We start from the raw sequence: 57671 nt of genomic DNA, 5'->3' as shown, positions 1-57671 counted from the left end.
TGTTGGGTGAGGTAGATGGAGAACGTCAGCTCCCTGTCATCATTGGTGCTTCCGAAGCACAGGCAATGGTCATCGAACTGAAAGGGATTGTTCCTCCCCGCCCGCTGACGCACAATCTGTTTGCCTCTGTGCTCGAAATATTAGGAGTAAAACTGATGCGTGTCCTCATTTACAAAGTGGATAACGGTGTCTTCTATTCTTATTTATACATGAAAGAAGATGAAACTATTCTACGCATTGATGCCCGGACAAGTGACGCTGTGGCACTTGCACTACGAATGAATGCACCGATCTTCATTTACGAAGATATATTGGAAGCAGAACGAATAAAGACAGAAGAAAGTTCTGACAGTGAAAACAAAGAAACCGGCCGGGAGAATCTCTTAAAGAAAGATACATTAGACCTACTGAAAGAAGCTCTGCAAAAGGCCGTTGAGGAAGAAAATTACGAGCGCGCCGCCCTCTTGAGAGATCAAATTAATCAACAAAAGAATAATCCATAAATTCCATGCACGTATTTTATACCCCCGATATAGAAATCCGATCCGAACTACCTGAAGAAGAAGCGGCACATGCCATACGCGTATTGCGCCTGCAAACCGGAGATGAAGTAATGCTGACGGATGGAAACGGCAACTTTTACCGTGCCGAAATAAGTACCGCCACCGGTAAACGCTGCTCCGTTAAGATAATAGAGACACTTCCTCAAGAGCCGTTATGGAACGGACATTTACATATAGCTATGGCTCCCACCAAGAATATGGACCGTACAGAATGGTTTGCCGAAAAAGCTACCGAAATAGGTTTCGACGAGCTTACTTTCCTGAACTGCCGCTTCTCGGAACGTAAAGTCATCAAGACAGAGCGAATTTCCAAGATATTGATTTCAGCCATCAAGCAATCTCTCAAGGCACGTTTACCGAAACTGAACGAAATGACCGATTTCAATAACTTCATCACCCGGCCTTTCGAGGGACAGAAGTTCATTGCACATTGCCATGAAGACGAAAAACTTTTGCTTAAAGAGCAGATCCGCAAAGGAGAGGATGCATTAGTTCTTATCGGTCCCGAAGGCGATTTCAGTGAAGAAGAAGTAAAGAAAGCATTGAAAAACGGATTTATCCCGATCAGCCTGGGGAAATCACGCCTGCGCACCGAAACAGCAGCACTCGTCGCATGCCATATCCTGAATCTGCAAAACCAATAATATAAGCGTATGAAAAGAAAATTATCATTCCCGTTTATCGTCTTCCTCACCTTGATACTGAACCTATACTCATGCAGCAAGACTGAAAAGACAGAATATACCAACGCCATCCCCGCCAATGCCACGGGACTGGCTGCCATTGACATGAAAGCCATTGTTGAAAAAGCGGGACTGAATTCTGCCGGCAACCAAGACTTCCAAAAGAAATTCCTCGGCCTGTTGCTCGAAGGCAGCACTCCCACCCTCGGCACACAAATAGAGAAGCTACTGAAGAATCCCGCGGAAACAGGCATTGATTGGGAAACACCGGTCTATGTATTCAACGCTCCTTCACTGCACAGCATGACAGCCGCCCTCAAGGTGAATGACCTAAAGAAGCTGGAATCACTCATCGACATGCTTGCAAAAGAAAATATTTGCACCATTCCCACAAAGGCTGACAAATACAGTACGACCGAAATCAAGGACGCAGGCATACAGTTAGCATTCAACGACGGCACATTGCTCGCTATATATGCCCAAAGCACAACGCAACTGAAGAAACTCTCTGCCGCCATTGCCATGCTGATGAAGCAGCCTGCCGACAAGAGCATCCACACCAATGAACACTTTGACTCAATGATGAAGCAGAGAGGTGACATCCGCCTGCTGGCCACTCCCGAAGTGCTGCCCTTCGACATGCGCGGTGTACTGAACTGGCCGCAGAATACCCGCCTGACAGGTTCCGTCTTATTTGAAAACGGCAAAATATACGCCAACCTGCAACGTGCCGGATTCAACGGAGAAACAAAGGAAAGCAACCAACCTTTCCATCCCCAAAGCAATCAGGAACTACTGCAAGCCATGATGCAGATGATGCAAGGCAAGCCCTTCAATATAGAATTGACCAGCAACGAACTGCTTACATTGACCAATCTGCATGCCATCATGGAGTTTGAGCCCGATAATACGGAAGTCAATACACTTTACGGACTCATCATGAAGATAGAGACACTGAATGCGCGCGGAGACAATAACCGCACGACTTTCACCGTCACTCTGAAAGAGAAGGGACAGAACTCCCTAAAACAATTGGTAGATTTCGCCAGGCAGTTCATCGGGCTTTAATGCAACGACCAATAAGATTGACAACACATTATGAATAGCATCCATTTACAACAAACACTGCCCCAGGTGTTTGCCGACCGCGATACCATCACCTCAGATATTTGGCATCAAGACAGATTATTCAGCAGAGGAAAATGCTACCTGATAGAAGCTGCTTCCGGCACAGGAAAATCATCTCTTTGCAGTTATATTTATGGTTATCGCTGCGATTATCAGGGTATCATCAATTTTGACGAAAAGAACATCCGTTCATTCTCTATGGATGAATGGGTAGAGATCCGCAAGCATTCTCTCAGCATTCTTTTTCAAGAACTTCGCATTTTTCCAGAACTTACCGCTTTTGAAAACGTACAGCTAAAGAATCAGATCACCAATTACAAAAAGAAAAAAGAAATTCTTACGTTCTTTGACAATTTGGGCATTGCCGACAAAGCGAACGAAAAAGCAGCCAAACTCTCTTTCGGGCAGCAGCAGCGTGTAGCCTTCATCCGTGCCCTTTGCCAGCCTTTCGACTTTATCTTTCTGGACGAACCCGTCAGCCATCTGGACGATGAGAACGGAGCCATCATGAGCCACATCCTTATGGAAGAAGCCACATGCCAAGGGGCAGGAATCGTAGTGACTTCTATCGGAAAGCATTTGCCATTGGAATATGATTTCAGCTATAAATTATAACTCTATAAAATGAACAGACTTGTTTGGAAACTTCTTCGCCGGCATATCAGCATCGGACAACTGACCGGTTTTTTCCTTGCCAACCTCTTTGGCATGATAATCGTACTGTTGAGCATACAATTTTATCGTGACGTACTTCCCATTTTCACCCAAGGAGACAGTTTCATAAAAAAAGACTACATCATCGCCACCAAGAAAATCAGTACCCTCGGCAGTTTCACAGGAAAAAGCAACAACTTCACCAAAGATGAAATCAAAGAGTTGGAAGCGCAACCTTTCACCAAAGGAGTAGGCGTCTTTACCCCTTCCATGTTCAAGGTTTCTGCCGGGCTGGGTATGCAAGAGGCAGGAATTCAGCTATCTACGGAAATGTTCTTCGAGTCTGTACCCGATGAATATGTAGATGTAAATCTGGATAAATGGCATTTTGATGAAAACACTCATACCATTCCCATCATCATCCCCCGCAACTATCTGAACCTCTACAACTTTGGATTCGCACAAAGCAGGAGCCTCCCCAAACTGTCAGAAGGATTGATGAGTCTGATACAGATGGACATCATGATACGAGGCAACGATCGTGTGGAGCAATACAAAGGCAATATTGTAGGATTCTCCAACCGACTGAACACCATCCTTGTCCCGCAATCCTTCATGGACGTAGCCAATGAAACTTTTGCCCAAGGCAAAGAGGCACATCCCTCACGCCTCATCGTGGAAGTAAATAATCCCACCGATGCAGCCATTGCCAACTACTTCCGAACGAACAATTATGAAACCGAAGGGGATAATCTGGATGCCGGAAAAACGACTTATTTCCTGCGCCTCATCACCGGCATCGTCATAGGTGTAGGAATGTTTATCAGTATTCTGTCATTCTATATACTGATGTTGAGCATCTTCCTGTTGCTACAGAAAAACACCGTAAAGCTGGAAAATCTTTTGTTGATAGGATATAGCCCGGCAAGGGTGGCACTTCCTTATTGCATACTCACGGCAGGTCTGAACATACTGGTGCTATTACTTTCCATCGGCGGTATATGCTGGATTCGCAGCTATTATATGGAAATGATACGGAACCTGTTTCCGCAGTTGGAAGCGGGATTTCCATTGCCTTGCATCCTGACAGGCTGCATCTTATTCCTGACGGTTTCTTTGCTGAATATCATTACAATTCGCCGAAAAATCATAAACATCTGGAGAGCATCCTAACTCTTTCTTAACCAACCAATACCCTACCCTGCTCTCGGAAATGCCAGTCCTCAATCGGTGTGAACAGATAAAATGATCACCCGCAATCCTGGACTCCATATAAAAAAAGCTGCAGGAAGGGTTTTGTTCAAAATATCTTGCATACTCTACAATATGCGTTGAAATAAGAAAATGACAGGATGTATATTTAATCAGCAAACCATTAACGGCAACAGAAGCTTCAAAAGCATCCTGGGCATTCGTGCCCCGGAACATTTCATCCAAAACAACCAAGCAGCGCTTTCCCGACCGAGCCTGCAACAACACTTCCTTTATCCTCAAAACCTCTGCAAGAAAATGGCTCCGCCCATCCCGCAAAGAATCCGGAAGATTAATTGAAGTATATAATCCCTCATAAACCGGGCATATCATAGATTCAACCGGAACAGGCAGACCACAATGAGCAAGCCATATTATCGAAGCCAAAGCCTTCAAAGTAGTGGATTTACCTGCCATATTAGAACCTGTAAATATAGCCACATTCCCCTTTGACATACTCCAATCGTTTTTCTGTCCTTCTTGCAGGAAAGGGTGCAGAAAACCCGAAACAGACAATCTCATCTCCTTTGTCATTATGGGGCGACAGCAATAATTGCGTTCGACGGCCAGCCAATGAGCTGTACGGAGTACATCCCACTGATAAACAATATCCAATAAGCCCCTGATAATGTCAAGCCTCTCCTGGCGAAACAAATAATCATAACGATCTATTGTATAATCAGACATTGCCTTTCCATCAGCATGTTCTTCAAGCACCTTTTTCAAGTCAGAGCAGCTCAAAGAAGCTCCTACCATCCCGGCAAATTCTTTTATCAAAACCGGTGAATTTTCCGGCAAATGTATTCGGAAATCATAGAGTCGCACAAATAGCTTCACTACCAATGCAACACCCCGCGTAATAACATACCGTGACGATTCCGGTTTAAATATACGATCCACTTTATTAATAAAAGACAGAAATGCACCTTTAGGTGATAACCGTTCCCGATAGTCCAAATAATATTCCAGAAAATCCAATTCTTCCTCATTCAAAGGAAGTTCCGGCAAATGTCCCCAAGCTATGGCCTCCTGCCTTTTGCAAATCAGTTCAATATCACTCAAAGGATTGGCAATCCAATGCATCATCAGTCGTTTTCCTTTTTTCGTGTCCGTGTTCTGATAGATCGAACCAAGAACTCGTTCTCCATATACCCCATCCTGTATATTGAGATCTATCATGGTCTGCTTGTCTGTAGCAACGTAATTCATAAGTAACATTCATTTTATCAGAACGGAAACAGCAGTGGCAATGCCAACACCATCACTATTCCCATTATGACCTGCAATGGAAGTCCCACTTTGATGTAATCCATAAAAGTATATTGTCCGGCAGGCATCACCAATGCATTCGGAGGTGTAGAAAATGGAGAAGCGAAACACATGCTTGCCGCCACTGTCACGGCAAACAAAAACGGAATCGGGCTGACATTAATCTGCAAGGCACTCTGAAGGGCGATAGGAGCCATGAGCACCGCTGTCACCGTATTGCTGATAAACATCGTCATGAGCGAGGTGGTGAAGTAAATGCCTGCCATCAGCACCACAGGGCCATAACTCCCCAATCCGTTTACCAGACTATTCGATATATACTCCGAAGCACCGGTCTTTTCCAATGCCAACGACATTGGAAGCATGCCGGCAAATAGCACAATGGTTTCCCAGTTTATGGTCTTATAGGCAGCTTCCACATTACGGAAACAACCAGTCAGCACCATCAGCAGACCAGCTATCATCACAGCCGTTACGGGAGCGACAGGTATAAAGTCGAAAACCATCATGACTACCATCAGCACCATGATGGCCGCCGCTACGGGAGCCTTATAATCCAAGGTCACCTTGGCGGCTTCCGCCAAGGGCTGTCCCAGCACCACCCAATCCGCATCTTCCCTACTAAGACGTGCTATATCCTGCCACGTACCCTGTACCAATAGAACATCACCGCTATGCGTACGCTCATTTCCTAAATCTTGCAGGATATACTCCTTTTTGCGCCGAATGCCCAATACATTTACATTGAACTTATCGCGGAAACCAGCTTCTTTCACCGTCTGATTTATAATTTTGGACGAAGGCATCAGTACGATTTCAGCTATACCGATGTCATAAAAATCAAGCCCCTTATCTGCTCTTTCCGCTTCTTCCGTAGTGTGTCCGTCAATCATTTCCAGCCGGAAATCCCCGGCAAAGCGATTTACCTCCACGACCTCTCCCCTGACATAAAGCACATCACCCGCCCACACCGTCGTATCGGGCGAGGCAAGTTTTTGAGTGACGGTCTTCAGAAACCGATGTTGCGAGGCCTCTCCACGACGCACTTCCAAAATATCCAGTCCATACTTGCGACGCACATCCAGCTCGATAATAGTCTTTCCTATCAGTCCGGAATCATTGATGGCGCGCAAGCGGAACAAATTGCTTGACAAACCATACTCCTTTGCCAACTGATTCAATGTCTTTCCCGATAGAGTGCCTTCATCTTTCTTCCCTTTTTTGGAGAGAAACCACTTTGTCAAAGGAAGCAGGACCAATGTACCTACCGTGACACAGACAACACCTACGGGAAAGAACGAAAAGAAAGAGAGTGCCTCGAGTCCTGCCCCGGTCAATGTATTTTGAATAACAAGGTTCGGCGGAGTACCGATAAGCGTCATCATACCGCCCATACTGCTTGCAAAAGCCAAAGGCATCAACAGGCGTCCCGGATTCATCCCGGCACTTACCGCCAAGCTTACGACAATGGGAAGCATCAGAGCAACGGTTCCCGTATTACTGACAAAAGCACCGATAGCCGATGTCACCAACATCACCAGCAAGAACAACCTCAACTCACTTTTACCAGCCAACTTCAAAATTCTCGAACTGATCATCTTTGCCAAACCGGTCTGGAATATAGCGCCACCCACGACAAACAATCCTACCATCATTATAACAACGGAATTGGAAAAACCGGATAGTGCCTCCTCAGGAGTCAGAATCTGAAAAACGAGCAAACCAATCAACGCACACAATGCCACAAGATCCGAACGGACCTTACCCGACACAAAAAAAGCTGCGGAAAGAACAAGGATTATTAGTGTAACCAGCATAGACAAAACTTATATTTTGGTACAAATATACATTTTTCAAGTTTATCTGAAAGCTTACCGCCAATACAAATTACAGAAACACTTACCATTATTACGGATTATGTGCCCGTACATTACATTTTATAAAGAAAAATACTAACTTTGTACAACCGCAAAAGATAAATGAATATGGAAGAACTGATTAAACTTGACCATGTATGCCAATACAACGAAATGCTGGGACAGGAGACATTACATCCTCTGGTCAGCGTCATTGATTTCTCCAAATGCAAACCTCAAATGTATAGACGTCAACGCTTCGGATTCTATACCATTTTCTTGAAAGACACCAAATGTGGCGATCTGCATTATGGACGCTCATACTATGATTACCAAGAGGGAACGCTTGTATTCTTGGCTCCCGGACAAATTATGGGCATCTCCAACCGCAAAGAGAAATTTCAGCCCAAAGGATATGCACTGGTTTTCCATCCTGACCTGCTCCGCGGCACTCCGTTGGCACGGATGATGAACAGTTACACTTTCTTTTCTTACGAGTCGAACGAAGCGTTGCACTTATCCGAACAAGAACGCAGAATCATCTTAGAATGCCTACACAACATTGAAGAAGAATTACAGCATTCCATTGATAAACACAGCAAAAGTTTGATTGTTAACAACATCGAACTATTACTGAACTATTGCATGCGTTTCTATGACCGGCAATTCATCACCCGCAGCAATGTGAACAAAGACATCCTAACCAAGTTCGAGCACATATTAAATGACTATTTCCAGTCTGATAAACCACAAGACATCGGTTTGCCCTCTGTTCAATATTGCGCAGAACAACTGCATCTCTCCCCCAATTACTTCGGAGATCTGATAAAAAAAGAAACCGGTAATTCCCCCCAAGAACATATTCAGCTAAAATTGATAGATACGGCCAAGGAAAAAATCTTTGACCCAAGCAAGACAATCAGTGAAATAGCTTATGAACTGGGATTCAAATATCCACAGCATTTCACACGATTATTCAAGAAAGTAGTAGGATGCGCCCCGAATGAATATAGACAAACGAACTAAAAGAAAAGTAAAGGCATAAAAAAAGGAGTACCGCTGTACTCCAACCTTTGTTAACCTTAAATCTAATACTATGAAAAACACAGTGCAAAGATACGGACATTTGCTATATCTGCAAATTATCCAAGAAAAAAAGCATGTTTCATAACATACTTTAAGAAGTTAACATTCCCCTTTTACTTATTTTTCCATTTAAGCAGAAAGATACAAAGCCCTACAAACCGGAATATTTACAAAAAGAAGTCCGCGATACACAGCTCATTGCAAGCCGCATAGCTGCGGCAAACTCCATATATAGATGCAGGCTGCTGGATATATAGATGCAGCACGCCGGATATATAGATGCAGCACGCCGGATATATAGATGCAGCATCCCCCTGAAAATGTGACATCAACGCCCCAAAATGTAACATCGGGTACACATAGCATAGCATACCAAAGCAAAGCATATCCCCCTCCTTCCTCCCCCGCACAGCAGAGGGAAAAATTTCCTCCTCCGCGGGCTGTATGCCCGCGGAGGAGGAATATCTCAAAATTCATGAAAGTACGTACTCATTAAGATAAGCGAGAAGCCTTATCTTTGCAAAGTTGGCTGAAAAAGCAGGCACTAATAAAACCCATATATCAAGGATTGAGTATTCTCCGTATATTGCAACCGATGATGAGTGATAGGATTCGTGCGGAAAACAGGAAGCCGGACACGAGGTTCAGTGAGCCGCCTTCCTATGTATTCACCATAGCGGTGGTTCCGCTGATGGTGATTCCTTCCGCTTGATGATAAATCAGCAGGTTTTGAGTGCCCGGCAGGAGCAACGACTTGAAATTGTTTGTTTTGCGGCTTACCGTCTGTTCCTCTGTGCTTCTTGCCGTCTGTTTTGCACTGCTTTCTACCATCTGCTCCTCTGCGCCGATACGCAGATACAGTGTCGCAACTTCCCTCTATGCTTGTTATTAAAGTTCTGTCGTTTCCACCTCTTTCATATATTGAAATAACGAAGCTGGGAACAAAATTACATAAACGGTTTTATTATCAGGTATTGTGTGTGTGTAACATTGTAACTTGACGCCATGTTACATGTAACATGACGTCAAGTTACAACGCTACATTTTGTTTTCTCTACTTTGTAGCACCGTCATTATCAGGCATAATATGGCTTTTTCGAAAAACAGAAGGCGTGATTCCGAGGTGTTCGGAAAAAAGGCGGTGGAAATGCTGGCGCGAGTCAATGCCGCACATCTTGGCGATGGCATCGACGGTATAATTGGGGTATTCGGTGAGCATTTTGGCGGCATAATCCATACGCAAACTGTTGATGTGTTCCGAGAAATTACGTCCGGTCTGTTCCTTGAAGCATTCGCCGAAAAGTGAGGCGGGAACGTGTAGCTCCTCCTGCATGGTCTTAGTTGTGATGCCCGGTTGCAGGTAGAGCCGACGAACTGCGATTTCATGCAACACCCACCTCAGTTGTTCTCCTGATTCGGATGCTTCCGATTCTTCGGACCTCTTGGTTCCCTCTGTTTCCGCCTCCGTTGCGTCCGGAGATGGAGGATTGTCTTCATGGGGATGCATCAACTCCTCAAGCTGCTTCTCCTGCATTTCGGTTTGCGCCTTATACGCAAGACATTCCTCCTCCTTCTGCAAAAGTTCATCCCTGCAGGCAATGCCTTCCTGCACGGAACGCACCAGTGACACGTTGCGGCGGTGCATCCGGCGGCTGTGGTACACCACCGCCCCCAAAGCGACTATGACCACCATTACAAGTACAGCCAGCAGGCGTTTCTCATTCTGCTCCTTCTGTATCTGCCTGTCCTTCTCACCGCTTTCGTAGATAACGGCAAGCTCCTGGGCGTCATCCCGCTGTTGGCGCTTAAAGAGGGTGTCTTTCAGCGCGATGATTTGGTGGCTCACATCCGCCGCTTCCTTGTACCGTCCCAATCCAGTGAGCGCTTCCACTTCATTGACAAGCAATTTGTTCAAGGAAATCTCGTTGCTTTGGTTCTGCAAAAATGCCCGCTTCGCTATCTGGATGTTGTGCAGCGCCAATGGGTAGTCCTCAATCCATAGCAGATAGCGGACGATGAAGCCCAATCCTTCGGGAGAATTCACAAATCCCGTAGAACAGCACTTCCGGTAGTACTCATCGGCCAGTTTCCGGTTGCCCAGATGCTGATAGATTTCCATGCACTGGGCATAGGTGTAGAATCGGTACATGTCGATGTTGCCCTCCGGCGCCTCGCTTTCCAATTGTTCATGCAGGGCGTTGGTTTTCAGCAGGTCGGGTATCATCGTGGCGGCTTGCTGCCAATCGCCCATTTCACCTAACTCGCTCATCGTCTCCCCCATTGTATAGAGAAGGTGCTGCACATTGCTCCAACAAACCTCCCTGTCCACCGCCTCCCGGCAGATGGCGATGCCCCGCATCATATTGTCCTTCGCCTCCTTGTCCATGCCCAACGCATGTTGGCTCATGCCGATGTGCATCACCAAATTGCCCTCCTCGTCTTTGAATCTCCCGCTCCTATGAATGAATTCTATTCCCTCGGATGAATATCGGATGCAACCTGCGAAATCGCCCGAATCATGGCAGAAAACGATGAGGTTAATCAGGTTGGTCATATAGGCTAAGGTATCTTTCCGGAGTTCGGCGTCTTCATACGCTTTCAGGGAATAGTAGCGGGCTATCTTGGGCTGCCCGAGTCCATTAAAATGGATGATGGACTTCATGATTTCGAGGCTCGAATGGTTCGTCCTCAGCAGGTTGAGCATTTCTGCGGTATCAACTAATGCAAGCGCCCGTTCAGGGTCGCTCTGGCTGATTCGGTAAATGGAACTGCGCGTGTAAATGCTGTCGTTGCCTTTGTCCGGCATTGTGGTAGCGGGCTTCCGCCCGCAACTGTTCAGCAATGCGGCGAGAAGCATGATCAGGTATATAAGTAGTTTGTTCATTATTCTATTCTGTAAAAAAAACATGTGCAAAAGTACACAAAAAGAGCTGTTAAAAGTAAAAAACATACCTCAAATAGCATGAAATCCCGATTTTATTTAAGTTTCGCAAGTTCAATTATACTTAACCTTTCCCGGTCAAAAGCAGTTTAAGGCAGAATACAAAAAATGAGACTTTAATTGCATTCTTATTTAAACATGCAAAACTTCAGTCAGATATTAATTGTAATCCATCTTAATTACACTATCTTTGTAGTCAGATTAATAACAGTTTTTTATATGCCTGACTATGATTTAATCGCCATATTAGGTCCCACCGCATCCGGAAAGACCCCATTTGCCGCCGCATTGGCTGCCGAACTCAACACGGAAATCATCAGTGCCGATTCTCGTCAAATATATCGGGGTATGGATCTGGGCACAGGCAAAGATATTGCCGATTATACCGTAAACAGCAGACAGATACCCTATCACCTTATAGATATAGCCGATCCGGGCTATAAATACAATGTTTTTGAATATCAGCGTGATTTCCTGGCCGCCTACGAAACGATAAAACCTAAAGGTTGCCTTCCTATTGTATGCGGAGGTACGGGCATGTATCTGGAAGCGATACTAAAGGGGTACAGACTATTGCCTGTACCAGAAAATCCGGAATTACGCACCCATCTGGCAAACAAGTCATTAGAAGAATTAATAAAGATTTTAAGTACCTATAAGAGTCTGCACAACACAACAGACGTAGATACAGCCAAACGTGCCATCCGAGCCATCGAGATTGAAGAATATTATGTCCATACGCCGGTAGATGAACGTACATTCCCCAAATTAAACAGCCTCATCATCGGCGTGGATATTGACAGGGAACTGCGCAGAGAAAAGATAACCCGCCGGCTGCACCAACGTTTGGACGAAGGAATGGTAGATGAAGTACACCGGTTGATAGCCCAAGGCATCTCTCCTGACGACCTCATTTATTATGGACTGGAATACAAATATCTGACACTTCACGTCATCGGAAAGCTGACATACGATGAGATGCTCCACAACTTGGAAATAGCCATCCACCAATTTGCCAAACGGCAAATGACATGGTTTCGCGGCATGGAACGACGCGGATTCAGCATCCATTGGGTGGACGCATGCCTACCGATGGAAGAAAAGATTGCTTTTGTAAAATCAAAACTCAAAGAGATTTAGTATCTTTGGGCACAAGGGCGACAAAGCCTGTGGCAAAACAGAATAAGTAAGACTTACTGAAAGGAGTAATATATGAGCGTAGAACCCGAAAAATGGGGTGTAATATACAATCCCAAAGCCGGAACACGGAAAGTACAAAAACGGTGGAAAGAAATTAAAGAATACATAGACAGTAAGGGTGTGTCTTATGACTATGTACAGTCCGAAGGGTTCGGATCGGTAGAACGTCTGGCAGGCATCCTTGCCAATAACGGTTATCGCACAATCATCATTGTCGGTGGTGACGGTGCGCTGAATGATGCCATCAACGGTATAATGCATTCTAATGCTAAAAACAAAGGCGACATAGCCATAGGCATCATTCCCAACGGCATAGGCAATGATTTTGCCAAATATTGGGAAATGAGTTCCGAATATAAAGAGGCTGTAGATTGCATCATAAATAATCGCCGCCGGAAAATAGATGTAGGTACTTGCTACTATTATGACGGAGAAAAACACCTGACCAGATATTTCCTTAATGCCATCAATATAGGTCTCGGCGCCCGTATCGTTAAAATTACAGACCAGTGCAAACGCTTCTGGGGAGTAAAATTTCTATCTTATTTCATGGCATTGCTTTCCATCATCTTTGAACGGAAATTATACCGCATGCACCTGAAAATAAATGGCGAGCATATACGAGGACGCATCATGACAGTTTGCATAGGCAGTTCATGGGGCTACGGGCAAGTGCCGAGTGCCGTACCTTACAACGGGTGGCTGGATGTTTCTGTCATTTACCGTCCGGAACTATTGCAGCTTTGGTCGGGATTATGGATGCTCATTCAGGGCAGAATCCTGAATCATAAAGTAGTGAAACCGTTTCGTACACAAAAAGTAAAGGTACTCCGTGCACAAAATGCATCTGTCGATTTGGACGGCCGTATTTTAGACCGCCATTTTCCGTTGGACATCGGTATATTGCACGAAGCTGTCACTTTGATAATACCAGACTGAATTCAGGCATCAGACGATGCCCCAATTAAATACTTATACCAATATGATTGAATTGAAAAATAATCCTGCCGGCAATTTCTTTTTATTGGCAGGTCCTTGTGTCATTGAAGGCGAAGACATGGCAATGCACATCGCCGAACGTATTGTAAACATCACCGGAAAGCTGCAGATTCCTTATGTATTCAAAGGTTCATACCGCAAAGCAAACCGTTCGCGTCTGGACTCTTTCATGGGGATTGGCGATGAAAAGGCTTTGAAGATACTGAAAAAAGTACATGACACCTTTGGCGTACCTACCGTTACTGACATCCATGCCGCCGATGAAGCCGAAATGGCAGCCGAATATGTGGATATTCTCCAGATTCCTGCTTTCCTCTGCCGCCAGACTGATTTGCTGGTTGCTGCTGCCAAGACCGGAAAAATAATAAATATCAAAAAAGGGCAATTCCTTTCTCCACTTGCCATGCGCTTTGCCGCAGACAAGGTGGTGGAAGCGGGCAACAAGAACGTGATGCTCACCGAGCGTGGAACAACTTTTGGTTATCAGGACTTAGTCATTGATTACCGCGGCATCCCAGAAATGCAAACATTCGGCTTTCCTGTAATTCTGGATGTCACCCACTCTTTGCAACAGCCCAATCAGACCAGCGGGGTGACGGGAGGTATGCCGCAACTCATTGAAACCGTAGCAAAAGCCGGCATAGCCGTAGGTGCGGACGGCCTGTTCATTGAGACACACGAGAATCCGTGCATTGCCAAAAGTGACGGCGCCAATATGCTGAAACTCGATTTACTGGAAGACCTATTGACCAAATTAGTGCGCATCCGCCAAGCAATCAATGAATAATTTTTCCGGATACCGTGATTTATCATCCCGGTATCCGACAGATAGAACAAAAACAATTTAATTTCAGGTTATGAAACATTTATTACGTGGTTTATGGATCGTCGCACTGATAATGTGCTGCAATTTCCAACAGGTATTTGCCCAACAAATGCCTCCTATTCCGGTGGACAAAAATGTCCGCATAGGTAAACTGGAAAACGGATTGACTTATTATATCCGCAAAAATAACCTTCCTGCCAACCGGGCCGATTTCTATATAGCCCAGAAAGTAGGATCTATACAAGAAGAAGCCAACCAACGCGGTCTTGCTCATTTTCTGGAACACATGTGTTTTAACGGAACCACTCATTTCCCCGGAGATGCACTGAAGCAATATCTGGAACGCATCGGAGTAAAATTCGGAGAGAACCTGAATGCCTACACTTCCGTTGACGAAACAGTATATAATATATCGAACGTTCCTGTCACTACACCGGGAGCCATCGATTCTTGCCTGCTCATTCTTCATGACTGGAGCAACGACCTGACCCTGGATCCGGTAGAAATAGACAAAGAACGGGGTGTTATCAATGAAGAATGGCGCACACGCATGAGTGCCATACAACGCTTTCAAGAAAAAATGCTTCCCGCAATGTTCGAGGGAACTAAATATGCCACTTGTTTTCCTATCGGAACTATGGACGTAGTAATGAATTTCAAACCTCAGACACTGAGAGATTATTATGAAAAATGGTATCGCCCCGATTTACAAGGTATTGTCATTGTAGGTGATGTAGATGTGGATGCCATTGAGGCCAACATCAAAAAAATATTCTCTGACATCCCTGCCCAGCCTAATGCCGCCAAACGTGAATATTATCCCGTCAATGATAATAGAGAACCTATCGTAGTGGTTTATCAGGATAAAGAACAACCCAATATTCAGACAATCATCTTCAACAAGCATGAAGCAACACCGAACGATCAAAAAGACAACATGGGATATTTGGTACAAAACTATGCTACCAGCCTCATTACAAATATGTTGAATGCACGTTTGAATGAGTTGGCCCAAACGGCCAATCCTCCATATATTTATGCAGGAACCTATGACAGTGACTTCTTTGTAGCCAAAACCAAGGATGCCTTTACAGGTGTAGTGGTTTGCAAAGAAGATGCAATAGAAAATGGTATTGAAACGCTCCTTCGCGAAATGGAACGTGCACGCCAATTCGGCTTCACAGAAACTGAATATAATCGGGCACGCGCTGAATATCTACGCCAATTGGAATCAGCATATAACGAACGTGACAAACGTAAGAATAGAGAATATGTAAACGAGTATGTCCGTCATTTCCTTGACCAAGAACCTATTCCGGGCATTGAAAACGAATATACCATCATCAACCAGATAGCTCCTGCCATTCCAGTGGTTGCTCTGAATCAAATGATGCAGACTCTCGTGACTGACAGCAATCAGGTTGTTGCCATACTCGGTCCTCAGAAAGAAGGTCTGAAAATGCCATCAGAAGACACCATCAAGCAGATTCTGAAAAATGTTAAAGCAGAAAAACTAACCGCGTATGTGGATAAAGTATCTGATGAACCATTAATGAAAGAAGCTCCTAAAGGCGGTAAGCTCATATCCGAAAAAACAGATGATATATTTGGCACTACCACACTGACATTATCCAACGGAGTTAAAGTCATCATCAAAAAGACTGATTTCAAAGCTGATGAAATTTATATGAAGGGAGTAAGCTTAGGCGGAAGTTCTTTATTCCCCGATTCAGAAATTATAAATATCAGCGGATTGGATGCTATAGGAAACGGTGGCTTAGGAAATTTCAGTGCCGTCAATCTGGACAAAGCATTAGCCGGCAAAAAAGCCTCTGTAAGCTATGGTATAGGTGACAAGACAGAATCTGTAAACGGTAACTGTTCACCAAAAGATTTTGAAACCATGATGCAACTGACTTATCTGACATTCACTGCACCACGCCGCGATGACGATGCATTCGCATCTTACAAAAACCGCAATAAAGCTGCATTGCAGAACATGGAAATGAACCCACAAGTAGCTTTCAGTGACTCGATTCAGGCAGGTATTTACATGAAACATCCGAGAAAGATAAGAATCAAAGCTGACATGATTGACAAAATGGATTATGATAAAATCCTGTCAATGTATAATGACCGTTATAAAGATGCCAGCGACTTTACTTTCATCTTTGTAGGAAATATGGATATAGAAAAAATGAAACCTCTGATTGTGGAATACCTGGGTGCTCTGCCGACCATCAACCGCAAAGAAACTTTCAAAGACAATAAAGTTGACATGCGTCAGGGAGTTTACAAGAACGAGTTCATCAGACAGCAGGAAACGGCAAAAGCTTCAAACTTTGTTCTGTTGAACGGTGGCTGCAAGTATGATTTAAGAAACAATATCTTATTGAGTATGACCAGCCAGATCCTTGATTTGGTTTATACGAACAAAGTCCGCGAAGATGAAGGCGGTACTTACGGAGTATATGTAGGAGGTCAGTTAAGCAAATTCCCCAAAGAGAAAGCCATCCTGCAAATTGTTTTCGAAACAGCTCCTGAAAAACGAGAAAAGCTTATGCAGATTATCTTTGCAGAACTTGAAAACATAACAAAAGCAGGTCCGTCCGAAACTGACTTGAATAAAGTGAAGGAATTCATGTTGAAAAAACATACTGAAAACCTGAAAGAGAATGGATACTGGCTAAACAGCATTGACGAATACCTATTTACCGGTATGAATCAGATAAAAGACTATGAACAAATTGTCAACAGCATTACCATAAATGATATTCAAAAATTCGCAGAAGGCTTGTTCAAGCAAAAGAACAAAATTGAGATATCAATGATAAGTCCTGATAAAAAATAAGAGAATTCTACACACAAAAGGTTGCGTTGTTCAGTGAAAAGCAGCGCAGCCTTTTTTATATCCACCCTAAATTAAGTTATATAATGAATCTCTTTTTAGTATTGCGAAAACATGGGAAACTTGCCGACAAACGCAATCCTATGTATGAAAAAAGCCGATTCGCCAAATTCTGGATCTATCTGATGACTGCTTTTTGGGCCGGCTACCTCATCTTCTTCGGCACTACGCTTGCTTTTGCCATGCAAAGTGAAGCCACAGAGCCCTACCACATCTTAAACTCCGGCTTGCTATTCATTCTTGCTGTCGATTTCATCACCCGCATGCCTTTTCAGAAAACACCTACTCAAGAAGTAAAGCCTTATATCCTGCTTCCTATCAAACGCAGCCGTCTGATAGACAGCCTGCTGATTCGTTCGGGACTGGACCTATTCAACCTTTTTTGGTTCTTCTTTTTCGTACCATTCGCCATCATCACCATCACTCGTTTCTATGGAATAGCAGGAACCGTCACCTACTTACTGGGCATTTGGCTATTGATGTTGGCCAATAACTACTGGTTTTTGCTATGTCGTACGTTGATGAGTGAACGATTCTGGTGGCTACTGCTACCTGTAGGTGTCTATGGAGCAATAGCTGCCGCCATGTTCATTCCCGACAAAAGTCCTATATTCAGTTTTTCTACCAATGTAGGCGAGGGTTTCATTCAAGGCAACCCACTTACCTTTGCAGGTATATTGGCGGTTATCATCTTACTCTACCTGATAAACCGCAATGTGGTAAACCGTATGGTATATAACGAAATCAACAAGGTGGAAGACACCACCGTACAAGTGAAACATGTATCCGAATATCGTTTTCTGGAACGCTACGGGCAAGTGGGCGAATATATGAAACTGGAGCTGAAGCTACTGCTACGCAACAAGGTATGCAAGCGTGCCCTCTATTCAGCCGGTGGAGTAGTCATCATGTTCAGTGCGCTCATTGCCTTTACCGATGCCTACCAAGGGGGCATGAAGAGCTTTCTCGTGATGTACAACTTTGTTCTCTTCGGTCTCCTTTTTCTGAGTACCATCATGGGGTATGAGGGTAACTACATAGACGGACTGATGAGCCGCAAAGAGAGCATTTATGCTCTACTGCAAGCTAAATATGCCACTTACACCATCGGGCAAATTATCCCCCTACTATTGATGATACCCGCCATGGTGATGGGAAAAGTCACTTTGCTGACCGGCCTCTCTTGGTTCTTTTTCATCCCCGGATTCGTCTATTTCTGTATGTTCCAAATGGCAGTCTATAACAACAAGACTGTAGATATGAACAATAAGATGACACAACGCAACATAGGCACAGGAATGCAAAACCTCATTTCCTTTGCCGCCTTCGGCGTACCTCTGATTCTACTGTACACCCTACAAGCCATATTCGACGAAACAGTTGTATCGGTAATATTCATAACTATCGGCCTTGCCTTTATCGCCACTTCACGTTTTTGGTTGCACAATGTCTATCATCGTTTCATGAAACGACGCTACCGGAACATGGAGGGCTTCAGAGACAGTAGACAGAAATAGGAAGTATTAACTATCATCCATTAATTATAAAAAGTATGATACAAATAACAAACCTTCAAAAACATTTCGGTGATAAAGTAGCCGTAAACATAGAGAACTACACCATCAAGCAAGCTGACATGCTGGGACTGGTGGGAAACAATGGTGCAGGAAAAACCACCCTTTTCCGCCTCATTCTCGACCTATTGAAAGCCGATGACGGAAACATCACCATCAATGACATCGAAGTAAGCAAAAGTGAAGAGTGGAAAGCTTTTACCGGCGCCTTCATTGACGACGGATTCCTGATAGATTACCTCACTCCTGAAGAATACTTCTACTTCATTGGTAAAATGTACGGACTGAAGAAAGAAGAAGTGAATGAACGTCTCGTTCCTTTCGAGCGCTTCATGAATGGAGAAGTATTAGGGCAAAAGAAGTTCATACGTAACTTCTCCATGGGAAATAAGCAGAAAATAGGTATTATCTCCGCCATGCTACACCAGCCACAACTACTGATACTTGACGAGCCATTCAATTTTCTTGACCCAAGTTCGCAAGCAATCATCAAGCACCTGCTGAAAAAATACAATGAAGAACATCATGCCACCGTCATCATCTCCAGCCACAATCTGAACCACACAGTGGACGTATGTTCTCGTATAGCCTTGCTGGAACACGGAATCATTATCCGAGACATCCTGAATGAAAATAATTCGGCGGAAAAGGAGTTGGAAGACTACTTCAATGTAAACGTTAAAGAAGAAATAGCTGAAGAACAGCAGGAAATAACGACAAACGAAGAAGCGGGGATTACCACAGAAGATACCAAGGCAGAAGAGCCTCCTGTTCAGACTGCCAACGAGACAGACAATAATGTAAAAGCATGAAGCGGCATCTTTCTTATATTGTAGCATTCTTCGGTCTGTTGATTAGTCTCAGTTCTTGTCATACATCTGCACCACACCTTAACTACAAGGCTTTGGCACAGGCGTCTATCCGTATGGGAATAGATATTGGCTTGGAAGATAACCATAAACTGTATATCAATTCTGCCGAATGGATAGGTACTCCTTATCGTGCAGGCGGTGAAAGCAAACGTGGGACCGATTGTTCAGGTTTAGTATCGCAACTCTATAAGAAAGTGTACCATATCCGTCTGTCACGAAATACAGACGGACAGTTAAAAGAAAGCAACCAAGTTTCTCGCCACAATTTGCGTGAGGGGGACTTGGTGTTTTTTACCAGTGACATTTCCCGTAAAAAAGCAACGCACGTAGGTATCTATCTCAAAAGAGGAAAATTCATCCATGCCAGTACCAGCCAAGGCGTCATCATCAGCGATCTCAAAGAAAAATACTATACCCGACATTGGCTCAGTGGAGGAAGAATTCAGCCATAAAAGAAAATTCCCCTCCTTGTGATTTTCATCCTACCACCCTCGACTAATATTAAAACATTTACAAATATTTAAAGAAAAAACAATGAAAAGACTTTTAGGACTACTTTTATTCGTCAGCCTTATGCTGAATGCCAATGCTCAACTTCTATGGAAAATCTCCGGTAAGGGATTGGAAAAACCATCTTATATCTTCGGTACTTACCACTTATCTCCACTCAGTATAAAAGACAGTATTGCCACGATGAATCAGGCCATAAACGAGACTTCACAAGTCTATGGCGAGATAATCATGGCAGACATGATGCAACCCGCCGTCATGCAAAACATGCAACAACAAATGATGATGCCGAAAGATACCACTTTGCAAAGTTTGTTCACTCCCGAACAATATGAAGAAATAGGCAAAGCAGTAAAGGAAAACATGATGGCAGACATATCCATGTTAGCCAACTTAAAACCTGCCGCCATCAATCAGCAGCTTGGGATTTTGATAGCCATAAAGCATACTCCAGGATTCAACCCACAAGAACAATTAGACACCTATTTCCAACAACAAGCACAGCGACAAGGCAAGAAAGTAGGCGGTTTGGAGAGCATTCAGTCGCAAATAGATTTTCTCTTCAACAGTCAATCCTTACAGCGACAGGCCAATCTGCTGCATTGTACAGTCAGCACAATCAACAGATCTATCGAACAAGTCAAAACTATAATTGCATGCTATAGCGCACAAAATTTAGATGGACTATTGCAAGCAATGGAAGAACGTTTTGGAGACTCCTGCGACCCACTACCCGGAGAAATGGAAGCCTTGCTCGACAACCGTAATAAAGCATGGACCGGAAAGATGCCTGCCATCATGAATGAAGCTCCTACACTTTTCATCGTAGGAGCCGGACATCTGCCTGGAACCAATGGTGTATTAAATCTGCTAAAAGAACAAGGCTACACTATTGAAGCCATGAAATAAATCTCTCTGCCCCTTCTCCAGCATTCGGATATTCACAAATAAAAAAACAAATAAGGCTTCCCATAACAGGAAGCCTTATTTCATTACTAATTAACGGAGGATGAACTTCAACGTACCACCATGTACAAGCTCCTCATGAGCAATGCGGTAGCGAGAGAACTTCCGCCCCCCTAATTCCATTTCTCGGATGTACAATGATTCCACAGACGGGCGCTCAGTCTCTATCACCAATTTATCATTCCCCCAATATTTCTGGTCAAGACGAATAGTTACTTTATCGAATATCGGCGTAGAAAGTGTATAGGCCGGTTCTCCTGGACAGTCCGGATAAAATCCCATCATATTAAAGACAGCCCAAGCAGACATTGTCCCGGTATCGTCATTACCAGGAATGCCATCCGGAGTATTCTTGAAGAATTTCTGCAACAACCGATGCAGTTCTCTTTGGGTACGCCATTCCTCTCCCTTGAAATAAGAGAAAAGATGAGCATAAGCTATATCCGGCTCATTGGCAGGATCATAAAGCCCATCATCGAAAACACGTTGGAGTTTGTCTATAAAAGGCTTTTTCCCTCCCATCAGACGCGCCAGCCCCTTGACATCGTGGGGAACGTAGAAAGTATAATTCCATGAATTTCCTTCATGAAAACCGGGGCTCGGCTCGAAGTTCTCACCTTGCATCGGATTGAAAGGAGAATAGAATTCACCATTCGGCAAGATAGGGCGGAAAGTCCCGAACTCTTTGCTATAATAATGCTTGTATCCTAAAGAACGGTTATAAAACAGGCGAGCATCATCTTTCTTCCCCAAAGCAGCGGCAAGACGTGAAAGGGCATTATCAGCAATGTAATACTCCAAAGCATGCGATACGGAATTGTCATACTGAGCACGTAAAGGAACATATCCTAAAGAAAGATAATCATCATTGTCCGGACGCAGCAAATTCTCACTCCCCGGCAATGTAGCGCCCTTGCGCATAGCCTCGTAAGCAAGCTCCACATCAAAATCGCGCAAGCCTTTCAACCATGTATCCACTATAACAGGAATAGACGGATCACCCTCCATAGTCAGAGTTTCACGTCCGTACAATTCCCATTTAGGCAACCAGCCATGTTCGCGGTACATATCAAGCATAGTACGCACCATTTGCAACTGTCGTTCTGGATATACCAAGGTAAGAAGCTGATGTACATTGCGATAAGTATCCCACAAGGAAAAGACAGTATAACGATCACCTTTTGTGGTCAGTATTTTATCACTCTCCATAGCAGGGTATTGACCGTTCACATCTTGCAAAATATTGGGATGTATCAGCAAGTGATACAGCGCAGTATAGAAAACAGACTTCTGGGTTTCCGTTCCACCTTCCACCAATATGCGTGATAAATCATCGTTCCAACGCTGACGGCTTTCAGCCAATATCCGACTAAAATCTTTTCCTTTCTGCTCTACTTCCAAATTGAGTCGGGCATTTTCCATGCTGACAAAGGAAACTCCCATCTGAACTTCTATTTGTTCACCTTCTTCTGTATTAAAGGTTAGGTAAGCCCCTATGTCATCTCCGGCAATCTCTTTGCGGTAACGTGTATAAAGTTTATAACGCCCATTGTCCGGATCCCATTCACCTTCCACACCTGTCATAAGGCGCTGTTTCTTCCAATAGCCGGAGGTAACAGGACGCTTATTGACACGCATCACAAAATAAACGGGAAATACCGCCTGAGGATTGTAACAGAAAGTGCCCAACAGTTTCATTCCCTCAAATTCACAATCATTTACCTGACGCAAAACAGCACCGGATTCATTAGTCAATCCTTCGCCCAGATTAAGCAGGACATGGCTTTGCCCGGCAGGGAAAGTAAAGCGTGTCACCCCTGTACGAGGAGTAGCAGTTACTTCGGTCTTCACATTATAGCGAGTCAGGAAATTGGTATAATAGCCTGGAGAAGCCTGCTCATCCTTATAGCGGCTGCCATACTCCTTATAGTCAACAGATAACACACCCGTAGTAGGCATCAACAAAAGCGAACCCAACTCCGGACACCCCACCCCGCTGAGGTTCACATGAGAATATCCTGTAAAGTAACAATTATGGTATTCGTAAGGAGTGGACCACCAGCGTGCGTCTTTGTCATACTTGTTATCCGCCGATCCCATCACATTGAATGGTACTACGGACATCATTCCATTGGGACAGACAGCTCCCGGATTAGTCGTTCCGAAATTCGTCGTACCAATGAAGGGATTGACGTAATCCACCGGTGATAAGTTCTTTCCTGCCGACATTAACGCAGCGTGCATGCCGAAGAACAATAGACAAGAAATGATTGCTCGTTTCATGATAATAAAATTTATAAAGGGGTGCTTAAATAACGCTCGTCCGCTTGGTAAACTCTATAATCTCGGAAATATAGCCGAAAGCCATTCCTACAACCGTATCGGCAGCGCCATAATACACTGCAACTCTGTTTCCATCCTGTAATGCAGCACACGGGAATACAACATTAGGCACATCCCCCTGTAATTCATAAGAAGCAGCAGGTGCAAGCAAATATTCACGTGTACGATACAAAACTTTGTCAGGATTCTCTTTATCAAGAATGGCTGCTCCCATAGAATATCGGAAACCATTACAAGTAGTGATGACTCCATGATAAAAAATCAGCCAACCTTCATCGGTCAAAAATGGTACAGAGCCTGCTCCTATCTTAGTGCACTGCCAGGCACTTTCCGGAAAAGGAGTCACTTTCATCACACAGCGATGTTCACCCCAATATTTCATGTCCGGGCTATAACTAAGGTAAATATCCCCAAATGGGGTATGTCCGTTATCACTTGGACGGCTCAACATGGCATACTTACCATTTATCTTCTGAGGAAAAAGCACACCATTACGATTAAAGGGCAAAAAAGCATTCTCACACTGGAAGAACTCTTTAAAATCGAATGTGTAACCAATGCCGATAGTAGGGCCATGATAGCCATTACACCAAGTAATCCAGTAGCGATCTTCAATCCAAGTGACACGCGGATCATATTTATATTCAGACTCTATCATATTCGTATTTCCTGCTTTGAAAGAAATAGGTTCATGACTGATCTCCCAGTTGATACCATCTTTACTGAAGCCTGCAAAGATATTCATCTGCACTGCTTTGTTGTCACAACGAAATACTCCGGCAAAACCATCGCCGAACGGAACTACTGCACTGTTGAAAATACTGTTTGAAGTCGGTATATGGTAACGACCAATAACCGGATTCTTTGAATAACGCCACATCACATCTGAACATCCTTCCGGACGTTCTTCCCAAGGCATTACAATTTTGTCATTCATAATTCTTAATTCTTTATTTTTAGGTTTATAATTTATTTCTTCTTCGAGTCATCATAAGTAAACGGTATGAAATAAGTTATCATCAAAGACGGAAGAGCAGCCAAAAGTACATAAATAAAGAATCGCTCATATCCATATCTGTCACTGAGATAACCACTCATCATCCCCGGAAGCATCACGCCTAAATTCATGATACCTGATGCAAAAGCATAATGAGACATCTGATGCTTTCCGGGAGCTATTTGCTGCATCATAAACAATGTAAGACCCACAAATCCAAAACCATATCCAAAATACTCAAACACTATACCAGTACCTATCAAATACAAACTTTCAGGTTGAAAAACAGCCAGCAAGGTATAAACCGCAAACGGGAAATTAAATACGCAACAGAGAGAAAACAGCGTCTTCTTCAATCCTAATTTCGAGACATACATACCTGCCAGCAAAGAGCCCAAAACGAAAGCTGCCGAACCAAAAACTCCATTAAGTGTCCCTATCTCTGTCAACGAAAGCCCTAAGCCTCCCATCTCACGTGAGGAACGTAAGAAAAGCGGCGCTATCTTCATTACAAATCCTTCGGCAAAACGGTAAAGAATAATAAAGCAAATATAATATAAAATATATTTCTTGGTAAAGAAATTGCAAATTACCGCCCATAATTCCTGCAACACTTCAGAAGCTGAACGTTGTTTATACACCCGTACCTGCGTAGATGGCAGCATTTTAGAATGGTAAACTCCAAGAGTAATTAACAGTAAGGAAATAACAATAAAAATAATCATCCATGCCTCTTTATAAGCCGAAATATTTTCAGTGATAGAGCCTCCTTCCACAGCTCCATAATGTTTTGAAAGCATACCGGCCATCGCCACCAGACCTCCATTCGCCACCAGCTTAGCTATATTATAGAAAGCACCTTGCACACCGATATATTTTGCCTGATCAGTCGGTGAAAGTTCATCCATGTACACACCATCACAAGCCACATCATGAGTAGCTCCACTAAGAGCCACCATAGCCATAGTAGAGATGCTGATGGCGAAAAAATAATCAAACTTCAAAGAAAAAGCCACCAAACCAAACAGCAATCCGCTAAGTAGTTGGGTAACCACCACAAAGAACTTCTTCGTGCGATACATCTCCAAAAAAGGGCTCCACAGAAATTTCAGAGTCCAGGGCATCATAATGACAGAAGTCCAAAAGGCTATCTGAGTATCGGAAATGCCCAAATCCTTGAACATAAATGTAGAAACCAAATTAACAGCAATAAAAGGTAACCCCATAGCAAAATAGGCAGTAGGAACCCACCAAACAGGTGTACGAGTAATGTTTTTCATAAAAATATCATACTATAAATATATTTAAACAGATGCAATATATATACCTTTTTTACATAAAATAGGCATTCACATCATAGAAATTCATAACAAAGGAATAAAAAATACATATTAATCAGCAACAATCTTCGTTTTCTTCTTGAGAATTTGTTTGTTTTTAACAAAGCCAGTAACATAAAATAGCCAAAAGTCAGGTTACATGCTCTAATTATGTGGCTTTAGAACAAATTCTTTTTCGTACTTTTGTAGCATAATTTAAAAATATCCTAATTACCAACTACCAACTATAATGAAAGCAAAACGGAACAAAAAAACATGGTTACTGATGTTATGCATCCTTACCTTGTCCACAACCATTTCTGCACAAAACATGCAGAAAAAATTAAAAAATGCCAAAGGTATCGAAGTCATTTACCGAAGTGTCTATAAAGGCAAAACAATTCCCGGACAGATGCAAATGACAGTCTGCATGGATCAAGTAGCCTTGAAGAATGTGCTTCCACCCCAAGAACAAAGTCCTGAAACAGTAGGAGAACCGACTCCCGAAATTGAAACACCGGTGACCAGTAACTACATAGATTATTCTTCTTGCCAAGCCTATCGTCTTGCCAAGTTGCCTAACGGGAAAGTCATCTCCGCTGCCACTCCGTTCAGGATAGGCGCCGGATTCACCGAAGCAGGCGAAGGAAAACACTTAGGCCTGAACTGCAAGATACTCCGCACTTCACTGCGTTCCAATACCATCGAAGTCTGGTACACCAATGACATTCCTTTTCGAGGAACACCGCAAGCCAACGTTGGTGTACCCGACGGATTAGTGCTGAAAGTAATCCGCAACGGAGATATGGTGCAGGAAGCCTCCTCCATTTCTCCCCTGAAGAAAGCAGAGAATCTGCTACCTACCACCTGGGGTGAAGCACTGGATGCCGATGATTATCAATACACCATCAACCAAAGCGGTGTCATTACCATACCCGTATTCGACCAGCAGCCCATCTGCTTCAATGGTGCTAAACTGCCTGCCACACTCGAAGAAGGTATCATGTATCCCGCCGGCGGAGGTACTATTATCCTGAAAAAAGTAAAACTGCCGGAGTATGTAAAGAACCGCAGTATTTTTGTGGAAGTGGCCCAATATTCCGATGGAGATGCTTATGACCGCACCGGATCCATCTTCGTGATTCCCACCGGAAAGAAGCAATCCTTTCTCGATGCCATCCGTGACCTCAAAAGCGTACCGGCTTTCCAATCCAAAGATATGGCCTATCCGGCACTCATTTCCACACCCTATTATGACACACCTCTTGAACTGATGCGTTTTTTCACCGCCTTTGGTGTACGCAAGTTCAATTATAATAAGGTAAAAGGACAAGATTGGGTGGACTCTGTACTCTATAAATCCGAAGTGACGAACCTTGCCGAACACCTGCAAGGCGAAGCCTGGATCGGCGCCTATATCGGCAACTGGGATGCCAAAGGCCACCGCCTGTCGCTCAATCTGAAATACTATCCGGACGACGAACACCGTATATTGAAGACCATACCTCTATTCAATACCGTAAACTATCTGGAACAAGCCGGACAGGCTTATCCTACTTTCCTGGGAAATGATACCTTACGTGTAAAATTTACCCTGAACGAACCCGTAACCAATGCACGCCTATTCTACCTCACCACCGGACATGGTGGCTGGGGCGGTGGTGATGAATTCAACCAAAAGCCCAACACCATCCTGCTGGACGGACAAAAAATCATAACCTTCATTCCTTGGCGTGATGACTGCGGCACTTACCGCAACCTGAATCCCTGTTCAGGAAACTTTTCCAATGGTCTTAGCTCATCCGACCTTAGCCGTTCCAACTGGTGTCCCGGCACTGTTACCAATCCGGAGTATATCTGTCTTGGCAATTTGGAAGCTGGAGAGCATACTCTCAGCGTACAAATACCGCAAGGAGCCCCCGAAGGAAACAGTAACAGTTATTGGTGCATCTCCGGAACATTGATTTATTGATTCTATTCATCCCCAAAATAATAATTATGAAGAAAAACCATATTATCTTATATGTATTAGCCCTGAGCAGCACACTGCTGGGCTGCAACTCTACAAAGACAACCACCGCAGAAACTGACTATACCCAGTACGTAAATCCCTTTATAGGAGCAGCAGACAACGGACATACCTTCCCCGGAGCATGTACTCCGTTCGGCATGATTCAGACCAGTCCTGTCACCGGAGCCATAGGATGGAGATATTGTGCAGAATACGTATATAGCGACTCTCTGATTTGGGGATTTACCCAAACCCATTTGAACGGAACAGGCTGTATGGATCTGGGGGATATTCTTGTAATGCCCGTCACCGGGAAACGTACCCGCAACTGGGATGCTTACCGCAGCCATTTCGACAAAGAAAAAGAAGCTGCTACACCGGGATATTATACCGTAGAATTGAACGAACCGCAAGTCAGAGCCGAACTGACTGCCTCCACGCATGTCGCCCTGCATCGCTACACCTACCATAAAACCGACTCAGCTTCCATCCTGATTGACCTTCAGCACGGTCCAAGTTGGAATGAAAAACAATATCATTCGCAGGTGCAAAGCTGTGATGTGAGTTGGGAAGATTCACAGACCTTGACCGGACACGTGCGCAACAGCGTATGGGTGAGCCAGGACTATTTCTTTGTGATGAAGTTCAACCGTCCTGTCTCTGATTCCATATACTTGCCATTGGCCGAAACGGAAAAAGGCAAACGTATCATCGCCACTTTCAGCCTAAATCCCGAAGATGTATTGATGATGAAAGTAGCACTCTCCACCACCAGTATAGAAGGAGCCAAGAGAAACATGAATGCCGAAATATCCGGATGGAATTTTGAAGAAGTGAAAAAAGCTGCCCACGACAACTGGAACAAGTACCTGAGCCGCATCGAAGTAACCGGAAGCGATGAAGAAAAAACGAACTTCTATACCGGCTTCTACCATGCTTTGATTCAACCGAACCAAATCTCGGACGTGGACGGCATGTATCGTAATGCCGCGGACAGTATAGTGAAAGCAGAAACCGGCACTTTCTATTCCACTTTCTCTTTATGGGATACTTACCGAGCCGCCCATCCGTTCTATACCCTGATGGTTCCCGAACGTGTGGACGGTTTTGTCAGTTCATTGGTAGAACAGTCCGAAGTACAAGGCTTCTTGCCTATATGGGGATTGTGGGGAAAAGAAAATTACTGTATGATAGCCAACCATGGAGTGTCCGTAGTGGCGGAAGCCTATCGCAAAGGCTTCCGTGGCTTCGATGCCGAACGTGCTTTCCAAGCTATAAAAAAGACACAGACTATCCCTCACAAACTGAAATCTGATTGGAATAACTATATGCAGTATGGCTATCTGCCTACTGACTTGACTGAAGCAGAATCCGTATCTTCCACTTTAGAATCCGTTTATGATGACTATGCCGCAGCCGAGATGGCCAAACTGATGGGCAAAACAGAAGAAGCCGTCTACTTTGGCAGGCGGACAAGCTTCTACAAAAACCTGTTCGACAAGGAAACCTTATTCATGCGGCCCCGCAATGCCGACGGTACATGGAAATCACCTTTCAATCCCAGTGACGTAACTCATTCCGAGAGCAATGGTGGAGACTACACGGAAGGCAATGCCTGGCAATATACCTGGCATGTGCAACATGATGTACCCGGCCTTATTGCCCTCTTCGGTGGTGAAAAACCTTTTCTCAACAAGTTAGACTCTCTCTTTTCCGTAAAGTTGGAAACTAAACAAGCCGATGTCACCGGCCTCATCGGACAATATGCCCATGGTAACGAACCGAGTCATCACATCGCCTATCTATATGCCCTTGCAGGACGTCCGGAACGTACCCAAGAGCTGATCCGCGAAATATTCGACACGCAATATCGTCCCGTACCCGACGGGCTTTGTGGCAACGATGATTGCGGACAGATGTCAGCATGGTACATGTTCTCTGCCATGGGATTTTACCCAGTGAATCCCGTAAGCGGCGAGTATGTATTCGGAGCACCTCAAATGCCGAAATTCGTACTTCATTTAGCAGATGGAAAGACTTTTACCGTGATTTCCGAAGGGCTCTCTAAAGAACATAAATATGTGGATAGCATTACTTTGAATGGTAAACCTTATACTAAAAACCATATTACCCACGAAGACATCCTGAAAGGAGGCACTTTGGTCTATAAAATGAAATAAACAAAAGTCTCCTCGAAAAAGCTCAATTCAAATAGACTAAGTCCCGGAAATGTGACGGATCCATCACATTTCCGGGACTTATCTTAAATATAGAGGCTATTACAACCTAAACTTACCTTTCAGCCTGATGTCATCAGAAGCAGCACCTACCATTACTTTAAAATCACCCGGTTCTACTACATAATTCATCTCATCATCATAAATAGCCAAATCATCTTTCTTCAACAAGAAAGTCACTTTCCTGCTCTCTCCCTTCTTCAGAAAAATACGTCGGAAAGCTTTCAGTAATATGGGAGGCTGTGATACAGATGCTACTTCGTCACAGATATAGAGCTGTACCACTTCTTCACCATCCCGGTCACCAGTGTTAGTCACAGTACACGAAACGGTCTGCAAAGTCTCCACATCCGTTCCTTTCCGCATTTCCAAAGCACTGTAAACAAACTTCGTATAACTCAATCCATAGCCGAAAGCATACAGTGGAGTACCTTTCTCTTCCACATAATCGCGTTGAGTACCCTGTGAATAAAAAACAGGTAACTGACCTTCACTACGCGGTATAGAAACCGGTAAACGTCCTGCCGGATTATAATCACCGAACAAGATATCGGCAATTCCCGCACCTCCCTGCTCTCCGGGATACCAAGCCGCCAGCAAAGCCCGCGCTTTGTCTGCCGCTAAATTCATATTCATGGCCCGTCCCGCAATATAAATCACGACCAACGGCTTTCCGGTAGCAGCAACAGCATTTATCAGCTTCTCCTGATCACCCAACAAACGCAAGGAACTGCGGTCAAAACCTTCGCCACAATCCATATCAGGCAACACCTTTATATCTTCCGATACAGTAGCTGCCCCGGTACTAATGTATTTCGTCTTGAAGTCACGTGCGCTGGAGCCGCCTACTACCAATATCACCGCATCAGCCCTCTGAGCAGCAGCCACGGCTGCCGGAATATCACTCTCGGTTGTATCGCGTACGGCACAGCCCTTCACATACACTACCTGTGTAGTCTTGGAAACTGCTGCACGGACACCATCAAGAACCGTAACTATTTCCTTACGATCCTGCGGTGCTGTGTAGTCCCCTAACTGATTGTACATCATATCAGCATTAGGACCAATAACTGCTATCCTCTTGAGATGCTTGTCCAATGGCAGCACACCATCGTTTTTCAGCAGTACCACTCCCTCGCGAGCTACACGGCGAGCCAATTCTTTATGCTCCCTGCTGCGAATATGCTTTCCAGCCTGTTCCGGAGAGACATACGGATTTTCAAACAGCCCCATTTGAAATTTCAGACGCAACACATTGCTTACCGCCCTGTCCAAATCATCCATTGTAATCAGTCCTTCTTCATAAGCCTGCTTCAGATTCCTGCCAAAAGCATCCCCCCCCAAATCCATATCCAATCCGGCTCTCAGTGCTTTTGCAGCAGCCTCTTTATTATCCTTGGCCGCACGCATGCCTACTATTCCCTCAATACTAATGAGATCAGAATAGACAAAACCTTTGAAGCCCCACTGGTTACGAAGTACTTCGGTCAGCAGAAATTTATTGGATGTGCAGGGCACACCGTCAATGGAGTTGTACGAAGTCATGATAGTCCCTGCCCCCGCTTCAACTGCTTTCTTAAAAGGCGGCAAATACTCGGAGAACAACTGACGCATACCACTATTGGCCCGAGAACCATTGTGCCCGGATTCGGGCACACCATAAGCGGCAAAATGCTTTAAAGTAGAATAAAGATGCTTTCCATCATTCTGTACATCTCCCTGCATGCCTTTCATCAAAGCCACTCCCATTACGGAAGTTAATACAGGATCTTCGCCAAAAGTCTCTTCCATACGTGACCAACGCGGTTCACGGGCAACGTCCAGCACAGGACCATAACCGATGTTAGCTCCTTGCAGACGAGCCTCTAAAGCAATAGCTTCACCCATTTGCTGCATCAAACTTTCATCCCAGGTACTGGCAGCCGAAAGAGCCGTAGGAAAAACTGTGGCGCCAATAGCCATATGCCCATGCGGACATTCTTCCGCAAAGAGTACGGGTATGCCCAAACGTGTTTCTTCGACCGCGTATTTCTGCAAAGCATTCAGTGCCTTGGCCGCCAATTCAGGATTCAGTCCGGTTTCCAGTGTTTTCTGTGTCCAAGGATCAGCACGCAACACTGCCCAGAAAGAGCCGACAGGAGCATCTTTCATTTTTTCTTTATACAAAGCAGACACTTCCACCGTATTTTTTCCGGTTTTAGTGTACATCTCCCAGCCCAACGGACAACAGAGTTGCGCCACTTTTTCTTCAACCGTCATACGGCCTATCAGATCTTTCACCCGATATTCGATAGGAGCTCCAGCCTGCTTATACACAGGCTTCTGACAAAAAGTCTGTCCGGTCATTGCTATCAAGAACGCTCCAGTAATTACAAGTTTTGTATTCATTATTCCATCTCTTTTATTTTCTCAGTGTAAAAGCCAATGCCACAGGTTCATTCTTCAAGCCCTTCGGCAGAGTGACAATCACCTCCTCACCCTGACAAGTATATTTCACAGTCTTGTTTCCTTTCAGAAGTTTCATGCTTCCCTTAGGAATATTGCCGTTCCAATGAATCGTTGCAGGTAATTTTTCTTCTTCAGGCAAAGCATAAACAGCATACAATGTCTTTCCGTCCTTTGAAGCTGTGAACCAAGTATTCCCATCACGATATACCGCAGTGGTACGAGTATTATAGATTGCCTCCCCATTGGTTCTCAACCATTCGCCTACCACATGCAAACGTTTGGCAACTTCTTCTTCAATCACGCCATCGGGCGTAGGACCTACCCCCAACAGCAAACAACCACCTTTGGCAGTAATCTCCGCCAAAATATTAATCACTTTCTGTGGAGACTTGAACGGTGCATTAGGAACCCACCCCCAATCATTACTCAACGTGATACAGCTTTCCCATGGATAGTTAAGCTGCGTTTCAGGAATGCCGCGTTCGGGAGTCTGATAGTTCTCATTCTTGCCACGAATACTACGATCCACAGCAATAAGTCCCGGATGCCGGCTACGTGCTTTCTTCAAAATGCCGTCCAGATTAATATCATCACCCGTTATCCAGCCACCATCCAACCAAAGGATGTCAAAACTGCCATAACCATTCATCAGTTCGTCCAGTTGATTCTGAGTGAAAGTCTGATAATTTTTCCACCAGTCAGGATGCATTTCCTTCTTATAGTTGATGCGGCGGTTCGGAGTAGCGTAATAATCATTCCAAAACCATTGACAATGCCAATCAGGCTTGGAGAAATAACACCCCATCATAAATCCCTTCTGACGGAAAGCATCGAACACATGACGTGCCACATCCTTGCGGGGATTGTTTTTAAAAGCGCCGTTAGCTATAGAAAAATCAGTATATTTACTATCAAACATGCAGAATCCATCATGATGTTTGGTAGTGAAAATCATATACCTCATGCCTGCATCCTGCATCACGTCCGCCCATTGTCCGGGATTGAAGTTTACCGGGTTCAGAGAATCCTTCAATCCCCAATACCATTTCTTATATTCCTCATAAGGCAAATTCCCTTTGCGGGTAATCCAATCCACATCTTCCGAACAAATGGACCAGGACTCTACAATGCCGGGCACGGAATAAAGCCCCCAATGAAACAAAACGCCGAATTTCTGATCTTGCCATTTATCCAGTTTATCCAATACTTGCTTGTCTGCAGGCCATACATAGTCCGCAGCCTCTGACTGTTGATGCACAAAGCCTTGCACCTGCTGAGCATTTACCGTTATCGGAAGTACGACCAATGCCGCATACCCCAATAGTCTATTCAAATTCTTCATTGTATATTAATTAATAATCCGTACTTTTAATGATTAGTAATCTTCCAGCCACGCCAGATTAAACCGATAATGCAACCTGCTGCTTACAATATGGATGGTATTATCCGGTGACTGTGTACCGGCCAGATATCCTCTGGGTTCGGCATGTGTGGCATCTTGCTCAAAGAATCCCGTCCAAGCACCGCCATCAAGATGACGTTCCACCCCATCCGTCAGCAATTTCTTTACAGGCCATGTCTTTCCTTCATCATACGAAACGGCTGCATACATACCATATCCTTTATAAACCCGTCCTTTTCCATCCCTAAATTCCATTCCTCTGTCAGCTTCGGGCGTACGCTGCGGATGGTCGGTAAAAGACACTAACATCAAAGGTCCTTCATTAAGCCTCATCAATACAAGGCGTTGCCCGCCATCTATGGGTGGAAATGGCGAAGCATGATAATTCCAAGTCTTTCCCATGTCAGACGACAGACTCATCGGCATACGTTTGCATCCTTCTTTGTCAGTGATACTGTTGCCACGTCCCAAAGCCAGTAAACGCCTGTCTTTCAGCATCACCACTCCGGCATGAATTCCAGCGATGGTGGTTCCCCTGCCACCCTCTTTAAAGTCTGGCAAAAGACCGCCGTCCCAAGGATCATTCCAAGTCTTTCCACCATCCTTGCTAACATGTATGGCAGCTCCGTCATTTCCACCGGGACCGGCATCACAAGCCTGAATCATCCAGCCTTCCGGGGTCTGCGACGTGCCGGAAATGACCTGATGACGCCTGGCATGTTCAGGAGCAATGATCTGCGGCTTACTCCAAGAAAAACCATTATCCATACTGGTGCGCATTACCATCATCAAGTTCTGCCAGTCACCCGATGCTTCTACACCATTGAAGTGATAGAGTATGCCTCGCCCGTTATTAAATAAGGATGTTCCGGTCATATTCCGGTCAGGCACTTTAAAGAATAGTGAAGCAGCTTCCCATTCTGTCTTTCCGAACCGAAGCCGTGAAGAAAGCACCACCATGCCACGCCCATTTTCCTCATCTGCCGAAAACCATGCAGCCAGCAAATCACCGTTGTCACACCAAGTGACAGAGGGCTGGTGATTGTGCCTGTAAAAAGGAATGCCCGATGTGGCAGCCGGTGGAACCACAAAAGGAATAGGTTCCAAAAAGAAAGGACTCGTCTTATCTATTCCGGCTACAGGCAAAGGTTCATCGCTTTGCACTACCCTGAATCCTGTCAACGAATGCCTGTCTTCGGGAAGCATAGCCATCCGGTTGGCGCTGCGCAAATACTGCACCGGTGTATGATGGCTCCCACCACGGGTGACCCTGTACTCACCGGTTTCCGGACCTACCGGATCACTCTGCACCTGCATGGAATAAGGGGCATACCAGTCTGCACACCATTCTTCTACATTTCCATGCATATCATACAGACCGAAAGCATTTGGTACAGTTTGCCCCACTTTTAACGAGACAGGTTTATAATCTCTCGCCACCACCTGATTGCGGCACATCGGCCCAGACAATCCGTCACCAGTGTAATACAGTGTATATGTACCTGCCCTGCAAGCATATTCCCATTCCGCTTCCGTAGGCAACCGGTAAGTCTTCCCTTCCCTTTGGCTGAGCCATCGGCAAAAATCTATTGCATCCTGATAGCACACATTCACCACTGCATCATCGTCTTCAACCGAAACATTATCTTTGCCCCGCAAAGCTTTATGTTCAGGCCTAAACAGTTCATATTGTGCATTGGTAACCTCCGTCGTCCCCATCAGGAAGGAATGGGATATAATCACTTTATGGATAGGAGCCTCATCATAATCCTCTCCCTGCCCATCACTGCCCATATAGAAAGTTCCGGCAGGGATTTGTACCAAAGGAATCAAGGTTTTCTCTTGGGCAGGCAGTGAGAATGGCATCAACCCTACTGCACATAATACCATTATCTGACGAATTCTCATCATTGTATTTTTGCTTTTGATATCCTATTTCCTCAGTTTGAAGCAAAATGCCACCGGCTCATTCTTTAATCCCTCAGGTAAAGTGACCGTCACCTTGCCGTCTTTGCAGACATACTTCACGCGTTTATTCCCTTTGAGCATCGTCATTTTGCCGATCGGAACATTTCCTCTCCATTCAACGCTACGAGGCAAAGTATCTCCATCATTCAGGACATAAACCGCATAGATGGTTTCTCCATCCTTGTCTGCGGTAAACCATACATTTCCATCGTTATAATCGGGAGTAGTACGTGTATTGTAAATGGCTTTCCCGTTACCTCTCAACCATTCACCAATTTCGTGGAGGCGCTCTGCGACTTCCGGTTCAATAACACCCTGTGGTGTGGGACCTACGCCTAATACCAAACAACCACCCTTAGCCGTAATTTCCGTCAAGATGCTTACCACTCTGTTTGCCGACTTAAATACCGATCCCGGAACCCATCCCCAATTGTCACTCAGTGTGATGCAACTTTCCCATGGATGATTCATCTGTTTGGCGGGAATACTGCGTTCGGGCGTCTGATAGTTTTCATTTTTGCCACGAATAGTCCGGTCCACCGAAATCAATCCGGGTTGTGTAGAAGTACGCACCTTCGCCAATAGTTCATTCAGCCCCACGTCATCACCGGTTTCCCATCCACCATCCAACCACAGAATGTCAAAACTTCCATAGTTTGTCATCAGCTCATTCATTTGGTTATAAGTGAACTGCTGATAATTTTTCCACCAATCCGGATGCCTCTCCTTCTTATAATTGATACTTCGATTGGGAGTAGCATAGTAAGGACTCCAATAATATTCATAATGCCAGTCAGGCTTGGAGAAATAACATCCCATCATAAAGCCCTTCTTACGAAAGGCGTCAAACACGTGACGTGCCACATCCTTACGAGGGTCGGCGGCAAAAGGACCTTTGGCTATGGAGAAATCCGAATACTTTGAGTCGAACATACAAAAACCGTCATGATGCTTCGTAGTAAACAACATATACTTCATGCCTGCATCCTGCATCACATCTGCCCATTGTTCGGGATTAAAATCGGTGGGATTAAAAGAATCCATCAATCCCCAGTACCATTTTTTGTAATCCACGTAAGAATCCATGTCACGGGTAATCCAGTCTTCGGAGCAGATAGACCAGGACTCCACCTTGCCGGCTTGTGAATAAAGTCCCCAATGAAACAAAACACCGAATTTCTGATCTTGCCACTTATCCAGCTTGGCAAGCACTTCCTTGTCGGTAGGCCATTCGTAACCGTCAGACTGCTCATGAATGTAACTGTTCTCTTGCTGGGCGCTCAGGTTCAAAGTACAGGTAGCTCCAAGCAAACAGGCTACCCAGTTTTTTAGGTTTCTCATAAATTGAATTGTTTATATTATAGTAGTCTTCATTAAATCGGCATAAAGTTAACCGTTTTTGCAGAAAAAGCTCAAAAGAATCAAGGAATTTATATACACTAATGGACAATTCAATGCTACTTAATCTGCAAATAATCTCATCACAATGAATAAAAAACTCCGGCAGTCAACAAAACTGCCGGAGCCATTATACCCATCAGTCCCATCGGGCTGATGAAACTTAATTATTCACTTACAAGCTTGTAATAAGTCTTATTGGCCCAAAACAAGTTTGTATAATAGCCGGTTGTTTCTTCGTAGTTCTTTGAAATAGCGGCCTGGCAATTTGCACTGTTGTAGCTAAGTTCATCACTCGGATAGGGTAACCGGTTCGGAGGAGTCGGATAATTGGCTACTTGGCTGTCCTTCGCAAAAGTCACTACCGGATAACTTGTACGACGTACTACATTCCATGCCTCAAGTTCGTTCATAAAACTAAAATTAAGCCATAGTTGGGTACAAACAGCCTCTTGTGTAGGTTTCCAAACACTTTCTGCATAAGCTGCAACTTCAGCGTCAGTAGGCTTAGCCAATGAACGGAATCCGGCATAGCTGTCGTTGCCATTCTTATAAAGAGAGCTCGTCTCTTTCAGGTTCCAATAATATTCAGTGGACTGCTTAATGCCTTTAATGAAATTCTCCTTTGCGGCAGTTTCATTCTGAGAGACTCCATATCCCATTAAATATGCCTCCGCCTTACTGAGACTAACTTCTGCAGCGCTGATCCAAAGGCCATTCAGATTGGCATTGCCTTGATAAGAAGCCCATCCGGCAACAGCCTGAGAGTCAACCTCACAGTAATAGTTTGCAGACGTCATACCTCTCTTAACATACTCCTCATGCTTTTTATCACTGATATCGCTGATTTGGGAACTTGTAAGATTTACATCGTACGCAATATATTCACCGTCAGGATTGCAATCGTAAATTACCTGAATACGCGGATCAGTACCAGCATCAGGAACACCATTTGCAGGAAGATTCATGGCATTGAGCACAGTCTGCGAACCTGCGGCCATACCTCCAGTTCTGAGTGCTTGTGACATGCTCTTTCCAAAGTTAAAAGTATCAGTTTGAGTATCGCCGGCAACACCCTGATTTTCTGAATTGTCATCTATAAGCGGATATTTGGTTGGATTATTCAGAATCTCAGCAATAGCTGCTTTAGCCTCCGTGGTACAATCACCATTAGTGGCAAGATGGAGAGCAATACGAAGGCGAAGCGAATTGACATACTTCTGCCAAATAGTACTACTGCCGGCAGCAATAGAATAATCCTGACGAGCAAGAGAAGCAAGCCCCGCAGTATTCAGATTACCTGCCGCAAAGTAGTCGCCTACTTCCTTGAGGTCTGCAAGAATTTGCTTATAGAGAGCTACGTCATCATCATACACACACTGTTCTTTGGCTGTATTATAATCCGAATTCCAAAGAGTGCCAGCCCCTGTGAATGGAACGTCTCCAAAAAGAGAAAGCATTTCGTGAAGTTGTCCTTCAACGAGAGTACGGCCGAGGTAATAGAAAATCTCATTGACCGGCTTTTCTTCTCCAGAAAGATTGTTATAGGTATTCTCCAACAAACGGAACTGAGTCAGCATATCATAGAAGTCCTTCCAACGGGTATTGAAGTAACCTTCACCGGCTCCCATAAAACGGCCTTTACCATTGCTGTTGCCTATTATACCGGAAAAAATACCGGAAGTAGCTGACTGTGTATAATAACGATAGTAAACAGGATTCATCCATGTATTACCCTTGTACATCACGGCAGTGAAAACTTGTGGCACACCTACCGTTGATGTTGTGGAAGAGTCCACATATTTCTCATCGTAGTCTAAATCAGAGCATGCAACGAGTGATGTGAGGGCCATTCCAACAAATAACGTAGAAAATATCTTTTTCATATATATCTTATTTAATGTAATTTCAATAAAGTTTGAGTTAGAAGCTGGCACGAAGAGACACACCGAATGTACGGGCACTGGCGGTAGAGCCACCAACTTGTGCCTGATAAATCCAGTTTGTGGCATCAGACGTTTCAGAGTCGAACAACTTCAGGCTGCGATAAATATAGAACGGATTGCGTGCAAAAGCAGAAACGGTCAGATTGTTGCAAGCGAACTTCTTGGTCCAGCTTGTGGGCAATGTATAAGCCAAACTGATTTCACGACACTTCACATAGCTGTTTTTCTGGATAGCCTCCTGATAGCTCTGAGTTGCTCCCGTACCCCAACCATACTGGCTGTCATTGATTTCGAACTGAGTTACAATTATGTCGTTCGGAGTACCATCTTCCTTTACACCCTTCTGGATAACACCGTTATCCCAAAGATAGTGTCCGTTGAACTTATCACCACGCTTATAAGAATCTCTGATACCCGCAACCTCACTCTCCGTGAGTACGTGGATAGAAGATTTATCAGAAACATCTTCCTTATCACTATAATAGAACACACCACCTGTTGAATGGTCACGGACACCAACGGCATCAGTAATAGTACCGGCATCCATCATGTACTGCCACGGCTGATTAAGTACACTGCCACCAATGCGGAAGTCAAATGTAACATCCAAAGTAAGGTTCTTCCAACTCAAGCTTGTGCCGAAACCACCCGTGAACTTGGGCATGGCATTTCCTACCTTATGACGTTCCGATTTGTCGGCAATGTAAAGTCCATCACTGCCTACAATGTAATTCCCGTTATCATCTGTCTTATAAGTATAGGTGTACCAGTCACCCATAGCTTCACCCACGTGAGATTCAAGGCTTGCTGCTCCACCGTCTATGGTTAAGTGTGAAAGCACATCAAGGCCATCGGCAAGTTTCTTCACCTTGTTCTGGTTCCATGCGAGATTACCGCGAACATCCCAGCGCCAGTCTTTATTCTGATAGGGAGTTCCATAAAGACTCAATTCAATACCTGTGTTTGTAAGTTCACCCACATTCATCAACATACTGCGGCCTCCCATAGAAGCAGCTGCCGTGGTAGTAAGAATCTGGTCTTTAATGTCGTTATAGTAATAGCTGAATTCCATTCCCAAACGGTTGTTGAAGAACTTGTTCTCAATACCTATTTCAAACTCATATTTGGTTTCCGGCTTGATGCCATCATTACCGACTTCCACATCAACATAATTATAAGTGTAAGTGGATGTCCTCGTCAGAGAGCCTTGTTTATACGCTCTGTTAGCACGATAGATTTCGGGCGCGTTACCTACGACACCATAAGAGGCACGCAGTTTACCATAATTCCACCATTGAGGAAGCGCATCCTTGAATAATTCCGTATAAACCACACTGGCACTTACCGACGGATACCAGAAAGAGTTGTTTCCATTCTTCAATGTAGAAGTCTTTTCCTGACGGATTGAGCCTTCAAGGAATCCCCAACTGTTATATCCGTAGCTTGCAGTCAGGAACATACCCGTACGAAGCAAATCCGATTTTGACATATTTGCATTCTTGTTGCCTACAGATGCGGCAAGGTTGAACCAATTCTCTTGAGTCAGACCATTGCTTGTGCTCACGCTTGATTCATAGAAAGTTTCCTGACGGACATTCCAGCCCAGATTGGCAGTAATATTATGCTTTTCGTAGAAAGTCTTGTCAAACATCAACATGATGTCGCCATACACAATCTGATAGCGGTTGTTGATGAGCCCGTAAGAATCACTGTACTGACCGTTGGTAGAAAAGATATGCGCATTTTCCGCACTGTTCTTGTTCTCAATCTTATCCGTTGTAAGGTCAGTAGCAATACGTCCACTCAAAGTCAAGCCAGGAATGATTTCCCAAGTAGGATTAACAGAACCGATAAAGCGGTTATGTTCTTCCTCTTGTGTCTTTCCAAAGATATTCCAGAAATACTCACTCATCAGTGAGGTAGAGCCCATCGGGCTGTAAAGGAATTGCTCGCTCGGCGTCAAAGTATTGCTTGTACCACCGTTGACAGCCGCAATGCTGTTCATGTAGCCCAAGCTTGTAACAGTGTGATCGCGGATATATGCCACATCGGTGAATCCACCGAACATACCGCTGTAATTGTTTGTCAGACGGCTGATACGATAAGCACGGTTCTTGATATATTGGGTAGTATAAGTAGCTGTATAATTCAGCTTGATATCTTTAGCTACATCAAATGTACCATTCAAATTAAAATTATGTTTATGATTATTTGAATTGTACTGCATGGCTTGCGCATCATTATAAGTATAAGAGAAACGGACATTGTTGCGCTCTGTACTGTTGGTCAAAGCAACATTATAAGTCTGATTAACACCCGTACGGAAAATATCAGCCCACTGATTGTGGTCGATAGGAGTAAATGCACGCTGAGTACCGTCAAAGTAAGTGACAGTCTTGTTCGGATCATATTTGGCTCCCCACGAGAAATATGATTCACGGTTTGGAGTAATAATAGAGTTGCCATTAAGGTCAAAACGAGTCTGTCGGAAACCGGTAAGTGCTTGTTCATTATCGTTTCCAAGCACCCAGTTATCATAACCGGGACCATACTCTTTTTGAATCTCAGGCATATAAGCCACCTTGTCAAAGCTCAGGTTTGCACTAAAATCAACAGTTGTGCCCGATCCTTTTTTACCTTTCTTTGTGGTAATCATTACAACACCATTGGCAGCTTCCGAGCCATAAAGTGCAGATGCGGCAGCACCTTTCAAGATAGATATATTCTCAATATCCTCCGGATTGATATCAACAAGACCGTTGGAATTGATTCGTTGGTTGGACCAGTAATCATTGTTGTTGGTATTTCCGTTATGAATGGGCACACCATCCATAATAAGCAGAGGCTGCGTATTACCTGTGATTGAAGAAAGTCCGCGAACAGAAATAGATACCGCTGAAGTACCGCCACCGGGAGCTGACTGGATGCGGACACCTGTTGCCTTACCATAAAGTCCGGAAGCGAGATTGCTGCCGCCCGTTTTTGTTAAATCGGCTGCAGAAACCGAGCTGACTGCATAACCTAACTTCTTTGCATCTTTTTTGATACCCATGGCTGTTACCACAACCTCTTCCAATTGCCGGGAATCGTCCTGCATAATGATGTTCAGAGGTTGTCCTTCCCATTTCACTTCTTGAGTGACATAGCCCACGAAAGAGATTTGGATGATATCTCCCTTCTTCACGCCGGTAAGGGTAAAGTCGCCGTCAAGACCGGTGATAACTCCATTAGTAGTTCCTTTTACCACCACAGATGCACCGATAACGGTTTCACCCGTAGTATCTTTCACTATTCCGGTGCACTTTCCATTCTGTTGTGTGATTTTAACATCGGTCACGCCGGGGTTGGCAACCGCATACGCTGCTCCGGTAGAGGAACTCATGAGAAGCAGCATCATACTGACTGTTTTTAGCCGTTTTAGCATAGTCGTTAATATTAAGTTATTAGAGATTATTGTGCTTTTCCGCTAAGTTCCATCAGAACTCTGTTCATTTATAAACTTCTTCATTTGCGCAGCTAAAAAAGGATATTCACGGAGCAAACAGACATCCTTGCTCTATACAGATGAAATGTCACCCACATTTAAAAGCTTCACGTTAAACACCAGTGTCCGCCGTTGGCAATCTATATATTCAACGGTCTGCATCTATATTTGCAATCTGTTGCATCTATATTTGCAATTTATTGCATCTATATTGGCAATGCCTGCGATATGGGTTGAAGACATTGAAAACGGCAAACCAGCCTATCCTTCAGCCATAATGATTTGTTCATGGATATTGCGATGCCGACTGAATGCTTTTAATCTCCAAAACGTGATTAAAAAAGTGTGAAACTTAGTATATCCAAAGGTTTCCCTTGATAAGAAAGTATCATTCTCTACATTCCGAGAGAGCAGAAACAGAGAATTCGCCCACATAATGGATGGACGGAATCTTTATTGAAGAATTGCGGACAATTGGCATATTATATCAATAAATGATTATTCACATAAATTACATATTAGACGATTATGTTTGGAACTGAAATATTACGTAATATATTGATATAAAGCATATATATCCTCTACTTGGAGTACAATAACTACTATACATAAAATACAATAATGATTTATATATTGTAATATTAGCGGACTATTTATATTAAATATTTAACATTGTAGAAATATTTTTGAAACGTTAAATCTTTAAAGGAAAAGTTCTTTTTTTTAGGAAAATAGGTGCTTTATATGGATATTTTAATATAGTTTTGTACCGTTAATCTGAATTTGTACGATTCGACCGAGTTCTGATGGAACTTAGCGGAAAAGCACAATAATCTCTAATAACTTAATATTAACGACTATGCTAAAACGGCTAAAAACAGTCAGTATGATGCTGCTTCTCATGAGTTCCTCTACCGGAGCAGCGTATGCGGTTGCCAACCCCGGCGTGACCGATGTTAAAATCACACAACAGAATGGAAAGTGCACCGGAATAGTGAAAGATACTACGGGTGAAACCGTTATCGGTGCGTCAGTAGTGGTAAAAGGAACCTCAAACGGCGCAATCACTAATCTGGATGGCCAATTTACCCTTACCAATGTGAAGAAGGGAGATATCATCCAAATCTCTTTCGTGGGCTATGTCACTCAAGAAGTGAAATGGGAAGGACAACCTCTGAACATCATTATGCAGGACGATTCCCAGCAACTGAATGAAGTTGTGGTTACTGCCCTCGGCATTAAGCGTCAATCCAGATCTTTGGGTTACTCTACCACACAGGTAGGTGGCGAGGAGTTTACTTTAGCACGCGATCCGAACGTAGGTAATGCGCTGTCCGGCAAGATTGCCGGTGTAAGTGTTGCCGGCAATGCTACCGGAGGTGGTTCCTCACGTGTGATAATCCGTGGTAATGCTTCTTTGACCGGAAACAATATGCCACTCTACGTAGTGGACGGCGTTCCTTTCGATAATACCAACCAAGGTTCGGCTGGACAATGGGGTGGTTTGGACATGGGTGACGGTCTGAACAACATTAATGCCGATGACATCGAAAGCATCCAAGTTCTGAAAGGTGCTGCCGCTTCTGCTCTCTATGGTTATCGCGGTGGTAATGGCGCCATTTTGATTACAACCAAAAGCGGTAAGAAAGGAAAAGGTATGAGTGTTGAGGTAAACAACAACCTAACATTCAATGCCATTTATGATCAACGTGACTTCCAGAAAGTATTTGGCCAAGGTTCCGACGGCCAACGCCCTATGGACAAGCAAGCCGCCCTCGACTCGGACAGAAGCAACTGGGGTGAAGCCTTGGACGGTGGAAAAGCCGTGAACTTCTTAGGTAACGAATATACCTATTCTTATATAGACAACTTCAAACAATTCTATAATACAGGTGTAACAAATGCCGCCTCGATCGCCATCTCCGGAGCAGACGAAAAACTGACTTATCGTTTCGGCGTGACGAACAACCGGGAGAAAAGCATACTGCCTAACTCCAACAACAGCCAGGTAGGCATGAACATGAATACCACTTACGACATTCTGAAAAACCTGCACTTCACTGTAAATGCCAACTACATATTCGAGAAGTTCAAAGGTCGTTCAAACCTGTCGGATGCCAATGGCAACACTAATGCCGCTATCTTGTGGCATGCCAATTCCTTCGACATTCGCTGGATGGAGCGCGGTGGAGCAAATACCGACTGGGGTACAACCACAGATGGAAAAGAATTGCTGTCCGGTACAAGCGTTTACTTCAACAACCCTTATTGGCTACAATATCGCAAGACCAACAATGCCCGGAAAAATCGTCTGACAGGTTCCATGAACTTGAGATGGGACATCAAAGACTGGCTGTACATTCAGGGAGCTGTTCAACGCGATGGTTACAACCTTGAATTCAAACAAGTTCAGCCCATCGGCGCTGCCGCCGACCCCTATGGCTACATGAGTGAATACCAGAAGACTTATTACGAAATGAACTACAATTTCCTGATAGGCTTCGACAAAACATTCAAAGATTGGTCCGTAGGAGCTACCTTTGGAGGCAACAAATTAATCAACACCATGAAGCAGTATTTCCCCACTGACGGCGGACGTCCGTTCGTGGTAGATGGCTTATGGTCGGTAAACAATTTGGATCCCACTGACACCCGCGCCAAAGTTACGTACTCTCAATATAAAGTAAACTCTTTGTATTTCACGGCCGATTTGGGATGGAAGAACCAACTATTCTTGAATGTAACAGGACGTAACGACTGGTTTTCCACACTTTCTCCCGACAATAACAGTTACTTCTATCCCTCTGTAACTGCATCATGGGTATTCACAGACAGCTTCAAGATGCCGGAATGGTTCAATTTCGGTAAAATCCGAGCTTCCTGGGCAATGGCTTCCAATGGAACCAGTGCTTATCAGAACCTGCTGACATACAAAGTACAAAACTATAAGATAAACGGGCAGCAGGCCGTCACGGTCAATAACAGCACTTATCCCAATCCTGACCTGAAGCCGGTGGAAATCACAGAAAAAGAAGTCGGTCTAAACCTTTCTTTCTTTCAGAACCGCCTGAGTTTCGATATGGCTTACTACGTAAAAGATACCAAAGATGACATCGCACAGGTTTCTACGTCCGGCGCCAGTGGTTTCGGCTCACGAATCATGAATGTGGGCAAAATTCAAAATAAGGGCTTTGAATTCATGGCTGACGCCACTCCCATAAAGAATGGGAATTTCATGTGGAACACCACTTTGAACTTTGCCTTGAATGATTCTAAAGTAAAATTCTTAGGCGATGGCGTTTCTCGTCTGGCTATCGACGGAGCCACTTCCAATGTAGGTTCCGTAGGCATCTACAACATTGTAGGTTCTGCTTACGGCGAAATCATCGGCTACAAATACAAGCGTGACGATAACGGTAACTTGCTTCTGAAGGACGGTCTGCCACAAAACAACGGTGAACAGGTGAGCCTGGGTAATGGTGTTTACAAGTACACCGGAGGATGGCGAAACTCTCTGAAGTATAAAGACTTCACATTAACCTTCCTGCTCGACTTTAAATTCGGAGCCAAATTATTCTCCGGAACCAACTACTCTGCTTACAACAATGGTCTGCACAAGAACACCTTGCTGGGCCGTACAATAGAAAATCCCAACCAGACTTATGTCTTTGACGGAATCGATGAAGCGACAGGGAATAAAAATACAACAGCCGTCCGAGCTCAGAACTACTGGCGCGAAGTCACCAAACAGAGTATCGCTGAAGAGTTTACTTACGATGCAAGTTTCATCAAGCTGCGTGAAATATCCTTGAACTATGAGTTCCCGGCAAGCATTTTGTCCAAACTGAAAGTCGTAAAGGGCTTGGGCATCTCTATCATTGCCCGCAACCTCTGGACACTCATGAAGCATACCGATAATATCGACCCGGAAGCTGCCTATAACAACAGCAACGGCCAAGGCCTTGAACTGAACGGTTATCCTTACACTCGTAACATAGGTTTTAATGTCAACCTAAAATTCTAAAATTAAAGAACGTACTAATATGAAAAGATATATCAAAAATACATTTGCAGCACTGTCGCTTATGGCAGTAGCTTCAAGTTGTGGAGATTTTGGTGATACAAATATCGATCCGGAACACTTGAATGAGGGCAATGTGCCCTACACCATGGTATTCACCAACGCACAGCACCAGGCATTGGGTTCCGACTGGGATATCTGGCGCAATGGCATGATTTATCTATCACAATGGAATCAGCATATCGCTGCCGGCGGATGGTGGTGGAGCTATGGTATCAACTCTTACTCCAATGGCTATGCAGCCTCTTATTGGGGCTCTGCCTTAGGTGGTGGCGGGCGTGGTTCTGTCCGTGACATACAAACCGTAATCAATCAATGGAAAGATGACCAAGCCATGATTCAGAATTATTCTATTGCCCGCATTGTACGCGCATACATTTTCCAACGTTTGACCGACTTACACGGAGACATTCCTTACTCGGAAGCCGGCCAGCCGAAAGAATTCTCTTATCCCAAGTATGACAAGCAAGAAGATATCTACAATGATCTTCTGAAAGAGCTGGATGAGGCGCAAGCAAACCTCGGCAGCGGTACAGCTTCAATGGGCGCACAGGATTTGTTCTATAACGGTGATGTAGCCAAATGGAAGAAATTAGCCAATTCACTGATGCTCCGTGTAGCCATGCGCCTCAGCAAAGTCAATCCGGAAAAAGCCAAAGAATATAGCGCAAAAGCTTATGCCAATGGTGTGATCACAGCAACAGAGGATAATTGCCGTCTGGACCACTCAGGCGGTGTAACTACCAATGATTCCAGTGAACCTTATGCTAAAATCATGATCCATGAAGATCCGGGTGTGGCTTTCATCAACCAGACATTCTTGAACATCCTGTCTGCCAGCAAAGACCCGCGTATTCCATTGATCATGTGTGTCTATCCCACGGATTACGATACAAAGGATGTAGATCCAGCCATTGCAGCCAATGCTGCTCCTGAAAAGCAAAAAGGTCTGCCCGGCTTTTACAGCATGGGCCCCACATCAAGCTACTCCATCAAAAAGTATTATCCTACCGAATACACCGATGAAGTTCTGTCAAATACAGAAAGTGCCATATATTTTAAGAAAACCCATTCTCAGCCCAACCGTTCTACTTACGGTGATCCTACCGGACCCTCATTTGTATGCACAGCTGCACAAACCAACCTATTGCTGGCCGAAGCCGCATACCGAGGCTGGATCAGTGGAGATGCCGCCACATTCTACAAGGCTGGTGTACGCTGTGCGATGGAACAATTTGCGCAATACCCAAGCAGCAACGCCAAAGCTCTGTATAATGAATACTTGAACAGTGCAGCCATCGAAACCTATCTTGCCGCTAATCCCTACGATGCCTCAAAAGCTTTGGAGCAAATCAATACCCAATATTGGATTACTTGCTTCTGCGACGAGTACGAGACCTATGCTAACTGGCGCCGTTCCGGATACCCGGAATTGACGGAGAAATGTTCTGCTCACGACAATTGGAGCACCATAGGCAACTATGGACCTGCCATTGTTCGCCGATTCCCCTATCCTGATGATGAACTTCAAGTAAACTCCACCAATTACAAAGAAGCTCTCGACAGAATGGGCCTGAATAATGAGAATGACTTTAATAACACCCGCGTATGGTGGGATACTAAATAAAGGACCAACACAGCTTAATAGAAGAGGTTGCCGGAAAAAGATTCCGGCAACCTCTTCTATTTAATATCACTATTGAAAGCAGGAACTTACTATTTGCTGTAATTCTTCCGAATGGCCTTTTCCAATTCAACCCAGTGCTCTGCGGTCATTTCTTTCGGAGTGAAAAGACAAATGCCTTTGGCTCCAGCCTGCATAGAAGAACCGACTGCTTCGGCTATTTCAGAAGGAACCAGACCGGAGTTCTCCGGATCAACCACTTTATCCTTATTCTGCCAATCTTTGCAAATGAACAAGCCGCTATAAACAGGCATATCTTTTGCTGCTACGCTTTGCACTTCTTCGGCAGTGACCTTACCCACCCAAGAGGCCGGCTCCATATAAAAGTCATTATAATTCATCGGGAATACAGCATCCAGATTCCATTTGTTCCACTCCTGACGAACCATCCATACTGCATAGCTCTGAGGACCGGGAAATACGTCGGCACTGACTTTCTTTCCTTTGGCATGAACGGCATCCACCAGATGATTCACCAAACGGGTCACGGCATCACAGCGGAACTGCGCCCATTCCTTGCATACGGAAGGGTCCTCCACAGACTTGATGTCAATTCCTGTTTGTGCCTTAAAGACGGCCACACAACTGTCACAATAACAATAATCGGCCTTGGGGTATTCCTTCTCCATATTCAATCCATACTTGTCCCACAAACCGCGAGCCAAGATGACATCCGCGTAACGGATATAATCCAATTGGACGTAATCCACTTCAGGAATATCGGCCACTTCACTGTATTTTTCTATCAGAAATTTCTCTACCTCCGGATTACGCGGGTCGAGAGTTGTGTAATAGGGCACATAAGCCTGCTTATCGTATGCCGATTCGCCCAACCGATTGACGGTGTACCAAGTGGAATCTTGTCCACCTTGAATCATGGTAGGTATCCAGGCATGATATTCCAACCCCAATTCCTTAGCCACCTTTGCGGCAACAGAAATCTTAGTGTTGTCAAACCCCGCATTAAAACAAACGCCAACAACGCCATGTCCTTTCCAAGTGGTGAAATCATTGCGCAAAGACTCTTCCGTTGTTGCTTCATCCCAACTCTGCCATACATAGACAGGAACTTGAAACTCTTGTTTCGTCTGGCACGCCACCAATAGCAGCAGAACCAACATAGCTGATAATGTTTTTCTCATTTTTCTTATCGTTTATATTAAATATTACAGTTCTATTTTCCAATCTTCCGAGAAAACGAATAAGGCAGGTCACTCTCGGCTATTCCCCTTTGCCGATTGGGTACATCGGACATCTTCACATCCAATATTCCACCCCTCAAAAGGTCGGCATGCTTCAAGAAGTTCTTGGAGTATTCTTGTCCGTTGAAAACAATGCGGTCAATGTAGATATCAGTAGCAGAGTTTTGAGGAGCACTTATCACAAGGTCGTTGCCATTCTCAAAGTGAAGCACCGCCTTCTTGAAAAGAGGTGCACCCAAGACATACTCGTCCGTGCCCGGACAAACAGGATAGAAACCAAAAGCAGAAAAGACATACCATGCTGAAGTCTGCCCATTGTCCTCGTCACCGCAATAACCGTCGGGACGGTCTGTGTACATGCGGTTCATCACCTGACGCAACCAATATTGTGCTTTCCAAGGTTGCCCCGCATAGTTATAAAGATAAATCATGTGTTGTATGGGCTGGTTGCCGTGCGCATAATTGCCCATATTCATCACCGTCATTTCACGTATCTCATGAATGACTTGGCCATAATAGCTTTCATCGAAAACAGGAGGTACGGCAAAAACGGAATCAAGCATTCCGACAAATGCCGCCTTTCCTCCCATCAAGTCAATCAAGCCTTGAGGATCGTGGAATACAGACCAGGAGTAGTGCCAACTGTTCCCTTCGGTAAAGGCATCTCCCCACTTCAGAGGAGAAAAGGGAGCCATAAATTCACCGTTCGCATTCTTACCGCGCATCAACTTGGTGGAAGGATCGAACAGATTCCGGTAATTTAAAGCACGCTTTTCAAGGAGTTTGACTTCCTTCTTCGGACGATTCAGTTCTTTAGCCAGTTGCAGAATGCACCAATCATCGTAGGCATACTCCAAAGTACGGGCGGCATTTTCATTAATCTTCACATCATAGGGTACATAGCCCAATTTATTATAGTATTCAAATCCAAGACGCCCGGTAGAAGATACTTCGGGATGAACAGCCTCCGTACCATGAATCAAGCCCTTGTAGAGAGTTTCCACATCCTCTACACACACCCTCTTCCGATAAGCATCCACCAATACAGAAGCCGAATTGTTTCCTACCATGCAGCCACGATGTCCGGGACTTGCCCATTCGGGAAAGAAGCCACTTTCCTTATAGGTATTTATCAAGCCTTCCTGAATCTCCTTGTTGACAGACGGATACATCAGGTTCAGAAAAGGGAACAAGCAGCGGAAGGTATCCCAAAAGCCGGTATCGGTATACATATATCCGGGCATCACTTCACCATTATAGGGACTATAATGAACCACTTTCCCTTTGGCATCTATCTCGTAAAACTTGCGTGGGAAAAGTAAGGAACGGTAAAGGCAGGAGTAAAAAGTGCGGTATTGATCAAGCGTTCCACCCTCTACCTCTATTCTGCCCAACGCCTTGTTCCAAGCCGTCTTACCATCCTGAACAATGGCATCAAAACCTTCATTGCCCAACTCCTTCAGATTCTGTTCAGCCTGCTCGGGACTGATAAAGGAGGAAGCCACACGCGCATGGACAATCTCACCTTTCTTTGTTTTAAAACCAATGACAGCACCGGTATGAAAGTCTGTCTGCTCCAACCGACCCTCTTTCAGGCTCATAGGAGCACTGCCGCCAGTAGGCTGAACATCATTAGAGAAAGTAGAGGTATAGCTGAAAGGTTTGTCAAAGACTACCACAAAATAATTCTTGAAATTGTCTGGAACTCCGCCACTGTTGCGGGTGGTATATCCCACAATTTTATTCTCACTCGGAATCACCCGGACATGTGAATTCCGGTCGAAAGCATCAATCACCACATACGAGTTATTCTCCGGGAAGGTGAAGCGAAACATGGCTGCCCGTTCGGTAGGAGCAATCTCCGTGACAACATCGTAATCTGCAAGATATACCTTATAGTAATAAGGTTTTGCCTCCTCACTTTTGTGCGAAAACCAACTGGCCCGTCTGTCTTCCTGAAACTCAGGTTTACCAGTAACAGGCATAATACTGAACTGGCCGTAATCATTGATCCACGGGCTGGGCTGATGGGTCTGCTTAAATCCCCGAATCTTATGGGCTGTATAAACATATTGCCACCCGTCTCCCATCTTCCCCGTCTGCGGGGTCCAGAAGTTCATACCCCACGGAAGCGCAATGGCGGGATAGGTATTTCCCGTCGATAGCTCAAACGAAGACTGTGTGCCCACCAATGGATTGACATAGTCTGCATAATCCTTGGCCTGCAACAATGAGGCGCAACAAAAAAGGAATACTGACAAAAAAGATTTCTTCATATTATTTATCGAGTTTTTTTTGAATACATAGAATATATAGACCGCTATTTGGTTTTCCAACGACCGGGTTTATCCGTCATCACAATCTCCATCTCTCCCCCTGCCGCCATTTCGGCATGGGTGAAAAAAGGAGTCTGCAAGATACGCCCGTTCAACTTCACAGACTCTATATACTTGTTTACTTTGGAGTTATTCTGTGTACGAATGACAAATGCCTTTCCATCCGGCAAATGAATGGTGACTTCCGCAAACAACGGACGGCCTATGGAATAGACCGGATTTCCGGGACAAACCTGATAGAACCCCATTGAGTTGAGAATATACCAGGCCGACATCTGGCCACAGTCTTCATTACCAGACAAACCATCCGGAGCATTGGCATACTGATGTTGGAGCACACTGTCCACCAACGTCTGCGTCTTCCACGGACGATGAACGTAATTATAAAGATGCGTTATGTGATGGCTCGGCTCGTTACCATGCGCATACTGCCCTATCAGCCCGGATATATCGGCCGAAACATCTTCACCGGTCAGTTCGGAAGGAGCATCAAACAGAGAGTCGAGTTTAGCCGCAAAAGCTTCTTCTCCCCCTAACAACGATACCAGCCCCTCTACATCTTGCGGTACAAACCAACTCCACTGATAGGCATTGCCCTCACAATAATCATCAGCACGGTGATTGGAACGATAGGGGTCAAAAGGTGTACGCCAACTACCCTTGCTGTCTTTTCCACGCATGAAGCGAGTATCGGGATCGAAGTAGTGGATATATCCTTTGGCAAAATGACTGTATTTCCCGGCATTTACCTTATCTCCAAGTGCTTCGGCCAGAACAGAAATACACCAGTCATCATAGGCATACTCCAAGCCCTTTGCCACAGCCTCATTGTCCTTGTCACAGGGTACGTAACCCATTGTGTTTTTATAATATCGTGCCACCGGCATGATGTAGGGATAAAGCCACTTCGGAACAACAGAAGAAATACCCACTGTATCATACTCGGCCACACGGAGACAGGCTTTATAAGCGGCATCTACATCAAAATTCCGATAACCTTTGGTATAAGCGTCTGCCACCAGCGAAGCAATATGGTATCCAATCATACACCCTGTATAATTGGCAACGCAATCCCATTTCGGAACCAGCCCGCCCTCTTTTCCTTTTCTGATTAAAGAGCGTATATAAGCCTCATTCTGTTGAGGTTCTATAATGCTGATCAAAGGATGAAGTGCACGGAAGGTATCCCACAAGGAAAAGATGGTATATATCGGATCCTCCACATCCCCCTGATGAACCTGCAAATCCATACCCAAATAACGCCCGTCCGCATCAGTAAAGAGGTTAGGACTTATATTGGCATGATAAAGAGCTGTATAGAAGATGGTGAGCCGATCAATATCATCAGTCAATACATCAATCTTTTTCAGGCAATTATTCCACTTTTGCTTGGCAGCGGAGCGAGTGCCTTCAAAGTTCCAGGTAGGCATCTCAGTCATCAGGTTATTCTCGGCGCCTTCATAGTCCACAGAAGAAACCGCAGCCTTTACGAGCACTTGTTCACCTTCAGTTGTAGCAAAGTTCAGCAAAAGTTTGCAACGGGGTTCTTCTTTAGCACCTGTCTTAACCGTATCTCGCACCACCTGTGCAGTGAAAGGTTTAGAGAAACGGGCATAAAAATAGATATCCTGTTGATAAGCCCACCAGACATTCCGCTTGTAAGCACGTATAGTAGTGTCGTTCAATACTTCCACATCCATGATTTGATTAGTCTGCTCCTGAATGGCATAATCAAGGTCGAGTATAAATCCGGATTTGGAATTGGCAGGAAAAGTATAACGATGAAGTGCCGTTCGCTCGGTAGCCGTCAGTTCAGCCTGCACACCATATCTGCTCAAGAAAACGGAATAATAACCCGGTTCAGCTTTTTCCGCTGCATGAGAAAAGGGGGAGGCATAAGCGCAATGATTCTTGTCTTCCTTCTCTCCGACATAAGTAATGTCTTGCTCACCAACGGTAGGCATCAACAAGAAATCGCCAAAATCGGCGCACCCCGTACCGCTAAGGCGGGTATGGGCGAATCCATTGATAACCGAATCTCCATAGTAGTAACCGGAACAAGCATCCCATCCATGAATTCGAGTATCAGGGCCGGGTTGAATCATTCCATGAGGAACCATAGCTCCCGGATGCGTATGCCCATGCCCTCCCGTGCCGATAAAGGGATTCACAAAAGCTGTATAGTCCTTGTCCGTATCCTCCGTCAGACGGGTACATCCCGTAGTTTGTATCGCCAAGGCTATCACCAGGCAAATGTGTGACAAAATGTTATTTTTCATTGATTATGAGATTTTTATAATATTTCCAAACAAAGGTCAGGCTTCAATGATACCAGCATTTACCGGGAACTGCTCCCATTTCAAACTCTACTGTAGCTCCATCCATGATCTGTTGATGAGTGAGATAACTTTTATCATAAGGCCGGCCATTAACCTTCACAGAATGAATATAGATATTTTGCCGATTGACATTGGGAGCAAGAGCTGTGAAGGTTTTTCCGTTATCTAAATGCATACGCATCTCCGGAAAAAGCGGAGTACCAATTTCATATTCTCCCCCTACCGGATTGACTGGATAAAATCCCATTGCACTGAACACATACCAAGCTGACATTTGCCCACAATCCTCGTTACCACAAAGACCCGCAGGAGCATTAAAATAAAGTTCACGCATCACCTGAGCCACATACTTCTGTGTCTTCCAAGGTTCATGTACCTTATTATATAGATAAATAACATGATGGCTGGGCTCGTTGCCATGAGCATACTGTCCTATCATACCCGTACTGAAAAGCGGTAAATCAACATTCTTTACAGATACATAAGTGAACATGCTGTCCAATTTTTCAGCAAAACGGCCACTGCCCCCCGCCAAAGCAATCAGTCCGGGAATATCCTGCTGTACTGACCACAAATACTGCCAGGCATTGCTCTCACAGATATGGGCTGTATATTCATCAGGACAGAAATCAGGCTGAAATATCCCCTTGTCATTCTTTGGTTGCATGAAACCCGTCGAAGGATTGAATACATTCTTATAGCTTTCTGACCGCTTCTGAAATTCTTCGGCCAATGCAGTTTTACCCATCTTCCGGGCCATTAGGGCTATGCAATAGTCATCATAAGCATATTCCAGCGTCCTTGATAAAGACCAATTGTCCGCATTATATTTATCTACCACATTGTAAGGCACATATCCTAACTTTTTATACAAACCGATTCCTCTATAATTGTCAAGACTGGCCGTAGCCACACAAGCAGTCAAAGCCTTCTCGGCATCAAAGTCTCCAATCCCCTTGAGATAAGCATCAACTATAACGGGCACAGCATGATAACCAATCATCATATCCGTCTCACTCCCCCAAAGGTTCCATACCGGCAAACGCCCATTCTGCTCATAGAAAGCGAGAAAAGACTTCACCATATCATTGACGCGCTGCGGCTCCGTATAAGTAAACAGAGGATGCGCTGCACGAAAAGTATCCCACAAGGAGAAAGTTCCATAGTTCACCCAACCGTCAGTTCGGTGAATCTGTCCGTCCGGACCACGATAGGAACCATCCACATCACTAAAAATAGTAGGAGCAAGCATCGAATGGTATAAAGCGGTATAGAAGTTCATCTTATCATCCTTATCAGTTCCAGTCACTTCTATCTTACCAAGCTGACGATTCCAATTACTCCTGGCCGCCGACACATAGCTGTCAAAATCATTATGGGGAGCTTCGGCAGCCAAGTTTCCGGCAGCACCTTCCATACTTACCCCCGACAGTCCAGTGCTAAACACTATTTGTTCTCCTCCAACAGAGGTTTGGAAATCAAAACGAGCCACGCAAGCCGAACCTACCTGACCACCTTTAAGCTGAACCGCCGTGGTATCAAGCTCAAATGCCATAAATGGCTTGGAAAAGCGAGTACAGAAATACACACGTTGGTTACGCGCCCACCCGTCAGAGAAACGAAAACCTTGAATAGTGCATGAATCCACAATCTCTATATGGGAATCGACAGTAACATCCCAATTCATCGCCTTTTTCAGATTCAAGAAAACCGTCGCCCGGCCCTTAGGAAAAGAATATCGCTGAATACCGCAACGCTCAGTGGCAGTCAGTTCGACACGAATATTATAATCCTTCAGCAAAACACTGTAATAACCGGCCGAAGCCTCCTCATCCTGATGAGAAAATTTAGAATAAATCCCTAATGGAGCTTCCGCTTCCTGATAGGGCATAATGACAGGCATAAAGGAAATATCATATAAATCACCGGCTCCAGTGCCTGAAAGGTGTGTATGACTGAATCCGGAGATCGTGCTATCCGGATAAAAATATCCAGAAATACGATCCCATCCGGGCAATCCATTATCCGGACTCAATTGCACCATACCAAACGGCACTTGTGCACCCGGATAAGTATTACCTGTAAAATCGGTTCCCACAAAAGGATTTACCAAAGAGGAATAATCTGTTTCAGGTTGTGTTTGTTTACCCGATACACATGCTCCTAAAAGCACCCCGATAACCAATGTCAAAAGAAGAAACTTTTTCATACAAACAGAAGTTTTCATTGTAGTTTGTTACAAAAATACATTCTTTCTCCGACAGAACAACAGTCTGAATATAATTATTTTATATCTTTGTAAAAAAAACACAATGAATTATACTACCTACCTCTTCGACTTTGACTATACTCTTGCCGATTCATCACGTGGTATTGTTACTTGTTTCCGAAATGTACTCACCAGGCACGGATACACGGAAGTGGCAGATGAAGATATCAAACGTACCATTGGAAAAACTCTGGAAGATTCTTTTTCCATCCTTACCGGAGTAACAGATATCAGGCAACTGATGGATTTCAAGCAAGAGTACACTAAAGAGGCGGATACACATATGACTGTCAACACAGTGCTTTTCCTCGAAACTAAGTCTGTATTGGTGGCTTTAAAAGATACTGGAGCACGAATAGGGATTATTTCCACTAAATATCGTTACCGGATAAAGGAGCTCCTTGATTTACATTTTCCAACCAATTTCATGGATATCATTGTAGGTGGCGAAGACGTAAAAGAAGCCAAACCTGCACCTGAAGGTTTACTTTTTGCCATCAAGCAACTACACGCCTCCAAAAACGAGACACTATATATCGGAGACAGTACGGTGGATGCGGAGACAGCCCAAGCAGCCGGAGTGGATTTTGCCGGTGTGACCCATGGAGTGACCACCGCCAGAGAACTAAGCAAGTATCCACATTGGAAAATAATGAGTACTTTGGACGAGTTGCTGGAAAACAAAGAAGAACAATCGCCAATATTCGAAATCGAGAAACCCATCTGCCCTGAAAATGACACCACAGTCTCCTTTCGGAAAAAGAGAAGAATAAGTATCTGGCAAATTGTTCTCTTATTGTCACTAATCTGGTTGTCATACGAAGAAAAGGAAAGAACGGACAGTTTTTTTTTCGCATTCATCTTTCTGCTAACAATATGGGGAGTCTTGCAGAAAAGACGAATTCTTCCTGACAAGGCAAA

The 57671-nt window shown here is 44.4% G+C and carries 37 protein-coding genes (2 of these 37 running past the window's edge); 19 read left to right on the top strand and 18 right to left on the bottom strand.

Features of this window, described 5'->3' with window-relative positions; translation table 11 throughout:
- The 5 genes in view from BACHE_RS07545 to BACHE_RS07525 are tightly spaced (at most 30 nt apart) and all read left to right on the top strand, a layout consistent with a single transcriptional unit that may run on beyond the window.
- On the top strand, positions 1-503 hold the 3' portion of the coding sequence (locus BACHE_RS07545; RefSeq protein WP_013547102.1) for a bifunctional nuclease family protein. The gene continues 76 nt to the left of window position 1, outside the view; 503 of the gene's 579 nt are visible here — the last part of the coding sequence; the start codon falls outside the window, past its left edge; the stop codon is at positions 501-503.
- 5 nt (positions 504-508) lie between these two features.
- Positions 509-1207 carry a 16S rRNA (uracil(1498)-N(3))-methyltransferase gene (locus BACHE_RS07540; RefSeq protein WP_013547101.1) on the top strand — a complete coding sequence of 233 codons (699 nt, stop codon included), beginning with the start codon at positions 509-511 and terminating at the stop codon, positions 1205-1207.
- 9 nt (positions 1208-1216) lie between these two features.
- Positions 1217-2314 carry a DUF4836 family protein gene (locus BACHE_RS07535; RefSeq protein WP_013547100.1) on the top strand — a complete coding sequence of 366 codons (1098 nt, stop codon included), beginning with the start codon at positions 1217-1219 and terminating at the stop codon, positions 2312-2314.
- Positions 2315-2344: 30 nt separating this feature from the next.
- Entirely contained in the window at positions 2345-2989 is a 645-nt protein-coding gene (locus BACHE_RS07530) for an ATP-binding cassette domain-containing protein (RefSeq protein WP_013547099.1), read from the top strand.
- 9 nt (positions 2990-2998) lie between these two features.
- Complete coding sequence (locus BACHE_RS07525; protein WP_013547098.1) at positions 2999-4201, top strand: membrane protein; 1203 nt, start codon at positions 2999-3001, stop codon at positions 4199-4201.
- Here the strand turns inward: BACHE_RS07525 and BACHE_RS07520 are convergent.
- Together BACHE_RS07520 and BACHE_RS07515 are read right to left on the bottom strand one after the other, a co-directional pair.
- Positions 4127-5488, bottom strand: coding sequence for a MutS-related protein (locus tag BACHE_RS07520; RefSeq protein ID WP_013547097.1), 1362 nt, complete (start codon positions 5486-5488; stop codon positions 4127-4129). The two genes, BACHE_RS07525 and BACHE_RS07520, sit on opposite strands and share 75 nt — an antisense overlap.
- A 17-nt stretch (positions 5489-5505) precedes the next feature.
- A complete protein-coding gene (locus tag BACHE_RS07515; RefSeq protein WP_013547096.1) occupies positions 5506-7365 on the bottom strand; it encodes an SLC13 family permease in 1860 nt (619 codons plus the stop codon).
- Between the two features lie 168 nt (positions 7366-7533).
- Between BACHE_RS07515 and BACHE_RS07510 the strand changes: the two genes are divergently transcribed.
- Positions 7534-8430 carry a helix-turn-helix domain-containing protein gene (locus tag BACHE_RS07510; protein WP_013547095.1) on the top strand — a complete coding sequence of 299 codons (897 nt, stop codon included), beginning with the start codon at positions 7534-7536 and terminating at the stop codon, positions 8428-8430.
- 255 nt (positions 8431-8685) lie between these two features.
- On the opposite strand, the gene BACHE_RS07505 is transcribed toward BACHE_RS07510, so the two are convergent.
- The 3 genes from BACHE_RS07505 to BACHE_RS07500 form a co-directional block, all read right to left on the bottom strand.
- Positions 8686-8967, bottom strand: a complete 282-nt coding sequence (locus tag BACHE_RS07505; RefSeq protein WP_013547094.1) for a hypothetical protein — start codon at positions 8965-8967, stop codon at positions 8686-8688.
- A gap of 183 nt (positions 8968-9150) precedes the next feature.
- A complete protein-coding gene (locus BACHE_RS17540) occupies positions 9151-9321 on the bottom strand; it encodes a hypothetical protein (RefSeq protein ID WP_187289309.1) in 171 nt (56 codons plus the stop codon).
- 223 nt (positions 9322-9544) lie between these two features.
- Positions 9545-11374: a helix-turn-helix domain-containing protein gene (locus tag BACHE_RS07500; protein ID WP_041579260.1), complete on the bottom strand. Its 1830-nt coding sequence runs from the start codon at positions 11372-11374 to the stop codon at positions 9545-9547.
- A 276-nt stretch (positions 11375-11650) separates the two neighbouring features.
- Between BACHE_RS07500 and miaA the strand changes: the two genes are divergently transcribed.
- From miaA to BACHE_RS07460, 8 genes are all read left to right on the top strand, one after another.
- A complete protein-coding gene (miaA, locus tag BACHE_RS07495) occupies positions 11651-12571 on the top strand; it encodes a tRNA (adenosine(37)-N6)-dimethylallyltransferase MiaA (protein WP_013547092.1) in 921 nt (306 codons plus the stop codon).
- A 72-nt stretch (positions 12572-12643) separates the two neighbouring features.
- Entirely contained in the window at positions 12644-13570 is a 927-nt protein-coding gene (locus BACHE_RS07490) for a diacylglycerol/lipid kinase family protein (protein WP_013547091.1), read from the top strand.
- A gap of 43 nt (positions 13571-13613) precedes the next feature.
- Positions 13614-14417, top strand: a complete 804-nt coding sequence (kdsA, locus tag BACHE_RS07485) for a 3-deoxy-8-phosphooctulonate synthase (protein WP_013547090.1) — start codon at positions 13614-13616, stop codon at positions 14415-14417.
- 70 nt (positions 14418-14487) lie between these two features.
- A complete protein-coding gene (locus tag BACHE_RS07480) occupies positions 14488-17307 on the top strand; it encodes a M16 family metallopeptidase (protein WP_013547089.1) in 2820 nt (939 codons plus the stop codon).
- 83 nt (positions 17308-17390) lie between these two features.
- Positions 17391-18881: a DUF5687 family protein gene (locus BACHE_RS07475; protein WP_013547088.1), complete on the top strand. Its 1491-nt coding sequence runs from the start codon at positions 17391-17393 to the stop codon at positions 18879-18881.
- 35 nt (positions 18882-18916) lie between these two features.
- Positions 18917-19750 carry an ABC transporter ATP-binding protein gene (locus tag BACHE_RS07470; RefSeq protein WP_013547087.1) on the top strand — a complete coding sequence of 278 codons (834 nt, stop codon included), beginning with the start codon at positions 18917-18919 and terminating at the stop codon, positions 19748-19750.
- Entirely contained in the window at positions 19747-20262 is a 516-nt protein-coding gene (locus tag BACHE_RS07465; RefSeq protein WP_013547086.1) for a C40 family peptidase, read from the top strand. The genes BACHE_RS07470 and BACHE_RS07465 overlap by 4 nt, the downstream gene beginning before the upstream one ends.
- A gap of 82 nt (positions 20263-20344) precedes the next feature.
- Complete coding sequence (locus BACHE_RS07460; RefSeq protein WP_013547085.1) at positions 20345-21229, top strand: TraB/GumN family protein; 885 nt, start codon at positions 20345-20347, stop codon at positions 21227-21229.
- A gap of 90 nt (positions 21230-21319) precedes the next feature.
- On the opposite strand, the gene BACHE_RS07455 is transcribed toward BACHE_RS07460, so the two are convergent.
- The 3 genes from BACHE_RS07455 to BACHE_RS07445 all read right to left on the bottom strand — a co-directional run bounded on the left by BACHE_RS07455 (position 21320) and on the right by BACHE_RS07445 (position 25906).
- A complete protein-coding gene (locus BACHE_RS07455) occupies positions 21320-23530 on the bottom strand; it encodes a GH92 family glycosyl hydrolase (protein WP_407707870.1) in 2211 nt (736 codons plus the stop codon).
- Positions 23531-23594: 64 nt separating this feature from the next.
- Entirely contained in the window at positions 23595-24566 is a 972-nt protein-coding gene (locus tag BACHE_RS07450) for a glycoside hydrolase family 130 protein (RefSeq protein WP_013547083.1), read from the bottom strand.
- Positions 24567-24598: 32 nt separating this feature from the next.
- The gene (locus tag BACHE_RS07445) at positions 24599-25906 is read right to left on the bottom strand and encodes an MFS transporter (RefSeq protein WP_013547082.1); all 1308 of its coding nucleotides are present in this window, start codon (positions 25904-25906) and stop codon (positions 24599-24601) included.
- 325 nt (positions 25907-26231) lie between these two features.
- On the opposite strand from BACHE_RS07445, the gene BACHE_RS07440 reads away from it, so the two are divergent.
- Both BACHE_RS07440 and BACHE_RS07435 read left to right on the top strand, forming a co-directional pair.
- Positions 26232-27917 carry a PNGase F N-terminal domain-containing protein gene (locus BACHE_RS07440; protein ID WP_013547081.1) on the top strand — a complete coding sequence of 562 codons (1686 nt, stop codon included), beginning with the start codon at positions 26232-26234 and terminating at the stop codon, positions 27915-27917.
- Between the two features lie 26 nt (positions 27918-27943).
- Positions 27944-30136: a GH92 family glycosyl hydrolase gene (locus BACHE_RS07435; RefSeq protein ID WP_013547080.1), complete on the top strand. Its 2193-nt coding sequence runs from the start codon at positions 27944-27946 to the stop codon at positions 30134-30136.
- A 99-nt stretch (positions 30137-30235) separates the two neighbouring features.
- Here the strand turns inward: BACHE_RS07435 and BACHE_RS07430 are convergent, their stop codons facing one another.
- The 6 genes from BACHE_RS07430 to BACHE_RS07405 form a co-directional block, all read right to left on the bottom strand.
- Positions 30236-32581 carry a glycoside hydrolase family 3 N-terminal domain-containing protein gene (locus tag BACHE_RS07430; RefSeq protein ID WP_013547079.1) on the bottom strand — a complete coding sequence of 782 codons (2346 nt, stop codon included), beginning with the start codon at positions 32579-32581 and terminating at the stop codon, positions 30236-30238.
- Positions 32582-32594: 13 nt separating this feature from the next.
- On the bottom strand, positions 32595-33983 hold the full coding sequence (locus tag BACHE_RS07425; protein WP_013547078.1) for an alpha-L-fucosidase: 1389 nt from the start codon (positions 33981-33983) through the stop codon (positions 32595-32597).
- Between the two features lie 33 nt (positions 33984-34016).
- A complete protein-coding gene (locus BACHE_RS07420; protein ID WP_013547077.1) occupies positions 34017-35951 on the bottom strand; it encodes an SUMF1/EgtB/PvdO family nonheme iron enzyme in 1935 nt (644 codons plus the stop codon).
- Between the two features lie 24 nt (positions 35952-35975).
- Positions 35976-37352: an alpha-L-fucosidase gene (locus BACHE_RS07415; protein ID WP_013547076.1), complete on the bottom strand. Its 1377-nt coding sequence runs from the start codon at positions 37350-37352 to the stop codon at positions 35976-35978.
- A gap of 224 nt (positions 37353-37576) precedes the next feature.
- A complete protein-coding gene (locus BACHE_RS07410; protein WP_013547075.1) occupies positions 37577-39295 on the bottom strand; it encodes a SusD/RagB family nutrient-binding outer membrane lipoprotein in 1719 nt (572 codons plus the stop codon).
- 37 nt (positions 39296-39332) lie between these two features.
- Positions 39333-42749 carry a SusC/RagA family TonB-linked outer membrane protein gene (locus BACHE_RS07405; RefSeq protein WP_013547074.1) on the bottom strand — a complete coding sequence of 1139 codons (3417 nt, stop codon included), beginning with the start codon at positions 42747-42749 and terminating at the stop codon, positions 39333-39335.
- 976 nt (positions 42750-43725) lie between these two features.
- On the opposite strand from BACHE_RS07405, the gene BACHE_RS07395 reads away from it, so the two are divergent.
- Together BACHE_RS07395 and BACHE_RS07390 are read left to right on the top strand one after the other, a co-directional pair.
- Positions 43726-46863 carry a SusC/RagA family TonB-linked outer membrane protein gene (locus BACHE_RS07395; protein WP_245530921.1) on the top strand — a complete coding sequence of 1046 codons (3138 nt, stop codon included), beginning with the start codon at positions 43726-43728 and terminating at the stop codon, positions 46861-46863.
- 19 nt (positions 46864-46882) lie between these two features.
- Positions 46883-48547 (top strand): SusD/RagB family nutrient-binding outer membrane lipoprotein, encoded by a 1665-nt coding sequence (locus tag BACHE_RS07390; protein ID WP_013547072.1) that lies wholly within the window; start codon positions 46883-46885, stop codon positions 48545-48547.
- Between the two features lie 89 nt (positions 48548-48636).
- On the opposite strand, the gene BACHE_RS07385 is transcribed toward BACHE_RS07390, so the two are convergent.
- From BACHE_RS07385 to BACHE_RS07370, 4 genes are read right to left on the bottom strand one after another with little or no spacing between them, the layout of a single operon-like run.
- Positions 48637-49746, bottom strand: a complete 1110-nt coding sequence (locus BACHE_RS07385) for a glycoside hydrolase family protein (protein WP_013547071.1) — start codon at positions 49744-49746, stop codon at positions 48637-48639.
- 32 nt (positions 49747-49778) lie between these two features.
- Positions 49779-52082, bottom strand: a complete 2304-nt coding sequence (locus BACHE_RS07380) for a GH92 family glycosyl hydrolase (protein WP_013547070.1) — start codon at positions 52080-52082, stop codon at positions 49779-49781.
- Positions 52083-52126: 44 nt separating this feature from the next.
- Positions 52127-54421, bottom strand: a complete 2295-nt coding sequence (locus tag BACHE_RS07375; RefSeq protein WP_013547069.1) for a GH92 family glycosyl hydrolase — start codon at positions 54419-54421, stop codon at positions 52127-52129.
- Positions 54422-54464: 43 nt separating this feature from the next.
- Entirely contained in the window at positions 54465-56690 is a 2226-nt protein-coding gene (locus tag BACHE_RS07370; protein WP_013547068.1) for a GH92 family glycosyl hydrolase, read from the bottom strand.
- A gap of 103 nt (positions 56691-56793) precedes the next feature.
- Between BACHE_RS07370 and BACHE_RS07365 the strand changes: the two genes are divergently transcribed.
- Positions 56794-57671, top strand: partial view of an HAD-IA family hydrolase gene (locus BACHE_RS07365; protein ID WP_013547067.1) — the beginning only. Its footprint extends 1135 nt past the window's final position; the window shows 878 of its 2013 coding nt (coding positions 1-878); the start codon lies at positions 56794-56796; its stop codon lies beyond the right edge, outside the window.

Origin of the sequence: Bacteroides helcogenes P 36-108 (genome assembly GCF_000186225.1) — a bacterium.
GTDB classification, from domain to species: Bacteria; Bacteroidota; Bacteroidia; order Bacteroidales; family Bacteroidaceae; genus Bacteroides; species Bacteroides helcogenes.
The sequence above is the reverse complement of the archived record's forward strand: the minus strand, read 5'-3'. Positions and strand labels throughout refer to the sequence as shown.

What these genes read in the sequence shown, in the direction of transcription:
- BACHE_RS07540 (WP_013547101.1), top strand. Translation starts at nt 509, where the DNA reads ATGCACGTATTTTATACCCCCGATATAGAAATCCGATCCGAACTACCT.
- BACHE_RS07535 (WP_013547100.1), top strand. Translation starts at nt 1,217, where the DNA reads ATGAAAAGAAAATTATCATTCCCGTTTATCGTCTTCCTCACCTTGATA.
- BACHE_RS07530 (WP_013547099.1), top strand. Translation starts at nt 2,345, where the DNA reads ATGAATAGCATCCATTTACAACAAACACTGCCCCAGGTGTTTGCCGAC.
- BACHE_RS07525 (WP_013547098.1), top strand. Translation starts at nt 2,999, where the DNA reads ATGAACAGACTTGTTTGGAAACTTCTTCGCCGGCATATCAGCATCGGA.
- BACHE_RS07520 (WP_013547097.1), bottom strand. Translation starts at nt 5,488, where the DNA reads ATGAATTACGTTGCTACAGACAAGCAGACCATGATAGATCTCAATATA.
- BACHE_RS07515 (WP_013547096.1), bottom strand. Translation starts at nt 7,365, where the DNA reads ATGCTGGTTACACTAATAATCCTTGTTCTTTCCGCAGCTTTTTTTGTG.
- BACHE_RS07510 (WP_013547095.1), top strand. Translation starts at nt 7,534, where the DNA reads ATGGAAGAACTGATTAAACTTGACCATGTATGCCAATACAACGAAATG.
- BACHE_RS07505 (WP_013547094.1), bottom strand. Translation starts at nt 8,967, where the DNA reads ATGAATTTTGAGATATTCCTCCTCCGCGGGCATACAGCCCGCGGAGGA.
- BACHE_RS17540 (WP_187289309.1), bottom strand. Translation starts at nt 9,321, where the DNA reads ATGGTAGAAAGCAGTGCAAAACAGACGGCAAGAAGCACAGAGGAACAG.
- BACHE_RS07500 (WP_041579260.1), bottom strand. Translation starts at nt 11,374, where the DNA reads ATGAACAAACTACTTATATACCTGATCATGCTTCTCGCCGCATTGCTG.
- miaA (WP_013547092.1), top strand. Translation starts at nt 11,651, where the DNA reads ATGCCTGACTATGATTTAATCGCCATATTAGGTCCCACCGCATCCGGA.
- BACHE_RS07490 (WP_013547091.1), top strand. Translation starts at nt 12,644, where the DNA reads ATGAGCGTAGAACCCGAAAAATGGGGTGTAATATACAATCCCAAAGCC.
- kdsA (WP_013547090.1), top strand. Translation starts at nt 13,614, where the DNA reads ATGATTGAATTGAAAAATAATCCTGCCGGCAATTTCTTTTTATTGGCA.
- BACHE_RS07480 (WP_013547089.1), top strand. Translation starts at nt 14,488, where the DNA reads ATGAAACATTTATTACGTGGTTTATGGATCGTCGCACTGATAATGTGC.
- BACHE_RS07475 (WP_013547088.1), top strand. Translation starts at nt 17,391, where the DNA reads ATGAATCTCTTTTTAGTATTGCGAAAACATGGGAAACTTGCCGACAAA.
- BACHE_RS07470 (WP_013547087.1), top strand. Translation starts at nt 18,917, where the DNA reads ATGATACAAATAACAAACCTTCAAAAACATTTCGGTGATAAAGTAGCC.
- BACHE_RS07465 (WP_013547086.1), top strand. Translation starts at nt 19,747, where the DNA reads ATGAAGCGGCATCTTTCTTATATTGTAGCATTCTTCGGTCTGTTGATT.
- BACHE_RS07460 (WP_013547085.1), top strand. Translation starts at nt 20,345, where the DNA reads ATGAAAAGACTTTTAGGACTACTTTTATTCGTCAGCCTTATGCTGAAT.
- BACHE_RS07455 (WP_407707870.1), bottom strand. Translation starts at nt 23,530, where the DNA reads ATGCACGCTGCGTTAATGTCGGCAGGAAAGAACTTATCACCGGTGGAT.
- BACHE_RS07450 (WP_013547083.1), bottom strand. Translation starts at nt 24,566, where the DNA reads ATGAATGACAAAATTGTAATGCCTTGGGAAGAACGTCCGGAAGGATGT.
- BACHE_RS07445 (WP_013547082.1), bottom strand. Translation starts at nt 25,906, where the DNA reads ATGAAAAACATTACTCGTACACCTGTTTGGTGGGTTCCTACTGCCTAT.
- BACHE_RS07440 (WP_013547081.1), top strand. Translation starts at nt 26,232, where the DNA reads ATGTTATGCATCCTTACCTTGTCCACAACCATTTCTGCACAAAACATG.
- BACHE_RS07435 (WP_013547080.1), top strand. Translation starts at nt 27,944, where the DNA reads ATGAAGAAAAACCATATTATCTTATATGTATTAGCCCTGAGCAGCACA.
- BACHE_RS07430 (WP_013547079.1), bottom strand. Translation starts at nt 32,581, where the DNA reads ATGAATACAAAACTTGTAATTACTGGAGCGTTCTTGATAGCAATGACC.
- BACHE_RS07425 (WP_013547078.1), bottom strand. Translation starts at nt 33,983, where the DNA reads ATGAAGAATTTGAATAGACTATTGGGGTATGCGGCATTGGTCGTACTT.
- BACHE_RS07420 (WP_013547077.1), bottom strand. Translation starts at nt 35,951, where the DNA reads ATGAGAATTCGTCAGATAATGGTATTATGTGCAGTAGGGTTGATGCCA.
- BACHE_RS07415 (WP_013547076.1), bottom strand. Translation starts at nt 37,352, where the DNA reads ATGAGAAACCTAAAAAACTGGGTAGCCTGTTTGCTTGGAGCTACCTGT.
- BACHE_RS07410 (WP_013547075.1), bottom strand. Translation starts at nt 39,295, where the DNA reads ATGAAAAAGATATTTTCTACGTTATTTGTTGGAATGGCCCTCACATCA.
- BACHE_RS07405 (WP_013547074.1), bottom strand. Translation starts at nt 42,749, where the DNA reads ATGCTGCTTCTCATGAGTTCCTCTACCGGAGCAGCGTATGCGGTTGCC.
- BACHE_RS07395 (WP_245530921.1), top strand. Translation starts at nt 43,726, where the DNA reads ATGATGCTGCTTCTCATGAGTTCCTCTACCGGAGCAGCGTATGCGGTT.
- BACHE_RS07390 (WP_013547072.1), top strand. Translation starts at nt 46,883, where the DNA reads ATGAAAAGATATATCAAAAATACATTTGCAGCACTGTCGCTTATGGCA.
- BACHE_RS07385 (WP_013547071.1), bottom strand. Translation starts at nt 49,746, where the DNA reads ATGAGAAAAACATTATCAGCTATGTTGGTTCTGCTGCTATTGGTGGCG.
- BACHE_RS07380 (WP_013547070.1), bottom strand. Translation starts at nt 52,082, where the DNA reads ATGAAGAAATCTTTTTTGTCAGTATTCCTTTTTTGTTGCGCCTCATTG.
- BACHE_RS07375 (WP_013547069.1), bottom strand. Translation starts at nt 54,421, where the DNA reads ATGAAAAATAACATTTTGTCACACATTTGCCTGGTGATAGCCTTGGCG.
- BACHE_RS07370 (WP_013547068.1), bottom strand. Translation starts at nt 56,690, where the DNA reads ATGAAAAAGTTTCTTCTTTTGACATTGGTTATCGGGGTGCTTTTAGGA.